Source organism: Flavobacterium quisquiliarum (assembly GCF_019308285.1).
GTDB lineage: Bacteria > Bacteroidota > Bacteroidia > Flavobacteriales > Flavobacteriaceae > Flavobacterium > Flavobacterium quisquiliarum.
The window spans coordinates 1-57,671 of sequence record NZ_WWEM01000035.1; the positions used below are offsets into that span (position 1 = coordinate 1).

The 57,671-nt window shown below is 33.7% G+C and carries 46 protein-coding genes (1 of these 46 running past the window's edge); 30 read left to right on the forward strand and 16 right to left on the reverse strand.

The window, feature by feature from the left end; all coding sequences use genetic code 11:
* The 6 genes from GSY47_RS17340 to GSY47_RS17365 all read right to left on the reverse strand — a co-directional run.
* Positions 1-6,362 (reverse strand): DUF7507 domain-containing protein (locus GSY47_RS17340; RefSeq protein ID WP_219071492.1); only part of this gene is annotated, 6,362 nt, incomplete at its 3' end.
* Positions 6,363-7,660: 1,298 nt separating this feature from the next.
* Entirely contained in the window at positions 7,661-10,207 is a 2,547-nt protein-coding gene (locus tag GSY47_RS17345; protein ID WP_179002519.1) for a sodium-translocating pyrophosphatase, read from the reverse strand.
* 113 nt (positions 10,208-10,320) lie between these two features.
* Complete coding sequence (locus GSY47_RS17350) at positions 10,321-10,851, reverse strand: inorganic diphosphatase (protein WP_091493871.1); 531 nt, start codon at positions 10,849-10,851, stop codon at positions 10,321-10,323.
* A 146-nt stretch (positions 10,852-10,997) separates the two neighbouring features.
* Positions 10,998-11,864 carry a diaminopimelate epimerase gene (dapF, locus tag GSY47_RS17355; protein WP_179002520.1) on the reverse strand — a complete coding sequence of 289 codons (867 nt, stop codon included), beginning with the start codon at positions 11,862-11,864 and terminating at the stop codon, positions 10,998-11,000.
* 231 nt (positions 11,865-12,095) lie between these two features.
* Positions 12,096-14,597: a DUF5686 and carboxypeptidase-like regulatory domain-containing protein gene (locus tag GSY47_RS17360; protein ID WP_179002521.1), complete on the reverse strand. Its 2,502-nt coding sequence runs from the start codon at positions 14,595-14,597 to the stop codon at positions 12,096-12,098.
* Between the two features lie 70 nt (positions 14,598-14,667).
* Complete coding sequence (locus GSY47_RS17365; RefSeq protein ID WP_179002522.1) at positions 14,668-15,645, reverse strand: pyruvate dehydrogenase complex E1 component subunit beta; 978 nt, start codon at positions 15,643-15,645, stop codon at positions 14,668-14,670.
* 501 nt (positions 15,646-16,146) lie between these two features.
* On the opposite strand from GSY47_RS17365, the gene GSY47_RS17370 reads away from it, so the two are divergent.
* From GSY47_RS17370 to GSY47_RS17385, 4 genes are all read left to right on the forward strand, one after another.
* Complete coding sequence (locus GSY47_RS17370) at positions 16,147-16,893, forward strand: electron transfer flavoprotein subunit beta/FixA family protein (RefSeq protein ID WP_179002523.1); 747 nt, start codon at positions 16,147-16,149, stop codon at positions 16,891-16,893.
* A 76-nt stretch (positions 16,894-16,969) separates the two neighbouring features.
* Positions 16,970-17,938 (forward strand): electron transfer flavoprotein subunit alpha/FixB family protein, encoded by a 969-nt coding sequence (locus GSY47_RS17375; protein WP_179002524.1) that lies wholly within the window; start codon positions 16,970-16,972, stop codon positions 17,936-17,938.
* A gap of 164 nt (positions 17,939-18,102) precedes the next feature.
* Positions 18,103-18,726, forward strand: coding sequence for a bifunctional nuclease family protein (locus GSY47_RS17380; protein ID WP_179002525.1), 624 nt, complete (start codon positions 18,103-18,105; stop codon positions 18,724-18,726).
* Between the two features lie 81 nt (positions 18,727-18,807).
* Positions 18,808-19,659, forward strand: a complete 852-nt coding sequence (locus GSY47_RS17385; protein WP_091493884.1) for a thymidylate synthase — start codon at positions 18,808-18,810, stop codon at positions 19,657-19,659.
* A 42-nt stretch (positions 19,660-19,701) separates the two neighbouring features.
* Here GSY47_RS17385 and GSY47_RS17390 read toward each other — a convergent pair whose 3' ends face one another.
* Entirely contained in the window at positions 19,702-19,998 is a 297-nt protein-coding gene (locus GSY47_RS17390) for an isoamylase early set domain-containing protein (protein WP_179002526.1), read from the reverse strand.
* A gap of 239 nt (positions 19,999-20,237) precedes the next feature.
* On the opposite strand from GSY47_RS17390, the gene GSY47_RS17395 reads away from it, so the two are divergent.
* The 4 genes from GSY47_RS17395 (at position 20,238) to porT (ending at position 23,100) form a co-directional block, all read left to right on the forward strand.
* Positions 20,238-20,582, forward strand: coding sequence for a 2TM domain-containing protein (locus GSY47_RS17395; RefSeq protein ID WP_179002527.1), 345 nt, complete (start codon positions 20,238-20,240; stop codon positions 20,580-20,582).
* A 12-nt stretch (positions 20,583-20,594) separates the two neighbouring features.
* Positions 20,595-21,077 carry a dihydrofolate reductase gene (locus tag GSY47_RS17400; RefSeq protein ID WP_179002528.1) on the forward strand — a complete coding sequence of 161 codons (483 nt, stop codon included), beginning with the start codon at positions 20,595-20,597 and terminating at the stop codon, positions 21,075-21,077.
* A 579-nt stretch (positions 21,078-21,656) separates the two neighbouring features.
* On the forward strand, positions 21,657-22,388 hold the full coding sequence (ubiE, locus tag GSY47_RS17405; RefSeq protein ID WP_179002529.1) for a bifunctional demethylmenaquinone methyltransferase/2-methoxy-6-polyprenyl-1,4-benzoquinol methylase UbiE: 732 nt from the start codon (positions 21,657-21,659) through the stop codon (positions 22,386-22,388).
* A gap of 1 nt (position 22,389) precedes the next feature.
* Positions 22,390-23,100: a type IX secretion/gliding motility protein PorT/SprT gene (gene porT, locus GSY47_RS17410; RefSeq protein ID WP_179002530.1), complete on the forward strand. Its 711-nt coding sequence runs from the start codon at positions 22,390-22,392 to the stop codon at positions 23,098-23,100.
* Between the two features lie 9 nt (positions 23,101-23,109).
* Here the strand turns inward: porT and GSY47_RS17415 are convergent, their stop codons facing one another.
* Positions 23,110-23,838 carry a TrmH family RNA methyltransferase gene (locus GSY47_RS17415; RefSeq protein WP_179002531.1) on the reverse strand — a complete coding sequence of 243 codons (729 nt, stop codon included), beginning with the start codon at positions 23,836-23,838 and terminating at the stop codon, positions 23,110-23,112.
* Between the two features lie 37 nt (positions 23,839-23,875).
* On the opposite strand from GSY47_RS17415, the gene tamL reads away from it, so the two are divergent.
* The 4 genes from tamL to GSY47_RS17435 all read left to right on the forward strand — a co-directional run bounded on the left by tamL (position 23,876) and on the right by GSY47_RS17435 (position 29,230).
* Positions 23,876-26,449, forward strand: a complete 2,574-nt coding sequence (gene tamL / locus GSY47_RS17420; protein ID WP_219071493.1) for a translocation and assembly module lipoprotein TamL — start codon at positions 23,876-23,878, stop codon at positions 26,447-26,449.
* 60 nt (positions 26,450-26,509) lie between these two features.
* The gene (fbaA, locus tag GSY47_RS17425; RefSeq protein ID WP_012023542.1) at positions 26,510-27,577 is read left to right on the forward strand and encodes a class II fructose-bisphosphate aldolase; all 1,068 of its coding nucleotides are present in this window, start codon (positions 26,510-26,512) and stop codon (positions 27,575-27,577) included.
* Between the two features lie 103 nt (positions 27,578-27,680).
* Entirely contained in the window at positions 27,681-28,538 is an 858-nt protein-coding gene (gene accD, locus GSY47_RS17430) for an acetyl-CoA carboxylase, carboxyltransferase subunit beta (RefSeq protein WP_135221320.1), read from the forward strand.
* 83 nt (positions 28,539-28,621) lie between these two features.
* The gene (locus GSY47_RS17435; RefSeq protein ID WP_179002533.1) at positions 28,622-29,230 is read left to right on the forward strand and encodes a hypothetical protein; all 609 of its coding nucleotides are present in this window, start codon (positions 28,622-28,624) and stop codon (positions 29,228-29,230) included.
* A 315-nt stretch (positions 29,231-29,545) separates the two neighbouring features.
* Here GSY47_RS17435 and GSY47_RS17440 read toward each other — a convergent pair whose 3' ends face one another.
* Positions 29,546-30,793 carry an ABC transporter permease gene (locus tag GSY47_RS17440; RefSeq protein WP_091493910.1) on the reverse strand — a complete coding sequence of 416 codons (1,248 nt, stop codon included), beginning with the start codon at positions 30,791-30,793 and terminating at the stop codon, positions 29,546-29,548.
* A 164-nt stretch (positions 30,794-30,957) separates the two neighbouring features.
* On the opposite strand from GSY47_RS17440, the gene purH reads away from it, so the two are divergent.
* The 6 genes from purH (at position 30,958) to rodA (ending at position 38,231) form a co-directional block, all read left to right on the forward strand.
* Entirely contained in the window at positions 30,958-32,484 is a 1,527-nt protein-coding gene (purH, locus tag GSY47_RS17445) for a bifunctional phosphoribosylaminoimidazolecarboxamide formyltransferase/IMP cyclohydrolase (protein ID WP_179002534.1), read from the forward strand.
* Positions 32,485-32,540: 56 nt separating this feature from the next.
* Positions 32,541-33,569, forward strand: a complete 1,029-nt coding sequence (locus GSY47_RS17450; protein ID WP_008466528.1) for a rod shape-determining protein — start codon at positions 32,541-32,543, stop codon at positions 33,567-33,569.
* A 111-nt stretch (positions 33,570-33,680) separates the two neighbouring features.
* Positions 33,681-34,511, forward strand: coding sequence for a rod shape-determining protein MreC (gene mreC / locus GSY47_RS17455; RefSeq protein ID WP_179002535.1), 831 nt, complete (start codon positions 33,681-33,683; stop codon positions 34,509-34,511).
* Entirely contained in the window at positions 34,504-35,010 is a 507-nt protein-coding gene (locus tag GSY47_RS17460; protein ID WP_179002536.1) for a rod shape-determining protein MreD, read from the forward strand. Before mreC ends, GSY47_RS17460 begins: the two co-directional genes overlap by 8 nt.
* Positions 35,007-36,980, forward strand: a complete 1,974-nt coding sequence (gene mrdA / locus GSY47_RS17465; RefSeq protein WP_179002537.1) for a penicillin-binding protein 2 — start codon at positions 35,007-35,009, stop codon at positions 36,978-36,980. The genes GSY47_RS17460 and mrdA overlap by 4 nt, the downstream gene beginning before the upstream one ends.
* A 15-nt stretch (positions 36,981-36,995) precedes the next feature.
* Positions 36,996-38,231: a rod shape-determining protein RodA gene (rodA, locus tag GSY47_RS17470; protein WP_179002538.1), complete on the forward strand. Its 1,236-nt coding sequence runs from the start codon at positions 36,996-36,998 to the stop codon at positions 38,229-38,231.
* Positions 38,232-38,464: 233 nt separating this feature from the next.
* Here the strand turns inward: rodA and GSY47_RS17475 are convergent, their stop codons facing one another.
* From GSY47_RS17475 to xrtF, 6 genes are all read right to left on the reverse strand, one after another.
* Positions 38,465-39,145: a DedA family protein gene (locus GSY47_RS17475; RefSeq protein ID WP_179002539.1), complete on the reverse strand. Its 681-nt coding sequence runs from the start codon at positions 39,143-39,145 to the stop codon at positions 38,465-38,467.
* A 134-nt stretch (positions 39,146-39,279) separates the two neighbouring features.
* Positions 39,280-39,621, reverse strand: a complete 342-nt coding sequence (locus tag GSY47_RS17480) for a heavy-metal-associated domain-containing protein (protein ID WP_219071494.1) — start codon at positions 39,619-39,621, stop codon at positions 39,280-39,282.
* 25 nt (positions 39,622-39,646) lie between these two features.
* Entirely contained in the window at positions 39,647-41,653 is a 2,007-nt protein-coding gene (locus GSY47_RS17485) for a TonB-dependent receptor plug domain-containing protein (RefSeq protein WP_179002541.1), read from the reverse strand.
* A 119-nt stretch (positions 41,654-41,772) separates the two neighbouring features.
* Positions 41,773-42,171: an HYC_CC_PP family protein gene (locus GSY47_RS17490; RefSeq protein ID WP_179002542.1), complete on the reverse strand. Its 399-nt coding sequence runs from the start codon at positions 42,169-42,171 to the stop codon at positions 41,773-41,775.
* Between the two features lie 47 nt (positions 42,172-42,218).
* Positions 42,219-42,665 carry an exosortase F system-associated membrane protein gene (locus tag GSY47_RS17495; RefSeq protein ID WP_179002543.1) on the reverse strand — a complete coding sequence of 149 codons (447 nt, stop codon included), beginning with the start codon at positions 42,663-42,665 and terminating at the stop codon, positions 42,219-42,221.
* A complete protein-coding gene (gene xrtF, locus GSY47_RS17500) occupies positions 42,655-43,191 on the reverse strand; it encodes an exosortase family protein XrtF (protein ID WP_179002544.1) in 537 nt (178 codons plus the stop codon). Before xrtF ends, GSY47_RS17495 begins: the two co-directional genes overlap by 11 nt.
* Positions 43,192-43,262: 71 nt before the next feature.
* On the opposite strand from xrtF, the gene GSY47_RS17505 reads away from it, so the two are divergent.
* The 5 genes from GSY47_RS17505 to GSY47_RS17525 all read left to right on the forward strand — a co-directional run bounded on the left by GSY47_RS17505 (position 43,263) and on the right by GSY47_RS17525 (position 48,220).
* The gene (locus tag GSY47_RS17505; protein ID WP_091493940.1) at positions 43,263-43,718 is read left to right on the forward strand and encodes a GAF domain-containing protein; all 456 of its coding nucleotides are present in this window, start codon (positions 43,263-43,265) and stop codon (positions 43,716-43,718) included.
* Between the two features lie 33 nt (positions 43,719-43,751).
* Entirely contained in the window at positions 43,752-44,447 is a 696-nt protein-coding gene (locus tag GSY47_RS17510) for a toxin-antitoxin system YwqK family antitoxin (RefSeq protein ID WP_179002545.1), read from the forward strand.
* Between the two features lie 91 nt (positions 44,448-44,538).
* Positions 44,539-45,483 (forward strand): energy transducer TonB, encoded by a 945-nt coding sequence (locus GSY47_RS17515; protein WP_179002546.1) that lies wholly within the window; start codon positions 44,539-44,541, stop codon positions 45,481-45,483.
* 165 nt (positions 45,484-45,648) lie between these two features.
* A complete protein-coding gene (rpsO, locus tag GSY47_RS17520) occupies positions 45,649-45,915 on the forward strand; it encodes a 30S ribosomal protein S15 (RefSeq protein WP_007804772.1) in 267 nt (88 codons plus the stop codon).
* Between the two features lie 169 nt (positions 45,916-46,084).
* The gene (locus GSY47_RS17525) at positions 46,085-48,220 is read left to right on the forward strand and encodes a polyribonucleotide nucleotidyltransferase (protein WP_179002547.1); all 2,136 of its coding nucleotides are present in this window, start codon (positions 46,085-46,087) and stop codon (positions 48,218-48,220) included.
* A 73-nt stretch (positions 48,221-48,293) separates the two neighbouring features.
* On the opposite strand, the gene GSY47_RS17530 is transcribed toward GSY47_RS17525, so the two are convergent.
* A complete protein-coding gene (locus GSY47_RS17530; protein ID WP_179002548.1) occupies positions 48,294-49,370 on the reverse strand; it encodes a fatty acid desaturase family protein in 1,077 nt (358 codons plus the stop codon).
* Between the two features lie 105 nt (positions 49,371-49,475).
* Between GSY47_RS17530 and GSY47_RS17535 the strand changes: the two genes are divergently transcribed.
* From GSY47_RS17535 to GSY47_RS17565, 7 genes are all read left to right on the forward strand, one after another.
* Complete coding sequence (locus GSY47_RS17535) at positions 49,476-50,438, forward strand: hypothetical protein (RefSeq protein WP_179002549.1); 963 nt, start codon at positions 49,476-49,478, stop codon at positions 50,436-50,438.
* A 220-nt stretch (positions 50,439-50,658) separates the two neighbouring features.
* A complete protein-coding gene (locus tag GSY47_RS17540; protein ID WP_179002550.1) occupies positions 50,659-51,081 on the forward strand; it encodes a hypothetical protein in 423 nt (140 codons plus the stop codon).
* 196 nt (positions 51,082-51,277) lie between these two features.
* Positions 51,278-52,819, forward strand: coding sequence for a tetratricopeptide repeat-containing sensor histidine kinase (locus GSY47_RS17545; RefSeq protein WP_246611349.1), 1,542 nt, complete (start codon positions 51,278-51,280; stop codon positions 52,817-52,819).
* Positions 52,812-53,558 carry a LytR/AlgR family response regulator transcription factor gene (locus tag GSY47_RS17550; RefSeq protein ID WP_179002552.1) on the forward strand — a complete coding sequence of 249 codons (747 nt, stop codon included), beginning with the start codon at positions 52,812-52,814 and terminating at the stop codon, positions 53,556-53,558. Before GSY47_RS17545 ends, GSY47_RS17550 begins: the two co-directional genes overlap by 8 nt.
* A gap of 197 nt (positions 53,559-53,755) precedes the next feature.
* Positions 53,756-54,007 carry a hypothetical protein gene (locus tag GSY47_RS17555; protein WP_091493962.1) on the forward strand — a complete coding sequence of 84 codons (252 nt, stop codon included), beginning with the start codon at positions 53,756-53,758 and terminating at the stop codon, positions 54,005-54,007.
* 188 nt (positions 54,008-54,195) lie between these two features.
* Complete coding sequence (locus GSY47_RS17560) at positions 54,196-54,921, forward strand: hypothetical protein (protein WP_179002553.1); 726 nt, start codon at positions 54,196-54,198, stop codon at positions 54,919-54,921.
* A 37-nt stretch (positions 54,922-54,958) separates the two neighbouring features.
* A protein-coding gene (locus GSY47_RS17565) for a TonB-dependent receptor (RefSeq protein WP_179002554.1) crosses the window boundary here: on the forward strand, positions 54,959-57,671 show its 5' portion. 56 nt of this gene lie beyond the right edge of the window; the window shows 2,713 of its 2,769 coding nt (coding positions 1-2,713); the start codon lies at positions 54,959-54,961; the stop codon falls past the right edge of the window.

Consider the following 57,671-nt stretch of genomic DNA (forward strand, 5'->3'; position numbering starts at 1 on the left):
GATGGCACAGGCGTGATCGTGCAGTCTGGACATGCTGGATCTACTGGACATGTTGCGCATGGAAGCGGATCGGTAGATGTGTCGGTTACGTCTTTGTTGTCTGGATCTTTTCCTGCAGCCGTAGCCAGGTTGTAAACAAATCCCGAATCAATATCGGCCTGTGTTATAGTATGAACCGCCGTGAATGTAGTCGTGTCAATTGCTCCTACAGCTAAACTGCCCAGAGGTCCTCCTGTTACATCTGCATTGTTGTCCGTTACTGTAATATTGGTCAAGGTCGTTTCTCCCGTGTTTTTAACTGTAAAAGCATAGGTTACCTTATCCCCAACATTGGTTTTTCCGTCGCCGTTCGCATCCACAAATGTTCCGTGTTTCGTGATGGAGATGCCTGAGCTTGGATCAGTTGGAATATCGGTGGTGCAGCCTGCTGGATTGTTGCAGTCTGGATCCGGGTTTCCTGGGTTCTCTGGATCCTCAGGTGTAGTTTTAGCTCCATTTACTGTCGCTATATTAGAAACTACAGATACGTCTGTTAGGTCTCCTGTTACTTTTACATTAAAGGTATAGGTTCTTGTATCGTTTACAGCCAGTGGTGTTATATCTGTAAAGTTAACTTTGTTTCCTAAGCTGTCGTAAGAACCGCCCAAACTCACGCTGTCATCAACATAAGTCGTATTGGCAGGAATGTTGTCTTCGATAGTGATGCTTGGGATAGCAGTTGTACCTATATTTTTTACTGTTATATGATAAGTTAAAATCTCATTGGCTTCTGCCTTATTATTACCACTTGCATCAGTTACTGTTTTTATGGCAGTAAATGGGGATGCTCCGCATGTACTTGGATTAGCCAAGGTAACTGTAAGAGGTTTTGATTCAAATACACATCCTGTAGTTGATGTAACATTTGCTACATACACTCCTTTATTAGCATCAGTAAATGAAGGAATGGTTAATATCGTACCTGTTGCATCCAATCCTGTTGTTATTGGTGCACCATCTAGTGTCCATATGATACTTTCAATAGGACCAATAGGAAGAATACTAATAACAGCTTCCTGTCCTTGACATACAGCAGCTGACGGTGTTATACTTAATATACTTGCCGCAGTTAATGACAATACTGACAAGGTTGGCTCAATACTGGTACAAGTAGTGCTTATTTTCACATCATAATCTCCTGCAGCAAGCCCTGGGAATTCATTGGATGCCTGAGGTGCAGAATAGCTACTTGCAGGTGCTCCTTTTATTTTGTATTGGTAAGTAAACGGTCCTGTTCCTGTAGGTGTTACCACCAAAGTGCCTGTACCTCCTGAGCATGCCAAACCTCCTGATTTTGCAGCATCAATGCCTACAGTATTGTTTATAGGTATTGTGATGGTTTTGATAGTACCTGGCTGCACAAATCGGCAATCTTCGTTGTAAGAAAAATATTCCGGATAGATACCAATTTTATAAGTACCAGGAACAAGAATTTTACCTGCCCAATTATTATTGTAATTACTATTTGTAGGATCAAGACGATCAGGGAATGCAAAGGTTGCATCTCCACCATACATTTCCACCTCAGAGTCTTCACCAATAGGTCCTGTATAATCTGCTGGAGCTTCTAATATCTGAGCATGTGCTTTCAAATATATATTATTACTAACACCACCAGCCACTACTGGACCATAAGGCCCACCATAGGAAGTTACTATGTTGCCATCTTGATCAGTAGCTTTAAAAGTACCTTCTATACGGCGTGTAGCATCTTGACAACCATCGTACCATAATTTGTCTAAGCTATAAGCCAATACAGGGCTTTGGGCATCTATAGTAAGTATTTGACTACAAGCTCCTATTCCTGTTCCATTGTCGCCATAAGAAACCTTAACGGTATAGGCTCCAGAAGGAAGATCAGTGAATATTGTATTTGAAGAATCATCTGTTTGTGTATATGTTTTAGGAACAGTAACACCAGCAGGTGCACTAGTTATAGTATAGGTAATAGGATATGGTCCAGCCGCTAAAATATTCCCTATCTGTAAATTTACTTTCCCAAAAGTACAACCTTGTGCAGAAGTAAGTTTAGCAGACGGTCTTGTAGGTGCATCAGGAGCGAAAACTTTACCATTCAAAGTATAGGTATGTAATTGTGCATCGGTAGCTGATATATTGTAAGTACCTGCCAAAAGACCTGTAAGAAGATAGTCATCTGAAGGACTTGTCCAAGGATCTGGGAAATTTACCACTGCTCCAGTAGCTACATTTGTTACAGATATATTGGTTACAGGGAAGCAAGGTTCAGTATTCCAGTCTGTTGTCAATGCCAAAGTCTGACTACCTGTCGAACACATATCTGCAGGAGTATTGTCAATAACCGTTACATCAATTTTCGGGTCCTCCACAACAATCCAGTCTGAGTAGATATCAGCTCCTGTACAAGGGCTTTTCAATTTTAAACGATATTGGGTTTGAGGTGAAGAAAATGGAACATAGCTCACATCTATATCGGTTGTTCCTGGAGCTATAGAATAAGTAGTAGTTGTACTTCCATTCTTAACCTCTAATTCATAAGCCAGTTTGGTCCAATCAAAAGGAATTTCAGTTGCACCTTTAAAAAGATCCATGTGACCAGTTATATAATCTAAAACAAAGGCTAGATGGTCGCAATCTTTACCACGACTGAAATATTGAGTTGGGTTCTCTATTACTATTTTATCAAAACCGGTCAAATCGAAGCCTGATACTTTTACATTAGGTTCCAGCTGTGTGGTTTCGCAAGCGTCTTTTGCATATACAGTATAGGTCCCCTGTGGTACATTGCTAAAGGTTACTGTACCAGCATAGTTGGTAACAGGACCTGCTGCAATAACTCCTGGACTGCTTTCAATCCAATATTCCACTGGTTGAGTACCAGCTGTAGTACCATAGGTAATAGTACCATTAGAACCACAGGTTGGAGTACCGGCAGTAGATGGTGTTACAGTTGTTAGTTTCAGTATATCATAACTAGAATTAACAGTTTCTGGAGCAGATGTAACACCAGTAGGCGCTGGATAGTTACTATCAGAAATCTTTACGGTATAAGTCCCTGAAGGCAGGTTGTTAAACACATTGTTATCGGTTTGTGATCTCGTAATGCTGCTTCCGTCAGCTACTGTACCAGTAAGGGTATAAGTAGCAGGGGTGGCTACTGTCCATGATGCTGCGGCAGTTATTGTATTGTTTGCCATACAGGAACCTTTTGTACCCGTAATTGTTACACTTGGAAATAATGTCGTTATAGTTACTGGTTTAATGTCTGTACAACCACTCAAGGAGGTTGCTTTTATATAATACGTTTTATTGCCCGTGATCGTCACAGCATTTGGATTAGTTACCAATACAGTACATGCCGCATCTTCATAATAATCTAAAGTATTAACATTCGTGCTTCCAGCCGTAATAGCGGCAACTTTAAGATTTACAGTCGTGCCAGCAGTTGATACCGGTGCTGGGTTTGTAATAACCAATGCAGGTGCTGGATTAACTGTTACGGTTATTTTTTGTTTAGGCAATACACAACCACTTGCAGATGTTCCTTGTACATAGTAATCTGTAGTCACTAAAGGAGTCACTGTAGGAGTTGCTAATTCAGTTGTTTGGTTAGAGGCATAGTAAATATAAGACGCAACACCACTTACAGCATTGGCAAGATTAACGCTAGTTCCTGCACAAACTGTGGCAGGATTTGTAACGATTAAATTAAGATCTGTAGCTGCCGTTAATGTAATAGTACCTTTTGCTGTACATCCTGCAGGAGATGTTGCTACTACTGTATAGTCGCCGTTGTTTGCAGCTGTAAAATTAGGAATAACCAACTGGTAAAATTCTGGACCATTTTGTAGTACAGTAACACCATCTGGTGCTGTCCATTTATAATTGGTAACCATACCAATAGGTGTAGTGGTTACTGTAGCTGTTGTTCCAGGGCAGATTGTTTGAGTTGCACCTGAAAATATTGATGTGGTAGAGCTAGCCACAGTCAAATCTTGAGTAATGACAGCACCACACGCATCTGTGACTCTTACAGTATAAAAACCAATATCTAGTGATGAGAAAATATTATTGGTTTGATTGGCACTATATGTAGCATCTGTAGCACCTTGCTTTTTATAAGCATACTGCAAAGGCAGAGAAGTTCCTGTTGCCACTACAGTCAAGTTACCTTTAGTTGCTGGAAAACAAACCAAACCTCCTGAATGCGGTACATCTATAACTGGCAAAGCATAGGGAGCCAAAGTAATGGTTTTGCTGTCTGAAGAACAAGTTGGTTTGGCACCTGTATTATCATAAGGAGCAATGCTTAGCGTATAGGTACCCGCGGGTACACCAGTAAAAGAGTAACTTGTTCTATTAGAAGTGTAAACGGACTGATTACCATTACCACTTGCGTCATTATTCGTAAGCGTAATCCAAACTCCATCAATACCAACAGTACTCGCTGCAATCGGAGCACCTGATGCATTGGTATAATAATAAGGAATGTTGACAGTGTAGGTTTTACAGCCTGTAACATTCGTAGGAGTCGTCACATTTCCTAATTTCAAGCCCTTATTTCTTTGGCTATTATCATAACCTGTTATGGTTGTTGTTCTGCAGGGACCAGTTCCATCTCCTTTATCGCCAAATTCAAGCTTAAAGTCATAAAAGCCATAAGGAAGATAAGTGCCAAATGGTGCAGTAATTTTTAATGATCCATCCGCATTTTTATCGGTTGCATTATATACTGTAACAGTCTGATTTAGTGAAGGATCGGAGATACATGTGGCAGTAAAAGTAACAGGAAAAGGACCATTGACTATCCCAGTTGCAACATTACTAATTGAAACAAAATCATATTTTAGTCCTGTAAAGCTACAATTATTATTAAAATAAGCTCCCAAGCGATTTGCATTCATTTTAAAATCAGTGTAGATTGGGGTTGGTACGATACAGGTTTCCGTTAATGAAATCCCCTTTGCATCTGTCATGACTACTTTAAGCGTATGACCGGGAATCCAGCCTGCATAGCTGCCAGGGGTAGTAAGTGGAGTAGGTATAATATAACCATAGGTTGAAAAATCTTTATCACCTAATAAACGATTACTGTCATCAGTATCATACACTTTTACATTAACGGGGAAACATAGCAAATGGTCAGAACCATTTGGGACATCTACTTTAAAATTACCAAGCGTAAGTGCAGAACAGCTGTTGGCAAAAAGAGCATCAAAAGTTGGCAAAATCTTCTTAAATCCGATATAGTTGTAAATTATCTCCGTTTTAACATCGTCATTACACCCACTTTTAAATTGAAATGTAAAGGGTACATCATTATTGTCTGGTAATGTAAATTTTACAGTAGCAGGCATATCCGAAGCCACCCACTCTGACCAATCACCATTAGGTGTTCCTACTCTATACAATACATCTTTTCTGTTTACATTTAAAACTTTACCAGAGGCATCTTTTACAAGATAGGCCCAAAAAGTCGTAGCAGGATCGTAAGTTGCATTCGTCCTAGGATTGAAAGCTACGGTCATAGTTTTACAACCAGCATTTTCAGTGAAATACATATTGTTGGTTGAATAACCAGGTGGAATCAATGATACGCTCATAGAAGTTGCAGCTGTAATATCATCATAATCGTTTACTGTTATGCCGACATCACCACTTCTTAAAAAGTTGCCACACTTATCCTCAACCAATACAATATAGGTACCTGTAGGCACCCCTGTAAAAATATTTGAGGGCTGTGAGCCATACCCTACAAGAATTGTATTTGTAGCTTTATTAATCAAAGAATAAGACAATGGTCCCTTACCCCCAGAAGCGTTTACCGTAATTATTCCTCTAGGTCCACATACAAACGATGTAGAAAGATTATTACTTTGTATTACTGAATCAATATTTAAATCGGTAAAATTATTTTCGATCTTTACCGTTTGGATAACTGGAGTTGCTCCAGTACTTCCATCGAATACTTTTACGGTATAATCCCCCGTAGGCAAGCCGTCAAAGATATTGAGTGTTCCCTGCGCAAAAGACTTTGGCCCATCCAGTTGGTACAAAACCGTACCTGTTGTACCTGTGGCATTTACTACTATTCTTCCGCCGCTTTTACAGCCATCAGTAGTTACGTCTAAAGTAAATGAAGGTGCAATAACTGTTTTAGCACTGACCGTTTTATGATGCTTAAGTAGCTTATCATAGACACTTTCAACAGCATTGTTGGTTGTTGCCCAAGGCACTGGATTCTTCCAATCGTTCTTACTTTCTGCATTATAATAAGCAGTTGTTTTGGCATTTAGTGAAAATACCAAAAAAAGAGTTAATAATATAGAGTAGCAATTCTTCATAGGATTTAATGATTTATTATTCAATAAGTTGCTAAATTTGAAACAAAGAGTTTGTAATTGGCAAAACTATTTTGAATACCGATCTTAGAGTAGCCCCAAAAAGTTTTTAAAATGTTATTTAAAGCCAAAATGTTTTTATCTGTAGGAAATAACTTTATATATTTTAGGTTTTATGCTTTTCATCGATGTTTTTTAACAGCTAAGCAGTAAAAGAGATTGCGTTTTTAGCAGTTATTTTGTACTTTAAATCATAAAAAGGAGGAGAAATAATAGAAAAAAGCCAAAAAACTGTCAAATATGAAGAGTTTTTCAGCTTTTTACTTGTTGCTTTTTCGTCTAAAAAAGCCAAATTCTTACTTTTTTGTAAAAATTTGGGTAAAAAATTGGGTTGTTTTGTGGTTATTTGGAGTCGAATTTCTTGTAGGGTATTTCTTTTATTTTACCGATGTAGAATTGAAGATTATAGACTTGATTGGGAGAATTAGTTTCAAACACTAATTTCACGAATTATCACGAATTAATTTGCTAAATCACAGGGTTGGGGACGTTTAGTTTTAACCGCAAATTACACCAATTCTCACAAATTAGATTCTTGAAGATTTGGGGTTGGAATAGTGTTCTGCTGTTTTTCTTCATCTAGTCTGTCATCCTGACGAAGGAAGGATCTCCGTAAGCAGCTCTACAAAGTTTTTTGCCACAGATTAAAGGATTAAAAAGGATTTTTCACCCACGGTTTGTCATCCTTGACGAAGGAAGGATCTCCGTAATTAGCTCTAAAGATTGTCGATTTTGCATGCGGAGTTTATTGTGGAGATCCCTTGTTTCTCGGGATGATAAAAATACTTGGATAAGCTTAGTTTAACCGCAAATTACACCAATTCTCACAAATTAGATTCTTGAAGATTTGGGGTTGGAATACTGTTCTGCTGTTTTTCTTCGTCTAGTCTGTCATCCTGACGAAGGAAGGATCACACTCGTAAATCGACAAAGATTGGCGACATTCTTTGCGTCCCGAGGCTTCGGGATAGTGTGATTTGCTTCGCCAGTTCGCTATCGCTCGAGTCTCCTTTCAGTCGAAATGACAAAACTTTGCGGATTATCTTTGCGATATTGTTTCACGCAGATTTAGCAGATCTAGCAGATTTTTTTAATACAAATTAATTCGCGATAATTGGTGTAATTTGTCGTTAAAAAACTTTCTAGGCGTTGAGAGAAATATAGGGTGTTAGAAATAAAAAAAACTGCCCGAAAATACATTCGGGCAGTTTTTAAAAGTTTTATTTTATAAATGTAAACGTTTATTTTGCGGCTTCAACTTTTGCCAAAACTTCTTCTTCTGTTCCTTCAAAAACTTCGGTTGTTGTTTTACCGTTTTCAGTTTTAGTAACTGTTCCAGTTGTTTTTCCGTTTATATTCTTTACCTCAACACTAACCGATTTTTTCTCGTATTTACTAGTATCAAAACAATCTGTCTTTTGGTATTTTCCAGTTTTGTCAAAATGTGCTAGACATTTAGCCGTTTCCTCTGGTGTACAGCCTTTTTCTTTACACATTTTTATACACTCTTCTTTTGTCATTCCAGACATGTCGCCACATTTAGAAAATCCATCTGCGTGCATTTCTGTTTTGGCACAGCAAGAAGATTTTTCTGCAATATCAGATGGCGAATGTCCTTCGCCCAAAATTGGTGCAATTACCAATCCAATCAAACAAGTCAATTTAATTAAGATATTCATTGATGGTCCAGAAGTATCTTTGAAAGGATCTCCAACAGTATCTCCAGTTACAGCGGCTTTGTGTGCATCTGAACCTTTGTATGTCATTTCTCCATTAATCATAACTCCTGCTTCAAAAGATTTTTTAGCATTGTCCCAAGCGCCTCCGGCATTGTTTTGGAAAACTGCCCAAAGAACACCAGAAACCGTAACTCCGGCCATATATCCTCCTAGCATTTCAGCAATCAACTGATTGTTGTCTGAATAAACTAATTTCCCGATAAGTACAATCAAAATTGGAAATCCGATAGTTAAAATTCCCGGAAGCATCATTTCGCGTAAAGCGGCTTTTGTAGAAATCTCCACGCATTTTCCGTATTCTGGTTTTGCAGTTCCTTCCATAATACCTGCAATTTCTTTGAACTGGCGTCTCACTTCGTATACCATATCCATAGCTGCTTTTCCAACTGAGTTCATCGCTAAAGCAGAGAAAACTACAGGAATCATTCCCCCGACAAATAACATGGCTAAAACTGGTGCTTTAAAAATATTAATTCCGTCAATTCCAGTAAAAGTTACATAGGCGGCAAATAAAGCTAAGGAAGTTAAGGCTGCAGAAGCGATTGCAAAACCTTTGCCAGTTGCTGCGGTTGTATTTCCTACTGAGTCTAAAATATCGGTTCTAGTACGAACCTCTTTTGGCAATTCGCTCATTTCAGCGATTCCTCCTGCATTATCAGAAATTGGTCCGAAAGCATCGATTGCCAATTGCATTGCTGTTGTTGCCATCATTGCTGAAGCTGCCAGCGCCACTCCATAAAATCCTGCCAAAGCGTAAGAAATCCAAATAGCCATAGCAAATAACAATACCGTTGGAAAAGTAGAAATCATTCCTGTTGCCAAACCTGCAATAACATTTGTTCCTGCACCAGTCGATGATTTTTGTACAATTGCCAGAACTGGTTTTGTACCTAATCCTGTATAATATTCTGTTACGGAAGAAATAGCTCCTCCAACCACCAATCCGACCAAAGTCGCATAAAAAACACGCATTGACGAAATGGCTTTAGATCCTTCTCCAAAGAAACTCATCTGCATGGTTTCTGGTAGCATATATTGCACCAAGAAGAAACAAGCCACAGCGGTCAAAACAATAGAAACCCAGTTTCCTACATTTAATGCTTTCTGTACTTGAGCTTCTCTAGCATTATCGTCTGAGATTTTTACTAAAAGTGTCCCGATGATAGAAAACAAGATTCCGAAACCAGCAATTGCCATTGGAAGCAAGATTGGACCAATTCCTCCGAAAGCGTCATTGATACTTCCGCCCATATCTTTTATCACATAATTTCCTAGAACCATTGCGGCTAAAACTGTTGCCACATAAGAACCAAATAAATCGGCTCCCATACCGGCAACGTCGCCCACATTATCTCCAACGTTATCTGCAATTGTTGCTGGATTACGCGGATCATCTTCTGGAATTCCTGCTTCTACTTTACCTACTAAATCGGCACCAACATCGGCCGCTTTTGTATAGATTCCTCCTCCAACTCTGGCAAACAAGGCTATTGATTCAGCTCCTAATGAAAATCCTGCTAAAGTTTCTAAGACCACTGTCATGGTATCTGTATCTTTCCAAACTCCGTCAGAGAATAAATTGAAAAAGATTATAAAAAAAGCTGTCAATCCTAAAACTGCCAGCCCTGCAACGCCAAGCCCCATTACGGTTCCTCCGCCAAAAGATACTTTTAAAGCCTGAGGAAGACTTGTACGAGCTGCCTGAGTGGTTCTAACGTTTGTTTTTGTTGCTATTTTCATTCCAATATTTCCCGCGTAAGCTGAAAACAATGCACCAAAAATAAAGGCAATTACGATTAATAAATGTGTTTTAACTCCTGGGATAAAAGTAATTCCTGCCAAAGCTAAACTGGCGATTATTACAAATATGGTTAACAGCTTATATTCTGCTTTGAGGAAGGCTAAGGCTCCTTCGTAGATGTAATCTGAAATTTCTTTCATCTTACCGTCTCCGGCGTCTTGTTTTAAAACCCAACTCCTTTTTATTCCCATGAAAAGTAATCCTAAAACTGCCATGACAATTGGCAGGTAAATCATAAATGCATTCATAATATATTAATGGTTTTGGTTAATAGTCAACAATCTAACTAAAACGAATTTAAACAAAAAAGCAATACTCCTGACGGCAGTATTGCTTTTTTTATATATTATGAGTGCTTAAATTATTTAATGCTAAATAATCCCTCTGGTTTATTTTCAATATCGTTAAAACGCTTAGTACATTCAGCAATAATGTCGAATGCTTCTTTTACGTCTCCCCATCCTTCAACATCAACTTTTTTGTTTTCAAGATCTTTATAAACTTGGAAAAAGTGCTCAATTTCTTTTACTAAGTGAGGGTTGATATCTGATAAATCCGTTAATGAATTCCAAATTGGGTCTGAAACTGGTACACAAATAATTTTCTCATCTGGTCCTTTGTCATCTGCCATGTGGAAAACTCCAATTGGCTTCACTTCCATAACACATCCAGGGAAAGTTGGCTCGTTTACCAAAACTAATACGTCAAGAGGATCTCCGTCTAAAGCTAAAGTTTCTGGAATAAATCCGTAATCAGCTGGGTACATCATTGAAGAGAATAACATTCTATCGAAACGCATTCTTTTAATTTCAAAATCGTACTCGTATTTATTTCTGCTTCCTCTTGGTATTTCGATTAATACATCGAAAGTCGTTAATTTGTCTGCGGTCATTTTCGTTTTTTAATGTTTCTATAATTTCGGTTGCAAAAGTAACTAAAGAATCCCTTTTTACAATGAAAAAAGTGCATTAATCTATGAAGTTTATTCATAATTTAATGCACTTTCTATGTTATCTAACAGAGAGTTAATAAAAGGTTTTACAAATTAGCGTCTTCTATCAATTCTTCGCTCAAAATACCAGAGCAAATTTCTCTAACTTCTCCTGTCATTCTAATATTAAAATCTGGATCAACTTTAATTTTTAATGTTCCTCCCTGCATTTTAATTGTGATGTTTTCATCTACTAAACCTTTCTTCTTCATCACACTGGCAACCGCACAAGATGAGCTTCCAGATGCAAGTGTAAAGCCTGCCCCTCTTTCCCAAATCAATACTTCTACTTCATTTCGATTAATGACTTTTGCAAACTGTACATTGATCCGATTCGGAAACATTTTGTGGTTTTCTAAATATGGACCAAATTGTTTGATTTCATCAATACTTAAATCTTCTTTTAGAATAACACAATGTGGATTTCCAACAGAAACACAGTTTACATCAAAAGATTTACCATTTGCTTCAATCGTAACGTTATCTACTTCTGGAGTTTCAAACTTTGTAGGGATCAAATGTGATTTGAAAATGGCCTGTCCCATATCGACAGTTATAATTTTTGCTTTGTTGTTTACCGTTTCTTCAATAGTCGCTTTTACGATTCCACCTTTTGTTTCAACAGTAAATTCGTTTTTCGTTATTATTCCGTAATCAAAAACATATTTACAGAATATGCGCAATCCGTTTCCGCTTTTCTCTGCTTCAGAACCGTCTGGATTGAATATCTGTAAACCAATATCAGCGCGATCAGAATCAGCCAATAACAAAATACCATCAGAGCCTATTCCGAAATTTACATTGCAGATTCTTGTTATCGCTTTTTGAGTTAGTTCAAATGTAATATTTTGGCTGTCCAGCACTATATATTCATTTCCTAATCCGTGGGTTTTTACAAAGAAATTCTTGTTCATTTGTTTTATTATATTTTATAACTGTCCGTTTGAAAATAGCACACGGATGACACAGATTCGCCAAAGCGAAGACGCGGATTAAAACGGATCCTTTATTAATCTGTTTAAAATTTAAGTAGAAAATCTGTTTTAATCCGCGTTTTTACGAAGTAAATCCGTCTAATCCGCGTCATTATTGTGCTCTTCAAGTTATTAATCCGCTTAGCGGACAATCCTATTTTATTAATCTGACTAGAAATAGAATCCAAAAGATCCTTTTACAGCAAATTTGTGAGCATCCGGCATGTCTAAATAATTTCCTCTCCAAGAGAAATCAATTCTAAAGACTTTGAAAATATTTCCAATACCAGCGTGATATTCCCAATATATATTTTCCGGAACATTATAAGGCAATCCAGAAGCGTTTATAGCACGGTTAGCTTCAGAAATTGTTCCGTGTACCGCTCTAACTCCTACAAATTCTCTCCAGTTTAATTTTCTCATAAATGGAACTCTAGCGAATAATCTTCCGCCAAAATCATGATTCCATTGCAGTGTTGTATATTGATCTGTTACGAATTCGTAGAAATTAAGGTTACTAAACGTATTTTCGATTGTAAAATAAGTCTGGTTCCCCGGAATTACACTCATTAATCCCAACGGAATCGTACCGAACGTTTTTCCTGTTTCCAGAATAATATTTGATCTTCCTAAAGGTCCAATTATAATTGGCTGTTTGTAGAAAACCTGAATTTTTTCATAAGCAAAATCGCTGTCTAAAACTCCTTTAAGACCATAACTAAAGTTTACAAAGAAATGGCTAAACGGACTGTCAACTAAATCTCTTTCTACACCATAACCAATTGTTTTACGGTTTGGCATATATTCAAACTGAATATTCGCTTCGGATTGTTTTACATCGCTTTTGATAACTCCTGTCGGATTTGTCATGCTAGGCAAAGTAGTATAATAATCCAAACTAAAAGTTTTTGAAGCCGATTCTAATGTTCGATACGAAAATCCCGCCGAAACAACAAAATTCTTCTTGGCTTCCATTTCAACCGAGAGATTACTCAAATTAATATTTGTCAGCTTTCCGTTGCTTCCAGTTGTGAACAAAGCAGAAGAGGCAAAACTTCGGCCTAAAATATCATTTGTTGTTGTTAAACTGGCTCCAATCTGTTCGATATCACGCCTGTTTCCTCCAGAAATAATAACACGGTTTTTCTTGTCCACCATCCATTTTCCAGAAAGTCCGTATTTGAATTTATTATCATCAAATCCGTAAGCAGTGTAAGCCTGTAAACGCCAAGGGTCGTTTGGTCCAAAATACGTTCTTCCTCCTACTCTCAATCGTAAACCTTCAACTTCATTATATCCAAAAGTCGAATAAATAGGTCCGTAATCGAAGTTCTTAAATTCAACGTAACCGCTTCCTAAAATGGAGACGAGATTATAGAGTTGCTTAAATCGCTTGACCGTCTGCAGTGTATCGAGCATTTTATAAATACCCGCTTCATCTTTATTTAATTTTTCAAAACGATTTTCTTCCCAAAATTCCGGCGGTCGTTCATATACCGCATTATCTATGAAATTGACTTCCTCTTTGTAGAATTTCTCTGGTTTTTGAATGTTGAATTTATGATTACGATATAAAGTCGTTCGTTTTCCGTAAACTCCTTTTGATTTTTCTTTTTTATTCAAAGCAAAATCAGACATCATATAATCACGGGTCAAAAGGAAAATGGAATCATTTTCTACCTCAAATTCCTGCTCTATATAAATGTCCTTTACCCAGTTAATATTGGCGCTTTTGGTAACACCCATATTAATTTTTTTGATGGCAAAAGTGGTATCGTTTACCCAGAAATCTCCTTTAAAAGTCAACTCATTTTTACGCCTCGGATAAAAAACAATATTAAAACACCATTTTTTGTCGATATAAGCACTGTCTTTTAAGACATAATTATAAACATCAATTCCGGTTCTTGAAAGCGGGCTAGTAAAGCTTTTATCAAAAAATTTAAGGTGATTATCGTAAATATTATAATCAGAATAAAGGTCTTTTACGAAAGCTAAAATCTGCTGATTTCCATTGAAACCAGACATTTTATTTCCGGTAAGATTCTCTTTTACCTTTTTTATTTTATTATCTCCGTAAACATCATAAACCGATTCGTTGATAAAAATCGGCAGATACGTTTTCCCCGTAACATCAGAAGTATCAACATGATTGAAGACAAACTCCATTCCCTTAAAAAGCTTGTTTTTCATGAAAGCACTATCAATGGTATTCATGTCAAACTCGACTTTTTCATACTTCTGCATTTGATATTGATTGAATTGGTAAAGTCCGTTTTTACGTTTTCTTTCCCAAATTTTCCTCAAAATATCCAAGGCGGGATTATTCTTTTTAGAAGTTTTTCCCGTATAAATTACAACCTCATTTAACGCTTCAGCTTCGCCTAAAACAATTTTAAAGTTATAATTAACAGCTTTTTCCAGCGGCACTTCTTTATCTGAAAATCCAGCTGAAGTAACTATTAATGCTGTATAAGTATTTGGTGATTCTAAATAAAAACGACCGTCTTCATTAGAAACGATTCCGGTATTAGAACCTTTAAAGACAACATTTGCAAAAGGGATCGGCTGATTCGACTTGTCCAAAACAATTCCACTCACTTTCGTTTGTGCAGTAGCAATAGCCGCAAATGCGAATACAAAAAATAGGCTGAGTAAAATTATTCTTTTCATTGTCTGGGCAAAAAAAAACTTCATCAATTAACTATGAATGATGAAGTTTTGTGAGTATTTTAAATATGTATTATTTGTATAATACTTTTTTAACTGCTTTTACTACATCACCAGCATTTGGCAACCAGTCTTTTAATAATACTGGAGAGTACGGTGCAGGAGTATCTGCAGTTGTAATACGTTGAATTGGTGCATCAAGGAAGTCGAATGCCTGCTCTTGAACGATATAAGAGATTTCAGAAGAAAGACTGGCAACTGGCCAAGCTTCTTCAAGAATTACTAAACGGTTTGTTTTTTTAACCGATTTTAAGATTGCCTCTTTATCCATTGGACGAACAGTTCTTAAATCGATAATCTCACAAGAGATTCCTTCTTTAGCTAATTCATCAGCAGCGATAAAAGCTTCTTTGATGATTTTTCCGAATGAAACGATAGTTACATCAGTACCTTCACGTTTCACATCAGCAACACCAAGTGGAATTGTGTATTCTCCGTCTGGCACTTCACCTTTGTCTCCGTACATCTGCTCAGATTCCATGAAAATAACTGGATCGTTATCACGGATAGCTGATTTTAAAAGTCCTTTTGCATCGTAAGGAGTTGAAGGAACCACAACTTTAAGACCTGGAGTGTTAGCAAACCAGTTTTCTAAAGCTTGAGAGTGAGTTGCTCCTAATTGACCAGCAGAAGCTGTTGGTCCGCGGAAAACGATAGGCACATTAAATTGTCCTCCTGTCATTTGACGCATTTTAGCAGCGTTATTTATAATTTGATCAATACCAACTAAACAGAAGTTGAATGTCATATATTCTACAATAGGGCGGTTTCCGTTCATTGCAGAACCTACTGCAATTCCTGAAAAACCAAGCTCAGCGATTGGAGTATCAATTACTCTTTTTTCACCAAACTCAGCAAGCATTCCTTTAGAAGCTTTGTAAGCTCCATTGTATTCTGCAACCTCTTCTCCCATTAAATATATGGATTCATCGCGACGCATTTCTTCGCTCATCGCTTCACAAATGGCCTCTCTAAATTGTATTGTTCTCATATTTTATATTGTATGTTGAATTTTCTGAAGAGCAAAAATAAATATTTTAAATAACTTAAAAGCATAAATTGAATTTAAAATCGCACGAACTGCTGCACATCTTTCGGTTTTAACTTTTTTATGCTTATTGTGATATTTACGAAATCGATATAATAACGTGTAATCAACACTTATTTCATCCAAAATATTTTTTAGACAAACTTTTATTGATTTGTTTAATTCTTGTTTCTTCGAAATTCAGTCATCAAAACGCAAAAAATCAAAAAATAGTATTTTTTATACAAATTTTAACTCCTCTCTTGTGGTTCAAATATTGCAAAATTCCTAACAATCAGACAAAATGAGTGCTTTTTCATTTTTAGATTCCGATGAAAATCATTCAAAACCGCATAATCTGCGAAATCGTAATAGTTTTAAAAAATATTATGCATGCATAGTATAATTATTCCAAATTAAATTCTAAATTTGTAAAAGCATATTATAAATTCAAAATATATACTTATGAAAATACTAGTTTGCATCAGCCATGTGCCTGATACTACTTCTAAAATTAACTTTACTAACGGCGATTCAGAATTTGATACAGCCGGCGTACAATATGTAATTAATCCTAACGACGAATTTGGTCTTACACGCGCAATCTGGTTCCAAGAACAACAAGGTGCAAATGTAACGGTTGTAAACGTGGGAGGTCCTGATACTGAACCAACATTGCGTAAAGCATTGGCAATTGGTGCTAACGAAGCAATTCGTGTAAATGCAAATCCAACTGACGGATTTTTTGTTGCAAAACAATTAGCAGAAGTAATTAAAAACGGAGGTTACGATTTAGTGATTGCAGGAAAAGAATCTTTAGATTACAACGGAGGAATGGTTCCTGGAATGATTGCTGGTATTTTAGGTTCTAACTTCTTAAACTCTTGTACAAGTTTAACTGTTGACGGAAATAACGTAAAAGCAGTTCGCGAAATTGACGGTGGAAAAGAAACTGTAAGCACTACGCTTCCTTTAATCATTGGTGCTCAAAAAGGTCTTGTTGAAGAAAAAGACCTTCGTATTCCAAACATGAGAGGAATCATGACTGCAAGAACTAAGGCTTTAACTATTCTTGAGCCAGTTGACGCTCCTGTAAACACTAAAGCTGTGAAGTTTGAAAAACCAGCTCCAAAATCAGCAGTGAAATTAGTTTCTCCTGATAATTTAGATGAGTTAATCAATTTATTACACAACGAAGCGAAAGTAATCTAGTATTCAGTAATCAGTTTTTTAGTGTTCAGTTTTCAACCTTGAAACCTGAAACGTGAAACCTCTAAACAAAAAAATCATGTCTATATTAATATATGCAGAATCTGCAGAAGGAAAATTTAAAAAAGTAGCTTTCGAATTAGCTTCTTACGCTAAGAAAGTAGCAGAATCATTAGGTACAACCGTTACTGCTTTAACAGTAAACATCAGCGATGTAAGCGAATTGGGCAAATACGGAGTTGATAAAGTTCTAAAAGTAAACAACGATAAATTAGCTGGTTTTACTGCTAAAGCTTATGCTGATGTAATCAAACAAGCTGCTGAAAAAGAAGGAACAAAAGTAGTTTTACTATCTTCTACAACAGACAGTATTTATCTTTCATCATTAGTAGCAGTAGCTTTAAATGCTGGTTTTGCTTCGAATGTTGTGGGATTACCAGTTAGCACTTCTCCATTTCAGGTAAAAAGAAATGCTTTCTCAAACAAAGCATTCAACATCACACAAATCGATACAGATGTAAAAGTTCTTGGTTTGGCTAAAAACTCTTATGGAATCTTTGAAAGTGCAGGAGTTGCAGCTGCTGAAGATTTTAATCCAACTCTTGGAGAAAATGATTTCGGAATTAAAGTAGACTCTGTTGAAAAAGTAACTGGAAAAGTTTCTATCGCTGATGCTGATATCGTAGTTTCTGGCGGACGTGGATTAAAAGGACCTGAAAATTGGGGATTAGTTGAAAATTTAGCTGAAGTTTTAGGCGCAGCAACAGCCTGTTCTAAACCAGTTTCAGATTTAGGATGGAGACCTCACAGCGAACACGTTGGCCAAACAGGAAAACCAGTTGCAACTAACTTATATATTGCGATAGGTATTTCTGGAGCAATCCAGCATATTGCAGGTATTAACTCATCTAAAGTAAAAGTAGTGATCAATAACGATCCAGAAGCTCCTTTCTTTAAAGTAGCTGATTACGGAATTGTTGGTGATGCTTTCGAAATTGTACCGCAATTAACAGAGAAACTTAAAGCTTTTAAAGCACAACATTCTTAATTCAAGAATTCTCTTCAAAATATTTGCTGCCTAAAAACAAGATATTGTATCTTTGTTTATAGGCAGCTTTTTTGTTCCATATTTTTTGACTAAAATTGCAGCTTTATTTTTCAATTAAAAAAAGCAAAAAAATGAGGCGCTAAGTGCCTTTTTTACAAACATATATGAGTCTAGTAAAATTATCTATAAAAGGAATTTCATACAGCCAAACTCAAAATGGCGCTTATGCCCTAATTCTGAATGAAGTTGATGGTGAAAGAAAATTACCTATTGTTATTGGTGCTTTTGAAGCCCAATCGATAGCTATTGCCTTAGAAAAAGAAATAAAACCACCACGTCCATTAACACACGATTTATTCAAAAACTTCGCAGAAAGATTTGATATTGTAGTAAAACAAGTGATCATTCACAAATTGGTTGACGGCGTTTTTTACTCCAGTTTAATCTGTGAAAGAGACAAAATTGAAGAAATCATTGATGCCCGAACTTCAGATGCTATTGCTTTAGCATTACGTTTCAATGCACCAATTTTTACTTATAAAAACATTTTAGATAAAGCTGGAATTTATTTAAAATCAAACACTGCTGATGCCGATCAAGGAGCTCAGGAAATTGATGATGTTCTTTCAAATCCAGAAACTTTTGGACGTGAAGAAGAAAGCAATCAATCTGGAGATGTTTATTCAAAACATACTTTACAAGAACTGAATGAACTTTTAGATCAAGCCGTTTCTCAGGAAGATTACGAAAAAGCAGCTAAAATTAGAGACGAAATCTCAAGAAGATAAATCATGTTTAATCGTGGATTTGTTTATTCGTTTAATCGATTAAACAGTTACACGAATAGACGGTTAAACAATTAAACACCAATGAAACAATACTTAGATTTAGTAAAACACGTTTTAGAAAACGGGAATCAAAAAGGAGACCGTACCGGAACTGGAACAAAAAGTGTTTTTGGCTACCAGATGCGTTTTGATTTAAGTGAAGGTTTCCCAATGGTTACAACTAAAAAACTTCATTTAAAATCGATTATTTACGAATTGCTTTGGTTCTTAAAAGGAGATACAAATATTAAATATCTTAAAGAAAACGGAGTAAAAATCTGGGATGAATGGGCAGATTCTAATGGCGATTTAGGGCCTGTTTACGGACATCAATGGAGAAACTGGAACAGTGAAGAAATCGATCAAATCTCTGAATTGATTACGGAACTAAAAACAAATCCAAACAGCCGAAGAATGCTGGTTTCTGCTTGGAATCCATCTGTTCTGCCAGATACTAAAAAATCATTTGAGGAAAATGTAGCCAATAACAAAGCTGCTCTGCCTCCATGTCATGCCTTTTTTCAGTTTTATGTGGCAAGTCCCGATTTAGAAAAAGGAGAAACGAAAGGAAAATTATCTTGCCAGTTATACCAAAGAAGCGCTGATATTTTTTTAGGAGTACCTTTTAATATTGCTTCTTATGCATTATTTACAATGATGATTGCTCAAGTATGCGATTTAGAACCAGGTGAATTTATACACACTTTTGGCGACGCACATATTTACAATAATCATTTTGAGCAATTAGAATTGCAATTAACTCGTGAGCCAAAACCATTACCAAAAATGATTTTGAATCCAGCGATTAAAAACATTTTTGATTTTGATTATGACGATTTCACTTTAGTAGACTATGATCCGCATCCTGCAATAAAAGGAAGTGTCGCTGTATAAAAAACAAAAAATCCGCTTAAAAAAATATTGAGCGGATTTTTTTTATACAATTAAGACACTATTTTCACTTCCAGCATAATCGTTCCATTTATAAGAATCGGCTTCTGGATCGTTTACATAAATCCCGTCTATTACATACTTAAATTCGTAGATCGCATCTTTAACCAAATCATAAGTCGCTTTAAAGGTTCCGTTTTTCAACTTACTTAAAGCTCCTTCTGAAGGATTCCAGTTATTAAAATCCCCAACAACTGCTGCCGAATCAGCATCTTTGGCATCTATAGAAAATGTTACTTTACAAACTGGTTTCGTTTTGATGAATTGTTTTTTCAAAGACATAACTATTTAGTTTTTAGATTTATACCCTTAAAATTAAATAAATTCAATCAAACCCCCACTACTCGGCCATCCGATTTATCATAATTCCAAAAACGACACCTTATTTTAGTCATATCTGTAATTTAAACGGTCTAAAATTTTGCTTTTCAAATTCTTAGATCATTTTAAACCAAATATTCTTTTGGCAGAATATTGACTTTCAAAAATAAATTTTAACTTTATAATCTCATTTTTATCTTATGGAAAAAGAAGTGCACGAACAATACGAATACGCCAGACGACGATTAAGACAAAAAAAAATCCTTTATTTTCATTTTGTTCTTTTCCTTCTGGGAAGTTTATTTTTATTTATTGCCAATAGGTTTTTTGGTTTTGGCGAAGGTACAACTCAAAATTGGTGTATCTGGGGTATTACAATCTGGCTCTTTCTCTTCATTCTTCATTTTATAAAAGTGTACATAACCGATCGTTTTATGAATAAAAAATGGGAAAGAGAACAAATTGACCGATTAGTTGCTTTACAGCAAAAAAGAATCAGTCAGATAGAATCTTCAATTAATGAAGAGAATGAAAATAAAATTTAGATTAAGCATACCATGATTATAATGATAGCGGCTGTTGCCGAAAATAATGCGCTTGGAAAAAACAATGAATTGGTCTGGCATCTTCCAAATGATTTTAAAAGATTTAAATCACTTACTACCGGTCATCATATTATTATGGGAAGAAAGACTTTTGAAAGTTTTCTAAAACCATTACCAGATCGAGTACATATTATAATTACACGTCAAGAAAATTATCATCCAGAAGGATGTATTGTGGTAGACAGCATTGAGAAGGCAATTGCAGCCTGTCCGGAAAGTGACGATAGTTATATTATTGGCGGCGGCGAGATTTACAATCTAGCTCTTCCGTTTACAGATATAATAGAATTAACCAAAGTTCATCACAGTTTTGATGCAGATACTTTTTTTCCAAAAATTAATAAAAGTGAATGGCTTTTGGTAGAATCTGAAGAAAATTATAAAGACGAAAAACATCTTTATGATTACACTTATGAAACTTACATTAGAAAATAAATAAAAAACATCCCCTAAAATAGAGGATGTTTTTAAAACAATTGATTTTTGACCTGACTCTCTCAGAATAGTTTTTGTTTAAAAAAATCACAAATGTTAAAAACATTTGAAATAACTGAATAACATTTTATGTTATTTGAGACCTAGATCTCAAAACGCCTTTAACAACAAATACCACTAAGATATTAAAGGCAGAAAATTAAAATTTCCAAAAACAAATTTAATCCTAAGAACGTATTTTGCACTATTAATTAGTATTTCCCCCCAAGAATAATACTTACAAAACTTTTTCAAGAACAAATGAATTTACAAGCGCAAAAACAGTAACCATTTGCTTAAGTCATAGTGACAATTATCAATCATTAAAACTTTAATCATTTTTACTTTAGCAAAGTTGTTCATATTAGAGAGACTACACAATACCGTGATTTAGGGATTTTATCAATATCCCTAAATTTAGGGATGCCGGAACACCATGAGTTTTAACTTTGAAATAAATCAACTAAAACATTTATTTTACAAATCAAAAAACTCAATTACAGTTAAACTAGATTGTTTATATTTGTCCAAATTAAAAAAATGTCTGAAAAAGTAACTCCGTATAAAGACTCTTCACTAGGAAAAAAAGAGCAGGTAACCCAAATGTTTGACACCATTTCTGGGAATTACGATAATTTAAATCGTGTCATTTCATTTGGCATTGACGTTAAGTGGCGTAAAAAAGTATTAAAAATAGTATCAGACAAAAAACCAAAGGTTATTTTAGATATTGCTACAGGAACTGGTGATTTAGCTATTTTATTAGCACAAACTAATGCCGAAAAAATTATTGGTTTGGATATTTCTGCTGGAATGCTGGAAGTTGGAAAAAAGAAAGTTCAAGAAAAAAACCTCTCTAACATTATTGAATTGGTTTTAGGTGATTCTGAAAATATGCCTTTTGAAGATAATTATTTTGATGCAATTACAGTTGGTTTTGGAGTAAGAAACTTTGAAAATCTCGAAAAAGGTTTCTCGGAAATCTTAAGAGTTCTAAAACCAAATGGAGTTTTCGTTATTTTAGAAACTTCTATTCCAGATAAATTCCCTTATAAACAAGGTTATAATTTTTATAGTAAAAACATATTGCCACTTATCGGAAAATTATTTTCAAAAGATAATGACGCTTATGGCTATTTATCTGAATCTGCTGCCGCTTTTCCGTATGGAGAAGCCTTAAACAATATTTTGAGAAAAACTGGGTTTATAGATGTTGTGGCAATGCCACAAACTTTTGGTGTCGCAACGATTTATTCTGCATCTAAAAAATAGTATGAAAAAAGCTGTAATCTTAATTTTATTGATCTTAACGACAAAAGGGTACTCACAATTCGCTAAAAGTATGTTTAGCAAAGACCCTATTATTAACCTAGAAAACTGGCAAAAGCAGCGTGTCTACTTTGGTTATTATTTAGGTTTTAATAGTTTTGATTTTAAATTTGATTACAAAACTCCTGTTCAAAATGATATTCAGGTAAAAAAAACTACCGGTTTTAACGTTGGCGTTGTAGCTGATTTGAGATTACAGGAATATATAAACCTTCGTTTTGAACCTGGATTGTACTATACAAAACGTGATTTATATTTTTCTGGTGTCGGAAATTTAGAAAGTGATTATTTAAGAGAAGTAAACAGCACCTACATACATTTTCCTTTGTTATTAAAATTTTCTGCTTTACGCACAGGAAATATCCGTCCGTATTTAGTTGGCGGTATGTCTACAACTTTAAATCTATCCAGCAATTCCAAGTCTCAAGATGATAATTACCAACAGAAATTTAGAGTAAAACAATGGACCGCCGCTTACGAAGTAGGATTTGGAATCGATATTTTTACTGAATACTTTATCTTTTCTCCTTCTGTCAGAGGTATGTTCGGCATAACTGATGAATTAATTCGAGATAATACATCTCCTAGTGGTTACACGGATAATATTGATTCAATGAAATCTAGAGCAATTTTAATAAATTTCACTTTTCATTAAAACAAAATCTTAACTATTTCGTTTAAATTCACTGAGAATAATTGCTGTTGCAGTAGCTACATTTAAACTTTCGGTTTTTTGCAGCTCTCCAAATCTTGGAATTGAAAGACGAGAAGTTACTATTTTTTCAATCTCCCCTGAAATACCGTTTGCTTCATTACCCATAATAATGATGCCTTCCTGCGGTAATTCTGATTGATAAATATTTGCTCCGTCCATAAACGTTCCAAAAACAGGCAGTTTGGTTTGAGTAAGAAAAGTTTTTAAGTCAATATAATTTACATTTACTCTGGTAATTGATCCCATTGTGGCCTGAACCACTTTCGGGTTATAAATGTCGACGGTTTCTTTGGAACAAATTACTTGTTTTATCCCAAACCAATCGCAAAGACGCAGAATAGTTCCTAAATTTCCAGGATCTCTAATATCGTCTAAAGCCACGATTAAACCCGAATCGGTTACAGCCTTTTCGGCCGGCATTTTAAAAACTGCCAAACAAGAATTTGGAGTCGTTAAAGCACTTATTTTTTTTAGTTCTTGTTCATTAATAAGAGTTCGTTTTGAAGCCTGAACCGCTTCAAAATCATTCAATGTGGTGTATAAATGTTCTAATTCAAAATTGGATTGCAGCAATTCTTGAATTACTTTTACTCCTTCAGCAAAAAATAATTGATTAGCAGAACGCTGCTTTTTTTGATGTAAACTAGAGATAAGTTTTATTTGGTTTTTACTAACCATAAAATAATGTACTTTTGAATTAAATATTTAACAACACTTGAAAAATAATTCCACAAAAATAATAGCATTTCTTCTAATTGCAATACTTATTTGCGCTTGTAATGCCGTAAAAAGAGTTCCCGATGGAAAAAACCTTCTTGTAAAAAACAATATTCTAGTTAACGGAAAAGCAACTAATGACGAAGTTGCAGCCAATCAGATGTATCAGAAACCAAATGGTAAACTTTTAGGCTACAAACTTCGATTAAATTTATACAATTTAGCTAATTTAAATCCAGATTCTACTTATCAGGCAAAATTCAAAAACAATCCTGGAAAGTATGAACGCATGTCTAAAATTTTATCTTCAAAACAAGTAGACCGCCTTGGACAGTCTTTTTATTACAAAGGAATTCATGAGTTTTTAAAAAATACCGGCGAACCACCTGTAATTATCGATACTGCTAAAACAAAAAAATCATTGCTTCGTTTAAAATACTACTATTTCAACAATGGTTTTTTTAACGTTCAAACCGGATATACAATTGATACTATCGGTAAAAAAAGGGCTGCAATTAATTATAACATTACCACTGGACCAGCTTATAAATTAGACACCATCAGCACAAAGATTCTGACTCCTGCTTTAGACTCTTTGTATAAAACTAACAATGAACCGTCTCTATTAAAATCAGGAAATCAATATAAAACAACTGATTTTGAAGAAGAAAAAAACCGTATTACAACTTATTTCAGAAACCATGGAGCTTATTACTTTCAGCCAACTTATGTAACTTTTGACATCGATACTATTGGTAAAAAAAATCAAGCCAATGTAACTTTAAATATCACAAACAATGTTATTCAAGGAAGAGATTCAAGCCGAACCGAACCTTTTAAACTGTACACCATTAGCGACGTAAATATCTACACAGATTATTCTGCCGCCAATTCAAAGAAAAAACCAACCGACAGTACAACTTATAACAATTTTAATCTTTACAGCTATAAAACATTAAAATACAAACCACGTGCCATCACTGATGCCATTTTTATTACCAAAGGAAGTACTTTTGCCGATTTTAGAACCACACTGTCTTCTCGCTATCTGAATAACTTAAAGATTTTTAATTATCCATCTATTCAATACGAAGTGGATAAAAGAGATTCTACAGCCCAGTCTCTTATTGCAAATGTTTATCTAACTCCTAGAAAAAAATATAGTTTTGGAGCAACTCTTGACGTTACACATTCTAATATTCAGGATTTTGGAATTGGAGCTAGTATTTCGGAAACTATTCGAAATGTTTTTAACCGTGCCGAAACCTTAGAAATTTCCGCTCGTTTGAATATTGGTTCTTCGAGAGATATGGCAAATCCGAATAATAATTTCTTTAATGTATCGGAATATGGTTTGGATATGAAATTGAACTTCCCAAGAATTCTATTTCCCTTTGGAACCGAAAAAATTATTCCAAAAAGTATGATTCCTTACACCTCTATAACTTCTGGTTTTTCAAAGCAGCGAAATATTGGTTTAGATAAGGAAAACTTTACCGGGGGTATTTCATACAACTGGACACCAAAACGCCACAACACGGCAAAACTAGAATTATTAAATGCACAGTTTGTCCGAAATTTAAATCCGGGCAACTACTTTAATGTATACACTTCTTCTTACAATGATTTAAATGCCATTGGAAAAGATTACAATCAGAAACCTGAAAACTGGGGAGAAACACCCGAAGAGCAAGCTAGAGAAAACCTAACAATACCCAAAGGAACAACTGGCTTCACTAATGACGTTTTAACAAACCAAACTGCTTTAACATCAAATGATGCACAATACCAAGAAGTCGCAAGTATAGAGGAAAGAAGAATTCGTCTAACAGAAAACGATTTTATTTTAGCAACCAGTTATTCTTTCACAAAAACAACTAAAAAAGATCTTGCAGATAATAATTTTTATCAATTTAGAACAAAAATTGAATCGGCAGGTACATTGTTAACCGCTATTTCAAGCATTGGAAACCTTCCTAAAAATGCAAGAGGAAACTATGAGCTATTTAATTTAGAATATTCAGAATACGTTAAAACAGAATTTGATTACATCAAGCACTGGGATTTTGGAAAAGAAAAAGTACTGGCCGTTAGAAGCTTCTTTGGGATTGCAATTCCATTCGGAAATTCGAATTACATTCCCTTTTCACGAAGTTATTATGGCGGAGGTTCCAATGACAACCGCGCTTGGCAGCCATACGCTTTAGGACCAGGAAGTACTAATGCTGTAAATGACTTTAACGAGGCCAATATGAAAATCGCAGCGAGTATCGAATATCGTTTCAAAGTTTTTGGAGATGTAAAAGGAGCGCTCTTTGCAGATGCCGGAAATATCTGGAATGTACTCGATAATGTGGTAGATCCAAAAGCAAAATTTGATAACTTAAACGATTTAGAAGAAATTGCGTTAGGAACTGGATTTGGTTTACGATACGATTTAAGCTTTTTTGTTATTCGTTTAGATTTAGGCTTTAAGACTTATAATCCGGCGCATCCGAAGGGTGACCGATGGTTTAAAGAATACAATTTTGGGCATTCTGTTTTAAATTTTGGAATAAATTATCCATTCTAATGGTATTTAATTCTTATTTTTGCAACCTAAAAACTAAAAACAACTATAAAAAAAATTACAATGGCACACAACATTAAACCAGGAGTAGCTACAGGAGATCAAGTACAAGAGATCTTTAATTATGCGAAAGAGAAGGGTTTTGCTCTTCCAGCAGTAAACGTTACTGGATCTAGCACAATTAATGGAGTTCTTGAAACTGCAGCAAAACTAAACGCGCCAGTTATCATTCAATTTTCTAACGGTGGAGCACAATTCAACGCTGGAAAAGGATTATCTAATGCAGGTGAAAAGGCAGCAATCGCGGGAGGAATCGCAGGAGCAAAACATATTCACACATTAGCAGAAGCTTACGGTGCAACTGTAATTTTACATACTGACCACTGTGCAAAAAAACTTTTACCTTGGATTGATGGTTTATTAGATGCTTCTGAAAAACATTTCGCAGAAACAGGAAAACCATTATTCAGTTCTCACATGATCGATTTGTCTGAGGAGCCAATCGAAGAAAACATCGAGATCTGTAAAGAATATTTAGCTAGAATGAGCAAAATGGGCATGACATTGGAAATCGAACTTGGTATTACAGGTGGAGAAGAAGATGGTGTTGACAACTCTGATGTTGACAGCTCAAAATTATACACACAGCCAGAAGAAGTAGCTTATGCTTACGAAGAATTATCTAAAGTAAGTCCTAAATTCACTATCGCTGCTGCTTTTGGAAACGTTCACGGTGTTTACAAACCAGGAAACGTAAAATTAACTCCAAAAATCTTAAAAAATTCTCAAGATTTCGTACAAAACAAATTCAACACAGGACACAATCCAGTTGATTTCGTTTTCCACGGAGGTTCAGGTTCTACACTTGAAGAAATCAGAGAAGGAATTAGCTACGGAGTTATCAAAATGAACATCGATACCGATTTACAATTTGCATACACTGAAGGTATCCGTGATTATATGGTTAAAAATCTTGACTATTTGAAATCTCAAATTGGAAACCCAGAAGGTCCAGATGCTCCAAACAAAAAATACTACGATCCAAGAAGATGGGTTCGTGAAAGCGAAGTAACATTCAACGCAAGACTTGAACAAGCTTTTGCTGATTTAAATAACGTGAATACGTTATAAAAAAGTAATCAGTGTACAGTTTTAAGTATTCAATTTGAATACTTAAAACTGAATACGACTGAACACTAAATTTTTTATTACTGAACACTGAATACTAAAAGAAATGGCTTGGTTTAAAAGACAAGAAAAAGGGATTACGACCGCTACTGAAGATAAGATGGACGTTCCGAAAGGATTGTGGTACAAATCTCCTACTGGAAAAATTATTGATGCTGACGAATTGGCGAGAAATTTATTCGTTAGCCCTGAAGATGATTTTCACGTTCGAATTGGAAGCGCAACCTATTTTGAAATTTTATTCGACAACAACGAATTTGTTGAGTTAGATAAAAACATGACCTCTAAAGATCCTCTGCACTTTGTGGACACAAAGAAATATGCAGAAAGATTGAAAGATGTAATGGAAAAAACTCATCTTAAAGACGCTGTACGTACGGGAGTAGGAAAATCTAAAGGTAGAGAACTTGTAATCTGCTGTATGGATTTCGCTTTTATTGGCGGATCTATGGGAGCAGTTGTAGGGGAAAAAATTGCAAGAGGTATTGATCACGCTATCAAAAACAAATTACCGTTTGTAATGATTTCTAAATCTGGTGGAGCTCGTATGATGGAAGCTGCTTATTCTTTAATGCAATTAGCAAAAACTTCTGTAAAACTAGCTCAATTAGCTGAGGCTAAATTACCTTATATTTCTCTTTGTACAGATCCAACAACTGGAGGAACAACTGCATCTTACGCTATGTTAGGAGATATCAACATCTCTGAGCCGGGCGCTTTGATTGGTTTCGCTGGTCCGCGTGTTGTTCGTGACACTACAGGAAAAGATTTACCAGAAGGTTTCCAAACTGCTGAGTTCTTATTAGAGCACGGTTTCTTAGACTTTATCACGCCTAGAAAAGAATTGAAAGATAAGATCAACTTATACATAGATTTGATTCAAAATAATGATATCAGAAAATAGTTTTTAAGACTATTTCTAAACATAAAATCCCAAGAAGTTGATTCTTGGGATTTTTTTTTATCTTTAATTTAAATCTTATTTGTATGGCGAGAATTTTATTTGGTTTTATGATTTTATTTCTTTTCAATTGTAGCAAGAAAGAAGAAAAGATCGTAATCAATAACAAACCTTATATTATCTCTTATGAAAATAAGAAATTCAATAAATATGCTGACTCATTAAAGGAAAAGAGCGACAAAGTCATCTTCCCTTCCCTAAAAGGTTTTTATTGCCAAAATCAACTTTTAATAGATAAAAAAGGAAATCTCTTCTTTTATCAAATAGAATACATTCCAAAAATATGCGGATCTACAATGGAAACCGACACGATACCATATCTATCAAACTTACATCCCATAGATTTAGTCAAATTACCCCATTCAAGTGTAAATGATTTTCTTTATTTAAACATTCTCAATAAAGAAAAAAATGAACAAAGATTAATTATTGCATCTCAAAATGACACAATAAAAAATATGTCAATTTTTAATTTTGTAAATAAACTAGAAGCTTACAAAATTAGAAGAACAACTCAGGAAGAGGACACTGTTTTAAAATACAAGAAAAATAATAAATTCTACAATTATGAAGATATTAAATGGGATCAAAACAGAATTATTCTCCCTTTTATAAAACCAAAATTGAGTCGTTAGATTATATATATCATTCCTACGAAACTTCTTTATGCATGATTCCATATATCTTCATAAGGAATAAATTCCGTTGCTACAAAATGATTCATTCCTATGGAATTTTATAGAAATCCAATTAAAAGAGAATAAGCTACTAAAGCAATTCAACTAAAGCTTCTTTTTAACCTTAAAATCAATCTCTAAATTAAGTTGAAATATCATCTCACAGCTTAAAAAACCTTTGCAACTTTGCCTCTCTGAACCTTTGCAGCTAAAAAAACATAGCAACTCAGCATCTCAGTCCCGATAGCTATCGGGATAGCATCTTTTAAAAACCTACATCCCCGTTCGAATAGCTTCAACAGGATCCAAATTTGCTGCAGAAATTGCAGGTAAAATCCCCGAAACCAAACCGATAAAAGCAGCCAGACCAGTTCCTAAAAGAATATTTCCTAAACTTAATACAAATTCAAAGTCAAGTAATTTGGTCAAACCAAAGGCAATTCCCCAGACCATCAGAAGTCCGATGACACCACCAATAACTGATAAAATTATTGCTTCAAATAAAAATTGAAACAAGATAAATTTATTTTTTGCTCCAAGTGATTTTTGAATTCCGATAAGATTCGTCCTTTCTTTAACAGAAACAAACATAATATTGGCAATTCCAAAACCGCCGACTAAAAGAGAAAATCCGCTGATCACCCACCCTACTACATTCATCTGACCTAAAATTCCGTCAATAAAATCAGTAAATCCAGAAAGCACATTGATAAAAAAGTTATCCATTTCTCCTGCTTTCATGCCTCGGATTGCTCGAAGTTTTTGTGCGATTTCTGCTTTGTACGCCTCCATGTCGACACCTTTCACTGGCTTTAAAACAATCACAGGTGTCATGGCATCACTGTCTCCATACATTCTTCGTAAAAAATTAGCTGGAAGATAAACCGAAGTATCATTACTGTCTCCAAAAAAACCAGCACCTTGTTTTGCCATTACACCAATAACCGTAAAACGTTGCCCGTATAAACGAATACTTTTACCAAGCGGATCACTTGTCCCAAAAAGCCCTTCGGCAATATCATATCCTAAAACAATAACTGCAGTTCCCGAATTAGATTCTGATTCATTATAAAATCTTCCTCTATCAAAGCTCAATCCGTCAATATCGACCATTTCGCTTGACGAAGGAATAATATTTACATCGCTGACTGTTTTTGAATCGTATTTTAAAGTTTCTCTATTTACAAAAAGCTGATATCCTACTTGATCGGTATCATTCATTGAATTTTTCAAACCGATATATTCATCGTATTTTACATTTGGAAACTGTTCCCTTTTCCATTGCGGAATTTCAGATGGCCCAAAACAAAATTTCATTAAATAAATTGTATTTTTATCTAAGCTGCTCAAATCTTTAGAGATTTTTTTGTCTAAAGAATCAACAGCAGCCAAAACAGCGATAATTGAAAAAATACCAATTGTAACACCTAAGAGCGACAACAACGTACGTAATTTATTATTTCGCAAAGCATTGATGGCAAAGCTTAGACTTTCTTTTAACAATCTTAAATAAACAAGCATATTTTTGTATTTTTCAATAAAGTAAAATTCAATAATTTAAAATCAAAAACCTAATAAAAGTTAACTTACTCATCAGTAGATTTTTTTGGCATTTTGTTACATCATTTTCTTTAAAATAATATATAAAAAAACTACTTTTGCAGTCTCAAAATCATAACTACACAATGAGCACAACAAAAAAAATACAATCGGCATTAATTTCTGTTTTTTCTAAAGATGGATTAGAACCAATTGTTAGAAAATTACACGAACAAAACGTAACACTTTATTCAACTGGAGGAACAGAAGATTTCATCAAAAACCTTGGTATTCCGGTAGTTCCTGTTGAAGATATCACATCTTTCCCTGAAATCCTTGGTGGAAGAGTTAAAACATTACACCCGAAAATTTTTGGTGGAATTTTAAATCGTCAGGACAACGAAAGTGATGTGCAGCAAATGAAAGAATTTGATATTCCTCAAATTGATTTAGTAATTGTTGATTTATATCCTTTCGAAAAAACGGTTGCTTCTGGAGCAAGTGAACAAGATATTATCGAAAAAATTGATATCGGAGGTATTTCATTAATTCGTGCTGGTGCTAAAAATTTCAAAGACACTGTAATTGTTGCTTCGGTAAATGAGTACAGCTTACTTTTGGATTTGATTACGGAGCAAGATGGAGCAACAACTTTGGAAAACAGAAGATTGTTTGCAACTAAAGCATTCCATGTTTCATCTCACTACGATGGAGCTATTTTTAATTATTTCAATACAGACGAGACTATTTACAAAGAAAGCATTGCAAACGGTCAAGTTTTAAGATATGGTGAAAACCCTCACCAAAAAGGATTCTTCTTTGGAGATTTTGATGCAATGTTCAATAAACTTCACGGAAAAGAATTATCATACAACAATTTGCTTGATGTTGATGCTGCAGTTAACTTAATTGCTGAATTCAAAACTGACGGACCAACATTTGCGATTCTAAAACACAACAACGCTTGCGGTTTAGCTTCAAGAAAAACAATCAGCGAAGCTTATTTAGCGGCTTTGGCTTGTGATCCTACTTCAGCTTTTGGAGGAGTGTTAATTTCTAATACTAAAATAGATTTAGAAACGGCTCAGGAAATCAACAAATTATTCTGTGAAGTAGTAATTGCCCCAGCTTATGATGATGAGGCTGTTACAGTTTTACAAGAGAAGAAAAACAGAATTATATTAGTTCAAAATGAAGTTGAATTACCATCTCGTCAAGTAAGAACTTGTCTTAATGGTTTGTTAATTCAGGACAGAAATAATATTACGGATAATAAAGAGCATTTAAAAACCGTTACAATAACAGAACCTACTGCTCAAGAGATCGAAGATTTGATCTTTGCTTCAAAAATCTGCAAGAATACAAAATCAAACACCATTGTATTTGCTAAAAACGGAACATTGATTTCATCAGGTACAGGTCAGACTTCAAGAGTTGACGCTTTAATTCAAGCTGTTGACAAAGCAAAAGCTTTTGGATTTGATTTAAATGGAGCTTCGATGGCAAGTGATGCATTTTTCCCATTTCCGGACTGTGTAGAATTAGCCAAAAAAGCAGGAATAACAGCTGTAATTCAGCCAGGAGGTTCGATAAAAGACGAATTAAGCATAAATTATTGCAATGAAAATAATCTTGCAATGGTATTTACTGGAACTCGTCATTTTAAACATTAATTTGTTTAACTTTGTTCGATAAATAATTTATAACATTTTAAACCCCTAAAAAACTTATGGGATTTTTTGATTTCATGACCGAGGATATTGCAATAGACCTTGGTACCGCAAACACTTTAATCATTCACAATGATAAAGTTGTTATTGACAGCCCCTCTATCGTAGCACGAGATAGAGTTTCAGGCAAAATCATCGCTGTTGGTAAAGAAGCCAACATGATGCAAGGTAAAACGCATGAAAACATTAAGACCATAAGGCCTTTGAAAGACGGTGTAATTGCCGATTTTGATGCTTCGGAAAAAATGATCAATATGTTCATTAAAAGCATTCCTGCATTAAAAAAGAGAATGTTTACACCTGCATTGAGAATGGTAGTTTGTATTCCTTCCGGAATTACAGAGGTTGAAATGCGTGCCGTAAAAGAATCTTGTGAGCGTGTAAACGGAAAAGAAGTTTACTTGATTCACGAACCAATGGCCGCTGCAATTGGTATTGGAATTGACATCATGCAGCCAAAAGGAAACATGATCGTAGATATCGGAGGTGGTACAACAGAAATTGCAGTTATAGCATTAGGCGGAATTGTTTGCGACAAATCTGTAAAAATTGCAGGTGACGTTTTCACAAATGATATCGTTTATTACATGCGTACACAGCACAACTTATTTGTTGGAGAAAGTACTGCTGAGAAAATCAAAATTCAAATTGGAGCAGCTATCGAAGATTTAGATGGACCGCCAGAAGATATGTCTGTTCAGGGTAGAGATTTGCTTACTGGTAAACCAAAACAAGTAGACGTTTCTTACCGTGAGATTGCAAAAGCGTTAGACAAATCAATTCAGCGTATCGAGGATGCCGTAATGGAAACATTATCTCAAACTCCGCCTGAATTAGCTGCCGATATTTACAACACTGGTATCTATTTAGCTGGTGGTGGATCTATGTTGAGAGGTCTTGACAAACGTATTTCTCAAAAAACAGATTTACCAGTTTACATTGCTGAAGATCCATTAAGAGCTGTTGTTCGCGGTACAGGAATGGCTCTTAAAAACATTGCAAAATTTAAAAGTATCTTAATCAAATAAGATTCAAAATAACAATCAATTTACTTTTATGAGGGTCAAATTTCTAATATTTGATCCTCGTAAAACTTGAAACCATAAAGCATATCCTGAAACAAAACAACCAAACAAGAAATGCAGCAAATATTTAATTTCATTATAAGAAACAGTAATCGATTGCTGTTTTTGCTGCTTTTAGGTATATCGTTAGGACTCACCATTCAATCTCACTCCTACCATAGAAGCAGAGTAATCAGTTCTGCTAATTTTTTAAGCGGCGGTGTTTACGAAAGAATCAATCGTGTAAATGAATACTTGAATTTAAGAGCCGAAAACGACGAGCTTGTACTTGAAAACGCAAGATTAAAAAGCCTTTTATTCAACAAAGAAGATACTACAAAACCACCTACACCTGACAGTATTAAAGGTGTAAAACCTTCGGATATCATTGTATCTAAAGTAATTCATAATTCATACAATACTCACGAGAACTATATCACTTTAAACTCTGGAAGCAAAGATGGAGTTAAGCAAGATATGGGAGTAATCAACAGCTTAGGAATTGTGGGAGTTATTGATAACACTTCACCAAACTATTCAACCGTAGTCAGTATTCTGAACATGAAATCTCATATTAATGCAAAAATCAAAAAATCAAATCATTTTGGTTCATTAACATGGAACGGAAAAAGCACAGGATATGTCCAGTTGGAAGATGTTCCTCGATTAGCTTCTATCAGAAAAGGCGACACCATTGTTACTGGCGGACAATCAGTAATTTTCCCTGAAGGAATTAATATTGGAACAGTTGATATCGTGTACAAAAAAGAAGGCACAAGTTTTTATGTTATAAAAGTGAAATTGTTTAACGACATGACTAATTTAGGACACGTTTATATTATTAAAAGTAAAGGAAGAGAAGAACTTATTAATTTAGAAAACAAAAGCAAAGAGAAAGATGAATAGCGCTTTGTTGGTAAATATTTTTCGATTTATTATACTGCTGGCAGTTCAGATTGTTATTTTCAACAATATGAATTTCTTAGGCTATATAAGTCCTTTTCCGTATATCTTGTATATCATTTTATACCCTGTAAACAGTAATAAAGCGGGTTTAATAATCTCCAGCTTTTTACTTGGATTAACAATGGATATGTTTTGTAATTCTGGCGGGATACATGCAACAGCCTGTGTAATTCTTGCCTATTACAGACCCTATATTTTCAAGTTCTCTTTTGGACTTAGTTACGAATATCAAACTATCAAACTAAACGAATCTTTAACACCAGAGCGATTTTCATTTATACTGGTTTCGGTTTTAATGCACCATATTGTATTGTTTGTTCTCGAAGCATTTCAATTCAAGTTTATCTGGGATATTTTACTCCGAACCTTATTTAGTTCTATTTTTACTATAATCACCTCCATAATAATAATTTATCTTATTAAGCCCAATAAACGATGAGAAAAGTTCTGCTGCCCACTATAATTATTATTGCAGCATCTTTGTTAGTGATTAGGATCTTTTATCTGCAAATTATCGATGATTCTTTTAAACTGAAATCAGAAAATAATGCAATAAAAAAAGTCTACGACTATCCTGAAAGAGGCTATATCTATGATAGACACGGGAAACTTCTCGTAGCTAATCAGGCTTCTTATGATATTATGGTTATTCCGAGAGAGGTAAAAAAGGATTTAAATATTGCTGAATTCTGTACACTTTTAAATATTCCACAAGAAGAATATCATAAACGTATTGAAAAAGCAAAAATTTACAGCCCAAGACTTCCATCTGTTTTCTTATCACAGTTAAACAAAAATGAATTTGCTGCTTTTCAGGAAAAAATCAGAAAATATGAAGGATTTTATTTCCAAAAAAGATCGCTTCGTGATTACGAAGTAGATTATGGCGCAAATATTTTTGGTTTTATCACACAAGTTAATGAAAAATTTCTTGCCAAGAATCCGTACTATAATAGTGGGGATTTACATGGGATGCAAGGTGTAGAACAAAGCTACGAAGACATTTTACGTGGTATAAAAGGTGTAAAATACATTCAAAAAGATAAATACAATAGAGAAATAGGTCCTTATAAAGAAGGAAAATACGATACAATTGCCGTAGCTGGAGAAGACATTAATTTAACCATTGATGCTGCTCTTCAAAAGTATGGCGAAGAATTAATGATCAATAAAAGAGGTGGTATCGTTGCCATTGAGCCTAAATCTGGTGAAATTTTAGCACTGGTTACTGCTCCATCTTATGACCCAGGAATTTTGGTTGGCCGTCAAAGATCTAAAAACTATACGCTTTTATATCACGACTCTATCGCAAAACCATTATATGACAGAGGACTTTTAGCAGAGTATCCTCCAGGATCGCCATTCAAAATTTTAACCGGTTTGGTGGCACTGCAAGAGGGAGTTATAAATGAGCAGACCACTTTTATGTGTCACCACGGATTTAGTTATGGTGGTGGTCGATTTATGAAATGCCACGGTTTTGGGCCACACCAATTACATAATGGAATTTATAATTCTTGTAATACTTATTTCGGGCAAGCCTATATGCTTACCATCAACAAGTATAAAGATCCGGGACAAGCTGTTGATGTTTGGAGTAGTCACGTAAAAAGTTTTGGCTTAGGACAATTTATGGGTTATGATTTACCTACTGGAAAAAGAGGTAATATTCCAACTTCAAAAACATACAAAAGAATTTATCCTAACGGAGGATGGAGAAGCTCCACTATTGTGTCTAACGCAATTGGTCAGGGAGAGGTTTTGATGACACCAATTCAGTTAGCTAATATGATGGCAACTGTTGCCAATCAAGGATATTACTATACTCCTCATATCATTAAAAAGATTGAAGGAGAAAAAATTGATGAAAAATTTACAACAAAACATGTAACAACCATTGATCAAAAATATTTCCCGCCAGTTATCAGCGGATTATTTGATGTATATAACAAAGGTACCGCTTACGCTCTTAGAGTAGAAGGAATTGATATTTGTGGAAAAACAGGGACAGCAGAGAACTATGCTAAAATAAACGGAAAAAGAGAAAAACTTAAAGACCACTCGATTTTCGTAGCTTTCGCACCAAAAGATAATCCAAAAATTGCCATTGCAGTTATGATTGAAAATGGAGGTTTTGGAGCAACAGTCGCAGGACCTATTGCAAGTTTGATGATTGAAAAATATCTAAGAAACAAAATCACTAGAACTGACTTAGAAACAAGAGTATTAAATAAAAGTTTAGCTGCCGAATATGCAAAATTAGGCGGGATGAACGAAGCAAGTAAAATCGAATCTGTACCGAAAGACTCTGTTTTACAAGCAAAAATTATAAAACCCAAAGCGCCAGTTACAGTAACGCCAAAAACAGAGGTTAAAAAAACAGCAGTAGACACAACTAAGAAAAACTAAGAGAAAGTATTTCAAATGAAAAATCAAAGTGTAAAAAATAATATTGATTGGATAAGTGTCTTTATCTACATCGCGCTGGTAACACTAGGATGGCTGAATATTTATTCGTCTTCCCTATTATCAACAGATGGAACTTATCAAAAACAGCTTATTTTTATTGGCTGTACAATTCCTTTGATATTTGTTGTACTTTTTGTTGATGGTAAATTTTATGAAAAATACGCCAGTATTATCTTTGGAGTGGCTTTATTATCACTTGCAGGGCTATTTCTATTTGGAAAAACAATTGCAGGACAACGATGCTGGTACGCTATCGGAAGTTTTACTTTGCAGCCTTCAGAATTTGCTAAAGCGGCTACTTCATTGGCTTTGGCCAAATATTTAAGTGACACTCAAATTAATTTAAAAGAAACCAATAGACAGATTCAGGCTTTAGCAATTATGTTATTACCTGTAATGCTTATTTTACCACAGCCAGACCCTGGAAGTGCTTTAATCTACAGTGTCTTTATTTTGGTTTTATACAGAGAAGGATTACCATCTTGGTACGTATGGACGGCTTTTATAACTATTGCTTTATTTGTCCTTACCTTAGTATTAGAGCCTTATGTGGTTATTGGTATAGCTTTTATTGTTTTAGCTATTATTTATTTCAAAGGAAGAGTTGTTGACCGAAACCTGCTTTTAAGCGCAATCTTATTGGCTTTAATTTCTGGTTTTGTTTTTTCTGTTGATTATGTTTTCGACAACGTTTTTAAACAGCACCATAGAGACCGTTTCAATATTCTTTTGGGTAAAACTGTAGATATGAAAGGTATCGGATATAACACCAATCAATCTGAAATTGCGATTGGATCTGGAGGATGGATTGGAAAAGGTTTTTTAGAAGGAACACAAACCAAAGGAGGATTCGTTCCAGAACAGCATACCGATTATATCTTTACAACTGTTGGTGAAGAATGGGGATTTGCAGGCTCTTTGACTGTGATTGTACTTTTTGTTACATTACTGCTTAGAGTTATTTATTTAGCCGAAAGGCAAAAAACAAAATTCAGCCGAGTCTATGGCTATTGTGTCGCCGGAATTCTCTTTATACACTTCTTTGTAAACATTGCCATGGTAATTGGAATTTTCCCAACAATTGGAGTCCCTCTTCCCTTCTTTTCTTATGGAGGTTCTGGACTTTGGGGCTTTACAATATTGTTGTTTATTTTCCTTAAAATGGATGCCAACAAAGTAAATGAATGGTAATTTTCTAAATCTCAAATTCAAATTAGAAAATTCCAAACAAAACTTTAAATCTAAAAGAAATCATTCTTCAAGATTTATCATTGCCCAACGTTTATACAATAACATATTATGTTAATCGCATTATTAACGTAGGCTATGTTGAACCAATTCCACAAATAAAATAATCATATCGATTATAAGCATAAAAAAAATCCGAAGTTCAGGCTTCGGATTTTTTTGTTTCTTTTATTTGATTATATCTGTTCGTTTGGTCTCTTTTTTAAAAGCTTTAATAGGACTGGGAACGTTGATATTACAATGATGATTATAATGATATATTCTATGTGTTTTTTCAAATCTATTCCTTGTTTCAAGAAGACACCGTATAAATAATGACCTGCAAAGATTAAGATAAATGACCAAAGAAAAGAACTTAAAATATTATAAAACATAAACTTCTTTTTATCCATCGAAACAATTCCAGCAACTATTGGAGCGAATGTTCTAAAAATAGGAAGAAAACGAGCGTAAATGATTGCCTTTCCACCGTACTTCTCAAAGAAATCTTTTGACTGAAGCAGGTATTTTTTCTTAAACCAAAAAGTATCTTCTTTTTTAAATAAATAATAACCGCTTTTGGCTCCAAACCAATAACCCGTCATATTTCCTAAAACTCCCATTATCGCTACTGCAGTGGCAAGTAAAAATACATTTATAAAATCATTTGGAATATGTACAACGTTCTCAATTAAATCACGGCTATAAATACCGGCTAAGAAAAGCAAACTGTCTCCAGGCAGAAAAAAACCCGCAAAAAGTCCTGTTTCAGCAAATACTATAAACAGCACAATAAACAACCCAATTTGAAAACCTCCGACGCTTAAAGTAATATAAAATTCAGGGTTTAGTAACTGAGTCCATTCAAAATTATTCATAAAATGAGATTGGTTATTTTTATAAGTTTGTGAAAGTAACAATAATTTACCTCAACCGCAATAAAATGCAGTATTTTAAACATAAATTAACTATTAAAAAAAGCCCAAACATAAGTTTGGGCTTTTAGTTATAATTATTCTCTCACATACTTGCAACAGCTATGAAGATTATCATAATCCTCAGTTGTTGCTTTCACTTCTTTAGTATCATGACCTGCTTTTGCAACTGCCTTATTCAAATCTGAAGGAGAAGATTTCTCTTCGTTCAAAATAACCGACAATTGATGAGAACTAATATCCCAACTAGCCATTTTTACTCCAGGAACACCATAAGCTGCTTTCTCAATTCGTTTTTTACACTGCTCGCAGTTTCCGTTTACTTCTGTAGTATATTTTAAGTTTTTGTTCTTTTTAGCTTGAGCTTGCGCTGAAAAACCAAAAAAAGTAATCATTGCTATTAAAAGTAATTTGTTCATCTTAATTATTATTTATTGTTATTGTTTATTTAATTTTAAATCGTAACCCAGCATAATACATTTGTCCAAAAATTGGTGCGTATGCAATAGAAGCATCAAAATTAGGCCCAAAAGGATTTTCAGCTCCTAAAATTGCTTTTTTCTGCTTATAGTTTCCAATATTTTCTCCTCCTACATACACTTCAAAAACAGAAGAAAAAACACGAGTTACTTGTGCATTCATAATGGCATAAGCAGGCGAAAAATCAGGCAATTGATCTTCTGCAGGATTTGAAGCCGTATAAGGCAACTGCTGTTTGCCTGACCAGTTATACGTAAAATCAAATCTCCATTGTTTGTCATCACTTAAAGTTGTTTCGTATTCCAGATTTCCTAAGAAACGATGTTTTGCCTGCAACGGACGTTGGAAAGAACCTCTCAAATAATCGGTTTGAATGTCGTAATATTTATAAGCTGTTCTCAAATTCAAATTATGAATCAACTCGTAATTAAATTCTACTTGAAGACTGTTTGCAAAAGAACTTCCTTTCAAATCATAAAATAAAACCTGTTGCGGACTCTGCATTACATCTACAATCGCCTGATTTTGGAAATCAGTTCTGTAAAAGTCGAAACCTGCATCGGCATTTTTATTGAAAATTTTAAATTTCTGAGAAAAACTAATTCCATAGTTCCAAGCAATTTCAGGATTTAAACCATAAACTTTTCCGCTTGCATCTAAAATAGAGAACGTTCTAGAACTTGCAAAAAGCTGTTGGTTTTCGGCAAAAATGTTAGCTGTACGTTTTCCTCTTCCTGCTGAGAAACGAATAACTCCATTTTTCCACGGATTATATCTCATGTGCAATCTTGGAGTTACAAAGAAACCTAATCGGTTATGATTGTCTACCCTTCCTCCTAAAATCAAACTAAAATTGTCTGTGTTGTCATAAGTATACTCAAAAAATGCTCCAACCGAATTATCAATTCTGCTGTAATCCACAACATTTACAAACTCTTGATACTGATCGTAAGTAAAGTTTAAACCCGTTGTAAACTTGTGCATTGTATTGTTGATAATCGAGTTGAAAATCAAATTAGAATAAAAACTATTCTGTTTGATATCATAAAGATTCAAACCAAAATAAGAATCTTGTCTGTGGCTGTTAAAAGCATTTTGAAAGCCAATACTTTGATACGGCATGTCTTTGAATACATATCCTATTTTAGTAGAAACATCAAAACGCTCTGTATTGATTTCAGAACCCCAATAATTTGTCGTCCCACGATCACGGTCTTTATCAAAATCCACTTCTCCTGTTTGTTTTTTATCATTCATATATCTGAAATTGATAAAACTAACCAAACCGCTTTCTGGATTGTAATACTGGTAACGATTTAAAACATTGATTTGCTTTCCTAACGGATTATCCAAAAATCCGTCATTATTCATATCGTTTTTTGCTACACGCGTATTTCCGTGAACAAATAAACTTGTTGCCCATTTATCAGAAAGTTTTTTATTGAAATGCGTATTTAATTCGAATCGGGAATCAGTTGAACCATAAGCATTCAAAAAGAAAGGAATATCGTTTAATGGTTTTAAAAGTTCTGTATTGATCTGACCCGAAATACTTTCGTAACCATTGATAACACTTCCTGCTCCTTTGGTAATCTGAACACTTTCGATCCATGTTCCAGGAGTAAAGGATAGTCCGTAAGCTTGAGAAGCACCGCGAACAGAAGGAATATTTTCTTCTGTAATCATTAAATACGGACTGGTTAATCCAAGCATTTTAATTTGCTTAGTTCCCGTTAAAGCATCCGAAAAATTAACATCAATCGATGGATTGGTCTCAAAACTTTCTGCCAGATTACAGCAGGCTGCTTTAAGCAATTCTTTACTGGTAATAACTGATGTATTGGCTGTTAAGGTATAGGATTTTTTAATCCCTTTTTGTTTTTTATTGATTTTTACTTCCTCTAAATCTTCTTGCGAAAAAGCAGCAACAGAAAGCAAAAATGCCATAAAAAGCATGATATTTTTTTGCATAAAAAAATGATTTTAATGTTGAATAGAATTGCTTTTTTGATGTTTGTTCGAAAACAAAATCAATCAAAATGCGCATACAAAGCCTTAATCAAGACTTGTACGATATCTTAACATTAAAATCAGGAGTAGAAAATATACTGATGGTATAATTTGAATAAGGGGGGCGCATTTGCATCAGCATAATACGAAAGTATTTCTTTCTTTTTAAAACTTGGAAGTTCTAAAAATACTAAAGGTTTGTAATCTTGCTGAATTGCTGGAAAATCAAATTGAAAAAAGAAAAATTTAAGCGTTGCGTTATCTGACTTTTTCTCAATCTGAACGTGTTTGTCTTTACAGCAGGAATTCTCTTTTTCTTTAGAACTGCAGCATTTTTTTTCGACTACTGGTTTTGAAGTTGTATTTAAAGAAATAGACGCGATTTTTCCGCCGCAATAGTGCACATCAAGAGCAAACCCAATATTGGAAACCAATAATAGGAACGCTAAAAATAGTCCTGTGCACTTTTTTAAATTCATACTGCAAAACTATTCAAAAACTGCCGATAAAAAAACCAAAATAAATGTTATTTTTTTGAAGATTGCAACTGATAATAAAATCCTGGAATAAATAACAGCACTAAAATAGGCTGAATTATAAATCTTCTGACATAAAAAAGAAGCCAATTAGCATCTGGAAAATATTCCAGAATTACAAAAAAGGCGACTAAGAGCAATACAATAAAAAAACTGTATACGATTAAACTGAATTTAAAAATATCCTGATTTTGAAATAAGACATAAATCAAAAGAAGAGACAAAGCAGAATTCAGAAAATAACGAAAAAAAAGTCCGAAAAAGAGTTTCAGGCTGTTGAATTTAGGATAAGGCAGATCTTTAAAATCATCTTTAAAATAATTCAAAAAAGGATCGTAAAACAATTTCGTTTCGAAACTCCTAATGAGCGCGAAACATAATATTACAATTACTGCAATAAAAATTTGAAGCTTATTTTGTTTTAAGTTATCTAGCATATTTTGAAAATCTATTGATCCAGAAAATCCATAAAACAAAAACATATCCGTAAATAATCAATGGAAATACAATTTCATGAAGTAGATCTTCATATTTTGGAAAATTAATCAAAAGAACTGTTAATAAGGCAATTCTAATGATATTCAAAATGTAAATAGACAAAACTCCCAAGAATATAAAAAGTAAAGTCTGTTTTAACTTTCCTGAAAAAGCAGCCACAAAAGAAACGAAAAGAATCATCACGCTTACAGCATTACAACCTTCAGTTACAAGTGCTAATTGGCGTCCATTTAATACGATTCGCATCCAAGGGTTTTGAGCACTTTTCTGAATGACAACATCATAATTAAGAAACCTCAACAACTGCTCAGTATTCTTACCGCAAAGTACTGTTATACCATCAAGGTCATTTACTTCAAAACTATTCAAATAGAATTTATAAAGCAACGTCAGGACAATATACGTCAAGAAAAAGATCCCTACGAAAATTAAAAACGGCTTAAACTGGACTAAATATTTCTTCAAGAGATTTTTTTTTCAAATTTATGTATTTTTTGAGTTTAGCTTTAAATACTTTTGTATAAAATTTTCAAATCATGACATTTCAAGAATTACAACCAAAAATAAGCGCTATAGTATCTGATAACAATAAAGTTAGAGATGAGAAACTATTAGCTGTCTGCCAACTATTAAACGAAAATATAGAATACTATAATTGGGTAGGTTTCTATTTTGCGAATCACGAAAACAAAACACTTCATTTAGGTCCATACGTAGGTGCAGAAACGGACCACACAGTTATTCCTTTCGGAAAAGGAATCTGCGGACAAGTTGCAGAAAGCAATGCCAACTTTGTAGTGCCTGATGTAAAAGCTCAAGACAATTATATTGCCTGCAGTTTGACTGTTAAATCTGAAATTGTAGTACCGCTTTTTGTTAATGGAATTAATATAGGACAAATCGATATCGACAGTCATGTTATTGATCCATTTACAGAAGCTGACGAAAGATTTTTAGAATTTGTAAATCAAGAGGTTGCTAAATTATTCTAGAAGTTCTATTTTTATTAGAGAAAATAGCTTTGAATGAAAAAATGCACCTTTATATTATTCTTCTTTATAATTTCAGCTCATTTATCGGCACAAATTAATATGGTCTCGAAAAAGATTTTTCTTGACTCATTAAATCGTGAAACCACTTCTCCAGACTTTAGCTATACAAGAGTAATTACCAACTATTCTCAAAAAAGCACAAGATATGTAATCACTGATTTCTACAAAAATGGAAGAAAGAAGATGACTGGTGCTACTTTGGATAGAGACATCCTGAAAAAAGATGGAGAGTTTATTTGTTATTATAAAAATGGAGCCAAAGAATCGGTTATAAATTACGTTGACGATCATAAATCCGGCAAAGAAATTAATTGGTACGAAAACCAAAGTAAAAAAACGGAGAAACAGAATTCTTGGGATCCAAAAACAAAAAAATCTCAAACCCTGATTCTTAATTGCTGGAAGGAAGACAAAACGCAAACTGTAACTGACGGAAATGGCGAATATGAAGAAACCGATGGATTTGTAAATCAAAAAGGAGAAATAAAAAATGGCTTAAAACAAGGAATGTGGCAGGGAAATGATTCTTCTAAGAATATTTCGTTTACCGATAATTATGAGAAAGGCATCTTAATTTCTGGAGAAAGCATCGATGCTAATAATGTAAAAACTTCTTATTCTTCTTTAGGCGAAAAACAGAGTGGTAAAAGGGCTTCAAAGTCAAAATAACCGCCTTAGATTTTTTTTGATTTATTGACCTCAATCTTTTGTTGATTTGTATTAAAAATATTACTTTGGCGTGATTTTATTTCCAATCCTTATGAAACAAATTTTACGTATTTTATTTTTAGCTTTACTATCTACAAAAGCATTTTCACAAGATGCTGTAACTGCTAATAAGCTAATTTATTTAGATTCAATGTGGGTGCCAAGTACCCAAGAAGATTATAAATACACCAGACTTATCGAAGAATACTACTCTGATAAAAAGACTTATGCCTATAAGGACTATTACAAATCTGGAAAAATAAAATTCATTGCTACTACAACAGACAGAGATATTATGAAACCTGAAGGCCAAGCAGTCTCTTACTATGAAAATGGAAATAAAAAATACACTGTAAACTACGTCAATTCAAAAAAATCAGGAAAAGAATATAACTGGTACGAAAATGGAAATATGAAATCTGAGGTATACTATCCAGAAGATGAAAAAGGCAACGTTGAGGGTAAATTAAATAACTTTTGGAATCCTGAAAAAGAACAAATTATAACAGATGGAAATGGCTATTACTCCTATAAAAGCAAAAACAGTGAAGAAGCCGGGGAAATAAAAGACGGCGAACCAGAAGGCACATGGAAAGGAAGTGATTTTAGAAGAAAATCAAGTTTCATTGAAATTTATAAAAATGGGAAATTGGTTTCTGGAATTACCACGGATTCTCTAAACATAAAACATTCCTACAGTACCAAATACCTTCAACCAAGTCCTAAGAATGGAATAAATTCATTCTACAGTTATATCGGGAAGTCAATGCGCATTCCTTTTGAAGCCAGAAAAGTTTCTGGAAAAATATACATGACCTTTATAGTAGATGAAGAAGGAAATCTAGTAGAACCAAAAATAATAAAAGGCGTTGGTTATGGCATTGATGAAAATGCAATACAGTTGATTAAAGAAGCTAAAAAATGGAATCCAGGAAAGAACAGAGGTATTCCTGTAAGAGCTCTTTACAAACTGCCAATAACCATAATGTCAAAATAAAATTTTAGCTTAAAAAACACCTTCAAATCATTAAAATAGAATTTTCTATAGATCTATTTTAAGATTCTTTTATTTTTGTTTGATTCTTTTGTTTTTTTAATCTAATTTTGCACCCGTCTTACAAGAGTTGTATGACATACATAAAAATCATTAAATAATATTGGAATGTATTTAACTAAAGAAAAGAAAGAAGAAATCTTCGCACAACACGGTGGTGCAACAAACACTGGAAGCGCAGAAGGTCAAATCGCATTGTTCACTTACAGAATTTCTCACTTAACTGAACACTTGAAAAAAAATCGTCACGATTACAACACTGAGCGTTCTCTTGTACTATTAGTAGGTAAAAGAAGAGCTTTGTTGGATTACTTGAAAAAGAAAGAGATCAACAGATATCGTGAGATTATCAAAGTATTGAATATCAGAAAATAATCAATATAGAAAAGAGGTGCGAAAGTGCCTCTTTTTGTTTTTACATTACACGCATAATATTACAAGAAAAAAAGTTTGGTTTTTCATTGGGTTTTAGATAACAACAACTACACACAACAACAACTACAACACAACTAAAACCCATTGTATAATCAAAAGGAAAAAATTTATGATTCCACAATTATTTGTAGAAAAAATCGATTTAGGTGATGGCAGAAGCATCACAATCGAGACAGGACGTTTAGCGAAACAAGCTGACGGTTCTGTAGTAGTTAGAATGGGCGACACGATGATTCTTGCAACAGCAGTTTCGGCTCGCACATCAAATCCAGGCGTTGATTTTTTACCATTAACGGTAGATTACCGCGAAAAATTCGCAGCAGCAGGTCGTTTCCCAGGAGGTTTCTTTAAGAGAGAAGCACGTCCAAGCGACAGTGAAGTATTGACAATGAGATTAGTAGACCGTGTATTGCGTCCGCTTTTCCCAGACGATTACCATGCTGAAACACAAGTTATGATTCAATTAATGTCTCATGACGAAACTGTTATGCCAGATGCTTTAGCTGGTTTAGCGGCTTCTGCAGCATTAGCCGTTTCAGATATTCCATTTTACAACTTAATTTCTGAAGTACGTGTTGCACGTATCGACGGAAAATTAGTAATCAACCCAAGCAGAGAAGAATTAGAAAAATCAGACATCGATATGATGATTGGAGCTTCTATGGATTCTGTAGCAATGGTTGAAGGTGAGATGAAAGAAATTTCAGAAGCTGAAATGATCGAAGCAATTAAATTTGCTCACGAGGCTATCAAAGTTCAAATTCAAGCTCAATATCGTTTACAGGAAGCTTTTGGCAAAAAAGAAATCCGTACTTACGAAGGAGAGAGAGAAAACGAAGAAATTTACGCAAAAGTAAAAGCTGCAGCATACGATAAAATCTATGCTATTGCAAAAGTTGGTTCAGCTAAACACGAAAGAGGCGCTGCATTTGCTGAAGTAAAAGAAGAAGTTAAAGCTTTGTTTACTGAAGAAGAATTAGCTGCTGACGGTGATTTAGTTTCCAAATATTTCTACAAAACAAACAAAGAAGCTGTTCGTAACGTAGTCTTAGAATTAGGTGTTCGTTTAGATGGTAGAAAAACTACAGACATCAGACCAATCTGGTGTGAAACTGATTATTTACCAAGAGTTCACGGTTCATCTTTATTTACTCGTGGAGAAACTCAGGCTTTAGCAACTGTAACTTTAGGAACCTCTAGAGAAGCAAACCAAATCGATTCTCCATCTGAACAAGGTGAAGAGAAATTCTACTTACACTATAACTTCCCTCCTTTCTCTACTGGTGAAGCAAAACCATTAAGAGGAACTTCAAGAAGAGAAGTTGGTCACGGTAACTTAGCTCAAAGAGCGTTAAAAAATATGATTCCTGCTGATTGTCCTTATACAATTCGTGTTGTTTCTGAGGTTTTAGAATCTAATGGTTCTTCTTCTATGGCAACAGTTTGTGCTGGAACAATGGCTTTAATGGATGCTGGAGTTCAAATGGTGAAACCAGTTTCTGGTATCGCTATGGGATTGATTACTGACGGAGAGAAATTTGCTGTATTGTCTGATATCTTAGGAGATGAAGATCACTTAGGAGATATGGACTTTAAAGTAACTGGAACTGCTGATGGTATCACTGCTTGTCAAATGGATATCAAAATTGATGGTTTACGTTATGACATTATGGAGCAAGCTTTGGCTCAAGCTCGTGATGGACGTTTACACATTTTAGGAAAATTAACTGAGACAATCGCTGCTCCAAGAGCTGACGTAAAAGCTCATGCACCAAAAATCATTACCAGAACTATTCCTGGAAACTTTATTGGAGCTTTAATTGGACCTGGTGGAAAAGTAATTCAGGAATTACAAAAAGCTACTGGAACAACTATCGTAATCAACGAAGTTGATGAACAAGGAGTTGTTGAAATCTTAGGAACTGACCCAGAAGGTATCAAGACAGTATTGGCTAAAATTGATGCTTTAACTTTCAAACCTCAAATGGGAGAAGCTTACGAAGTAAAAGTAATCAAAATGTTAGATTTTGGAGCTGTAGTTGAATATACTGCCGCACCAGGAAACGAAGTATTACTTCACGTATCTGAATTGGCTTGGGAGCGTACAGAAAATGTAGCTGACGTAGTTAAAATGGGAGATGTTTTCCAAGTGAAATACTTAGGAGTTGACCCTAAAACTAAAAAAGAAAAAGTGTCTAAAAAAGCACTTGTTCCAAGACCTCCACGTGAGGAGAAAAAAGAGTAATCAGATCTTAGTTTACTAAAGGTTTATTCATAGAAAACCCCAATTCAAAATTTGAATTGGGGTTTTTAAGTTTTTACACTTCTGGATTTCCCATTTTATGTAAATGTCTAAAGTGCGAAAACATCATTTCTAATAAAGTTTTATGATGATAGGGTTGCTTGTATTCTTTTGTAGTTTCTTCAATTATATTATTTATTTCACTGTAATTCGTATGACATATATTAGGAAAAAGATGATGCGCCGCATGACAATTTGAACCTCCACTTAAAAATCTAGCCCAGCCTTTATCTGCATTCCAATCACAGCTAGTATGAAGCTGATGAACTGCCCAAGTATGTTCTAAAAACTCTCCTTCGGGTTCGGGATAATCTGCACCATCAAAAAAATGTGTCCCTACTAACATTATAATAAAAACCATTGACGTGAAAGCACTCGCAGTAAAGTAACTCATGACAACAAAACTCCATTCAAAATGAGAAAACAAAACAGGAAGAATCAAAACCAGAGTAAAATAAAATATTTTATACAACAGAAATCTAAGATATAATTCCATCTTTGGAACACCTCGCTTCATCCAATCATATTCATTTGAAAACAAATACATCCAATCACTCATAAAAACAGAATGCAATAAAGTAAACATATAAACAAAAGGTGCATAATAGACTTGGTATTTATGCATGGGTTTCCACGGATGTGTCGGGCCCAATCTCAAGAAAGGATTCTTATCAATATCTACATCACTTCCTTCTACATTTGCATATAAATGATGCGAACGAATGTGTCTTAATCCCCAAAGCAACGGATCGATCCCTACAGTGAGAAAACTAAAGAAATGCAGAACTGAATTTGCTTTTTTATTTTTGAAAGCAGTATTATGTGAAGCATCATGACCAAAACTAAATCCTATTAACAGCCCTGACAACTGAAAAACAACATACAACAGCCAAAAGCTCATTTTACTTATAGAATCCGAAAAAAGTGTAAGATATGATAAATAACAAACAAATGTCCAAAACAATCCTTTAAACCAAAATCTGGTATCTCCATAAGAAATAATTTTACCCTGAAGTTCTTCATGAACTCGTTGTTTTAATGTAGAAAAAAAGAGTTTTTCTTCTTCCGATTTATTGAAATATTTAGCTTTCATAAAAAGTGTCTTTTTAAAATTACAAGGCAAACCTATTGCATTTATCGCGGTTGAATTTGCGCAAACCAATAAATTTTTTTCTTAAATTTGTGATTATCGCAAAACATGAAATCGCAAGAGTTATTTTTAAAAGCAATTAAACAAAAGATCCCGCAGTCAATTTCTTTAATTGACGAAGTTGCAGGTGTTTTAGAAATCAGCTACGATGCTTCGTACCGACGAATTTCAGGGAAAAGTAAGTTTTCGATAGACGAGACAGTCAAACTGGCCGGTCATTATAACATTTCATTAGATAATTTATTTTCTAATAATGAAAAGGTGATTGTTGAAAAAACAATTGAAATTGAAAATTTAAAAGATATGCTTCAGTATTTCAAATCCTCTGCTGAAAACATTGAAACGTTAACAAAAAACAAGAAAACTAAATTATTTTATTCCGCAAAAGACATTCCGTTGTTTTACTTTATGGACGGAACAATTTTATCAAAATTTAAAGCTTTTGTCTGGCTGAATCTTTTAAATTCTAATCAGAAGAAAGTAGCATTTGAAAATTTTGTAATCGATGAATCCTTTACAGAATACATGCAAAAGCTGAAAAAAATCTACGAAAACACGATTGTAAACGAAGTATGGAATGATACCACCATAAACAGCAGTTTACAACAGATTCTGTATTTTTATGAGGCTGGCCTTTTGAGTTTAAAAAGTGCAAACGCTCTTTGTGTAGATCTAAAGAGGATTATTGACCTCATACAAGAAAAATGCAATAATCCAGATAATAATTTTTCTGTTTATTACAATGAGCTTATTTTATTAAACAATAATATGCTTATTGAAACCGAGGAGAAACTGACCATGTTTGTTCCTTACACACTTTTAGGATACTTCATTACCAATAACGAAGAAAGCTGTAAAAATGTACATCAATTTTTTAAACAGCAAATTACAAACTCCAAACCTCTTGGCCAATCAGGAATTAAAGAACAAAATCTTTTCTTTAATCGTGCTATTCGCAAAGTAGATTATTACATGGAAAAGATTAATTCTCAAGTAGATTTGTTTTTTTAAGTAATGATGCTTGAAATCAATTCATCTCTTTGAATTAGAGATTCTGTTTTTTCTTGTTTTTTAGACTTGTTTTTTTAAAAGCTTTTCTAAATCAATTTGCAATAAAAAATTATCGTAACAGTCTAAAAAGAGCATTTTTATGTTAAATTATTTAAAGAAAAAAAATATCTTTAACACACCAAAAAACAATTATTACTAATCCATTAAAAAAAACTCTCCAATGTGTGATTCTTCGAAAGAACTTCCATTTGTTCCTTACCCAACAATTCAAACTACTAAAATCAACACCGAAGTATTTACTTTTTTAAGTCCTGGCGAGGTTACTTACCCTGCCGCTCCATTAATTTCTGCAAAATTTTACACTCCAGAAGGCGGACCATTGACTCTTAAAGTAAGAGCTACACTTTACATGAACTCTGAAATTCCTGATGCACCAGTTGTAGAACCTCCGACTGAGAAAGATAATGTGCTTACAATCAATTATGATTATGATTTCTCTATGGAAACACCAGAAACTTGCGATGTATGGTATGTAGAACTAGATTATACTTCAGACACCGTACAAAACATAACTTTGATTGAATCTTACATGGTAAACCTGGATCCTGAGACTTCAAGAGGAACACGAACTGAGCTGCCTTAAAATGAATAATAAAATTCTTATATTTTTATTTTATTTTATTATACAAACTCCTAGTCTTCTTTTTTCTCAAACGGATGATAATACTGAACAAAAACTCCTTACTAAAAAAGCCTTAGAGTTTAAAAAAGAGATAAACTTTGTAAAATCTCAATCTTTTTACTTAAAAAAAGATTGGGATTCTACACTCATTTATTCTATGAAACAATTAAGTGTTTCAAAAAATAAAGAATTAAACGATTATGCTCATTTTTTCAGAGGATCTTCTTTTCTGCAAAAAAAACTCTATAAGGAAGCACGAAAAGAATTATTACAAGTTTCTAATAAATTTGCCTTGCATCTTCAAAGCACAATTCTCTTAGGCACCATATCTTTAGAATTAAGAGAATTTGAAAAAGCTAAAAATTATTATAACACGGCTCTTTCTCTTCCTGAAATTTCTAATCAAATTCGTAGTCTATCAAAAACTTACGAAGGTTTAGGAATTACTTATTTCTTTTTAGAAAAGTATGATAAAGCCGAGGATTATTTAATCAAAAATGAAACAATAAAGGAAAAAGAAAAAAATGACAGAGAACTTCTAAGTGCCTATAATTCTTTAGCTAACTTATATTATGTTCAATATAAAGACAACCAAGCTATACCCTATTTCCGAAAAGCTTATTTATTATCAAAAAATGTAAATGATTTAGGAAAGAAAATAATGGCTGCCGAAAATATGTCTGCGGTTGAAGAAAATGCAAAGAATTACAAAAAAGCTCTAGAGTATAGAAAAGAAGCAGATAAGTGGACTGATTCTTTAAACAATCAAAACAAAATCTGGGCAGTGGCAGACTACGAAAAGAAATTTGCTGTAACACAAAAGCAAAAGGAAATTAAAGTTTTACAGGTTGAAAATAAACTAAAAAACACCCAGCGTAACTTTTTATTTTTCTCTGCAATTGGTCTTTTACTGCTTTTAACTGGCGGTGTTTATTTATACGCACAAAAAGTAAAGAATAGTAAAATCATATTACACCAGAAAAATAAATTAGATGAGCTGAATGCCACAAAAGATCAATTATTCTCGATTGTAAGTCACGATTTACGTTCTTCGGTTAATGCCTTAAAAACGAGCAACTCTAAATTATCCGCAACATTAGAAAGCAAAAATTATGATCAATTAAATCAATTGATTGCCCAAAACAGCATTATTGCAAATGGCGCTTATAGTTTACTGGATAATTTATTGCATTGGGCTTTACTGCAAACCAAACAACTCTATTTTCATAAAGAATCGATTCATTTATATTCGATAATACAGCAAATCGAATTCAATTATAAACCATTTTTATTAGACAAATCCATAACGTTTGAGAATTCGGTTTCTAAAAATATCTTTTTGTTTGTCGATCTTGATTCATTCAAAATTGTATTTAGAAATCTATTAGACAATGCCATAAAGTTTTCAAAACAAAATGGAACAATTACCTTTTCTACAAATGAAATCGATTCTGATTTTTGCGAGATCATTATGGAAGACACTGGAATTGGAATGAACCAAAACACAATTAATGAACTGCTTCAGGAAGGCGAACTATTAACCAAAAAAAGTGATTCAGAAATTATTGGAACTGGTTTGGGTTTACAATTATGCAAACAAATGATTAAAAAAAACAACGGTACATTTAAAATAGAAAGCGAACTCAACAAGGGAACTAAAATAATCGTAACTTTCCCTAAAATGAAACAAAATGGATAACATCAATGTTTTAATTATAGAAGATACTCCAGATCAAAGTGATGCACTTATAAAGGTATTGCTTGATAATAACTATAATATTGCAGGAGTTGCACGTAATTTTACAGATGCATTAAAGCTATTTTATGAAGCAGCTGTTGACATCATAATTATTGATGTGTTTCTTGACGGAAAACCAGACGGAATAACGTTTGCCGAATCTATAAACATTATTCCTAACGCATCAAAACCATTTGTATTTTTAACCAGTTCTAACGATCGCCAGATTTTTGAAAGAGCAAAATTGACTAAACCATTCAGTTTTTTAATGAAACCTTTTAATGAACTGGAAATTTTATATGCCATAGAAATGGCTGTGGAAAAGTTTTACGAACAAACGAATGTATTTCTCAGCGAAGAACAAAATACGGTTATCAGCAATGATTCTTTATTTATAAAAAAGAAGAACTCCCTAAAAAAAGTAGCTTTAGAAGACATTCTTTATATCGAAGTCGAAGAACGTTACTGCAATATTATTACGGAGAAAGAAAAATTTGTAATCTTGATTTCGTTGACAAAAATCAGCGAACTGCTTGATAAAAGCAAATTCATAAAAACGCATCGCAATACTATTGTAAATTCGGCTAAAATCGAAGAGATTTTTCCCGCTGATAATCTTATTATCTTGAAAGGAAATCATCGAATAAATTTAAGCGACACTTACAAAGACTTTATAAAAAACATGAACATCTTATCTTAATTTCAAGATTTCAAAAATATTTCTATTTGAACTGAATCCCCTTTAAACAAAGGGGATTTTTTTTATTTGAAAGAAAAACTTTAAAATACTAATCGGTTCTCATATTTCATGACATAAAAAATGGGTTTCATGACATTTTCAAGATAAAAAACTTAAATCAAAATTATTTTTGACTTATCAAAATCAAAACACTATCAATGAAAACAGCAATAATAAAACAACCAGAAATGAAAGTCCTACCCCTTCTAAAAAAAATAATTAGTAATCCTTGGATTGGCGTTGCAGTTTCATTAGCTATTATAATTCCAAGTTTATACAAAATACTAGATAATGTTACCGTTTTTAGAATGGAGTACATTTTACTAGCTATATTTTTCCCTATATATCTTAGATCTTTAAAGAAAATATTTGATGAAATTTTAGATCGTACAGATGAATTTTATGATTGAATGTTACCAACATTATTCTTGTACAAAAACCATATAGAAAAAATCCTAATTCAAATTATGAACTAGGATTTTTTACTTTTTTAACAAAAATAGAAATTTTATTACATTTTAACATTTATTAGTAAAATTCATAACATTTTTTTAATATTTTTGCCAGTACCAAAACATACTAAATACCCAACAATCCTTTGAAAAATCCTAAAAAAAAGCTAGTAGAAATACTTTTCTTTGCCATATTCTTCAATATTTACAATATTTATAGCCAATCAAGCAATAAAACATTAGCTTTTAACTGGTTCGACAATACAGTAAAAAAAGAAAACTTACCAATCAATAATGGTAAGTTCCATACCAATTTTGACAAACTTCTTGGCACTGTCGATAGATACTACATCTCTGACAAATTCTCTCATGCCAATCTTGGTTATGAAAATCAAGAATATTTTGATGTCAACCTTAAATATGATATTTACAAAGACGAACTGATATTAAAATCTGAAGGTGAAGGACTCTTCGAAATCAATCTTATAAAAGAAAACGTCCAATATTTTAAGGTATATGATAGAAAATTTGTCAATTTAAATCTGGACAAACAGTTTCCGCTAAACTTCCGAAGCGGTTATTATGAAGAAAACCTAATTGGTGAAAACTTTATCTTTTATATAAAACACTACAAAGACAAAAAGGAAATAATTAAAGGCACAGAAACTTTTATCGATTATTATTACAAAAATCAATTTGTGCTGTTTATTAATGGGAAATACAATTTAATAAATTCTAAAAGTGAGCTTATTAAAATATTTCCTAATGAAAAAAGCAAGATTAATGACTTTTATCTCATGAATAGAAATCTGAAAAGTGAAAATGAAAGCAAGTTCATGGAAAACTTAATGAGATACATCAACAGCATCTAAAAAAATACTTTACTCTCCCCCGATAACAGCCAAAATAATGAGGTCATTAATCACCACAATAATTTTATTGATTTTTAGTCAGTTAGCATTTTCTCAAGACAAAAATTCAGAGATCAGTATTGAATTCAATAATATCAGCAGAACCGCTGCTTTACAAAAAATTGAAACCATTTCTAAATACAAAATTTACTATCAGGATGCCTGGTTTGAAAACAATGTATTGATATCGGGAAATTACGTTAATAAAACAATTTCTGAAATAGTATCCAAAATACTTGATGATACAGACTTAAATTTCTTTATTGACAAAAACAAAATAGTACTTACCAAAAATAGTATTATTTACGACAGTTTCCCTGATTATGAAACTAATAATCAAAGCACTGCCAATAAACCCGTAAAATCTGCAAATCCAGTGTTTTTTGGGCAGTTTGATTCTGTCAAAAAATCTGGCTCTAAAGACAATAATAATATTGTATTAGTTGGTAAAGAATCTAATGTAGCCAATACTGGTATATATACATTATCTGGTTATCTAAAAGATATAAAAACTGGTGCACCGCTGGCAGACATCAATGTAAAAGTTAGAAATACTGCTATCAGTACTGTAACAAATGCTGAAGGTTATTATTTCCTAAAAGTTCCTACAGAAGTCAATATTATTGATATTGAATCGATAATCTATCAAAATATAACAAGAAAGGTTATGGTTTATAGTGACGGAAAGTTAGATTTATTCCTTACTGAAAAATTAAATCAGCTTGATGAAGTCGTAGTAAACAGTAAAGCATCGCAAAACATCAGGACTGCTATCACTGGAGTTACAACCATCGAAGCAGAAGGAATAAAAAATATTCCAGTAATTTTAGGAGAAAGAGATATTTTAAAGGTTGCCCTTACTATTCCAGGAGTAAAAACAGCTGGAGAAGGTTCTGCAGGATTTAACGTTCGAGGTGGAAAAGAAGATCAAAACTTAATCCTTCTTGACAATGGTACTATTTATAATCCAAGTCACTTTTTTGGTTTTTTCTCTGCCATAAATCCTTACACGGTAAACAAAGTAGATATTTACAAAGGAGGTATTCCGCCTGAATTTGGAGGAAGATTATCTTCTGTTTTTGACATAACATCCAAAAATGGAAATGTCGATAAATTTACAGGCGAAGGAGGTATTGGTCCCGTTACCAGCAATTTGACTTTTTCTACACCAGTTGTAAAAGGAAAATCAAGTTTATTGGTTGGAGGAAGAGCCACTTATTCTGATTGGATCTTAAAAACGTTGGATGACGAAAAACTAAAGAAAAGCCAAGCTTCTTTTTATGATTTATTTGCTAGATATACACATAAGATAAATGCTAAAAATTCTATAGAAGGAACTGCGTATTACAGCAAAGACGCTTATAGTATTACATCAGATTCATTGTATAAATACAGTAACAGAATGGTTTCTTTAAAATGGAAACATTCGTTTAATGAAAAACACAACGGAGAACTTAACGTTACCAACAGCGAATATAAATTCAATATTGACTACGATTCTAATAATTCAAATGCATTTGATTTCGGATACAAAATAACCGAAACGCAAGCTGCATTAAAATTCAATTATAACTTTAATGACAAGCATAAGTTTGTTTATGGAATTTCGAGCAAATTATACAATGTAAATCCCGGTGATTTAAAGCCAAAAGATCCAAATTCTTTACTTATGGAAACTCATATCCAAAAAGAAAAAGGATTAGAATCGGCTCTATTTCTTTCGGACAATTTTAAAATTACAGATAAATTGCTGTTAGATTATGGCGCACGTTTTTCTGCTTATTCTGCATTAGGTCCGTCAACACAAAAAATTTATGAAGACGGGCTTCCTAAGAATCCTTCAACTGTTGTCGAAGAAAAAACGTATGGAAATAACGAAGCAATTAAAACCTATACTGGTTTTGAACCTAGAATTGGTGTTCGCTATTTGTTCGACGAAACTTTTTCCATAAAAGCAGGTTACGACAAAACCTTTCAGTATATCCATTTATTATCAAACAACACCACTCAATCGCCAACCGACACATGGAAATTATCTGACTTAAATGTAAAACCTCAAAGCGGACAGCAGTTTTCTTTAGGATTGTTTAAGAAGACAGACTATAAAAACTTAGAATTAAGCGTTGAAGGTTACTATAAAAAATCTAATAATATCCTAGATTATAAAGTGGGCGCAAACTTACTCCTAAACGAAAATTTAGAAACAGAATTATTACAAGGTGAAGGAAAATCTTACGGAGTAGAATTCTTGATTAAAAAGATGGAAGGAAGATTAAATGGATGGATTGGATATACTTATTCTAGAGCATTCATAAAATTAGACAGTCAATTTAGTGAAGAAAAAGTAAATAATGGCGATTATTTCCCTACAAACTTTGACAAGCCTCATGACTTCAGTACCGTTTTAAATTATAAATTTACACATCGTTATAGTTTTTCAGCCAATTTTATTTACCAGACAGGACGTCCAATAACGTATCCAATTGGACAATACAATTATGGCGGTGCTGAATATACTCTTTACAGTGATAGAAATAAATTTAGAATTCCAGATTATTATAGATTAGATATTGGTATTAACATCGAAGGAAATCATAAAATTAAAAAACTGGCACATAGTTTCTGGAATATTTCAGTGTATAATGTTTTAGGAAGAAACAATCCATATTCTGTATTCTTTGTTACTAAACAAGGAAAAGTACAAGCTTATC

Coding starts and splice junctions, on each gene's coding strand:
- GSY47_RS17345 (WP_179002519.1), bottom strand. CDS start 10,207: ATGAATGCATTTATGATTTACCTGCCAATTGTCATGGCAGTTTTAGGA.
- GSY47_RS17350 (WP_091493871.1), bottom strand. CDS start 10,851: ATGACCGCAGACAAATTAACGACTTTCGATGTATTAATCGAAATACCA.
- dapF (WP_179002520.1), bottom strand. CDS start 11,864: ATGAACAAGAATTTCTTTGTAAAAACCCACGGATTAGGAAATGAATAT.
- GSY47_RS17360 (WP_179002521.1), bottom strand. CDS start 14,597: ATGAAAAGAATAATTTTACTCAGCCTATTTTTTGTATTCGCATTTGCG.
- GSY47_RS17365 (WP_179002522.1), bottom strand. CDS start 15,645: ATGAGAACAATACAATTTAGAGAGGCCATTTGTGAAGCGATGAGCGAA.
- GSY47_RS17370 (WP_179002523.1), top strand. CDS start 16,147: ATGAAAATACTAGTTTGCATCAGCCATGTGCCTGATACTACTTCTAAA.
- GSY47_RS17375 (WP_179002524.1), top strand. CDS start 16,970: ATGTCTATATTAATATATGCAGAATCTGCAGAAGGAAAATTTAAAAAA.
- GSY47_RS17380 (WP_179002525.1), top strand. CDS start 18,103: ATGAGTCTAGTAAAATTATCTATAAAAGGAATTTCATACAGCCAAACT.
- GSY47_RS17385 (WP_091493884.1), top strand. CDS start 18,808: ATGAAACAATACTTAGATTTAGTAAAACACGTTTTAGAAAACGGGAAT.
- GSY47_RS17390 (WP_179002526.1), bottom strand. CDS start 19,998: ATGTCTTTGAAAAAACAATTCATCAAAACGAAACCAGTTTGTAAAGTA.
- GSY47_RS17395 (WP_179002527.1), top strand. CDS start 20,238: ATGGAAAAAGAAGTGCACGAACAATACGAATACGCCAGACGACGATTA.
- GSY47_RS17400 (WP_179002528.1), top strand. CDS start 20,595: ATGATTATAATGATAGCGGCTGTTGCCGAAAATAATGCGCTTGGAAAA.
- ubiE (WP_179002529.1), top strand. CDS start 21,657: ATGTCTGAAAAAGTAACTCCGTATAAAGACTCTTCACTAGGAAAAAAA.
- porT (WP_179002530.1), top strand. CDS start 22,390: ATGAAAAAAGCTGTAATCTTAATTTTATTGATCTTAACGACAAAAGGG.
- GSY47_RS17415 (WP_179002531.1), bottom strand. CDS start 23,838: ATGGTTAGTAAAAACCAAATAAAACTTATCTCTAGTTTACATCAAAAA.
- fbaA (WP_012023542.1), top strand. CDS start 26,510: ATGGCACACAACATTAAACCAGGAGTAGCTACAGGAGATCAAGTACAA.
- accD (WP_135221320.1), top strand. CDS start 27,681: ATGGCTTGGTTTAAAAGACAAGAAAAAGGGATTACGACCGCTACTGAA.
- GSY47_RS17435 (WP_179002533.1), top strand. CDS start 28,622: ATGGCGAGAATTTTATTTGGTTTTATGATTTTATTTCTTTTCAATTGT.
- GSY47_RS17440 (WP_091493910.1), bottom strand. CDS start 30,793: ATGCTTGTTTATTTAAGATTGTTAAAAGAAAGTCTAAGCTTTGCCATC.
- purH (WP_179002534.1), top strand. CDS start 30,958: ATGAGCACAACAAAAAAAATACAATCGGCATTAATTTCTGTTTTTTCT.
- GSY47_RS17450 (WP_008466528.1), top strand. CDS start 32,541: ATGGGATTTTTTGATTTCATGACCGAGGATATTGCAATAGACCTTGGT.
- mreC (WP_179002535.1), top strand. CDS start 33,681: ATGCAGCAAATATTTAATTTCATTATAAGAAACAGTAATCGATTGCTG.
- GSY47_RS17460 (WP_179002536.1), top strand. CDS start 34,504: ATGAATAGCGCTTTGTTGGTAAATATTTTTCGATTTATTATACTGCTG.
- mrdA (WP_179002537.1), top strand. CDS start 35,007: ATGAGAAAAGTTCTGCTGCCCACTATAATTATTATTGCAGCATCTTTG.
- rodA (WP_179002538.1), top strand. CDS start 36,996: ATGAAAAATCAAAGTGTAAAAAATAATATTGATTGGATAAGTGTCTTT.
- GSY47_RS17475 (WP_179002539.1), bottom strand. CDS start 39,145: ATGAATAATTTTGAATGGACTCAGTTACTAAACCCTGAATTTTATATT.
- GSY47_RS17480 (WP_219071494.1), bottom strand. CDS start 39,621: ATGAACAAATTACTTTTAATAGCAATGATTACTTTTTTTGGTTTTTCA.
- GSY47_RS17485 (WP_179002541.1), bottom strand. CDS start 41,653: ATGCAAAAAAATATCATGCTTTTTATGGCATTTTTGCTTTCTGTTGCT.
- GSY47_RS17490 (WP_179002542.1), bottom strand. CDS start 42,171: ATGAATTTAAAAAAGTGCACAGGACTATTTTTAGCGTTCCTATTATTG.
- GSY47_RS17495 (WP_179002543.1), bottom strand. CDS start 42,665: ATGCTAGATAACTTAAAACAAAATAAGCTTCAAATTTTTATTGCAGTA.
- GSY47_RS17505 (WP_091493940.1), top strand. CDS start 43,263: ATGACATTTCAAGAATTACAACCAAAAATAAGCGCTATAGTATCTGAT.
- GSY47_RS17510 (WP_179002545.1), top strand. CDS start 43,752: ATGAAAAAATGCACCTTTATATTATTCTTCTTTATAATTTCAGCTCAT.
- GSY47_RS17515 (WP_179002546.1), top strand. CDS start 44,539: ATGAAACAAATTTTACGTATTTTATTTTTAGCTTTACTATCTACAAAA.
- rpsO (WP_007804772.1), top strand. CDS start 45,649: ATGTATTTAACTAAAGAAAAGAAAGAAGAAATCTTCGCACAACACGGT.
- GSY47_RS17525 (WP_179002547.1), top strand. CDS start 46,085: ATGATTCCACAATTATTTGTAGAAAAAATCGATTTAGGTGATGGCAGA.
- GSY47_RS17530 (WP_179002548.1), bottom strand. CDS start 49,370: ATGAAAGCTAAATATTTCAATAAATCGGAAGAAGAAAAACTCTTTTTT.
- GSY47_RS17535 (WP_179002549.1), top strand. CDS start 49,476: ATGAAATCGCAAGAGTTATTTTTAAAAGCAATTAAACAAAAGATCCCG.
- GSY47_RS17540 (WP_179002550.1), top strand. CDS start 50,659: ATGTGTGATTCTTCGAAAGAACTTCCATTTGTTCCTTACCCAACAATT.
- GSY47_RS17545 (WP_246611349.1), top strand. CDS start 51,278: ATGAAACAATTAAGTGTTTCAAAAAATAAAGAATTAAACGATTATGCT.
- GSY47_RS17550 (WP_179002552.1), top strand. CDS start 52,812: ATGGATAACATCAATGTTTTAATTATAGAAGATACTCCAGATCAAAGT.
- GSY47_RS17555 (WP_091493962.1), top strand. CDS start 53,756: ATGAAAACAGCAATAATAAAACAACCAGAAATGAAAGTCCTACCCCTT.